We start from the raw sequence: 57,671 nt of genomic DNA, 5'->3' as shown, positions 1-57,671 counted from the left end.
AGGCGCGCGCGGAGATCCTCGAACCGGTCCCGCTCACGTGAGACGCCCCGCGCCGCTCCCGGTGCGTGACGGGCTGGGGCCGGCGCGGGTGCGGCTGCGCGGTGGTGCGGTGCTCGTCGAGCTGGCCGATCGGTTCGGCGAGGATGCGGCGGCGAAAGTGCTTGCGGGAGAGGTGGTGTGCGCGGACGGGGCGGTCGTGACGACGTCGACGGTGCTGCCGCCGGGCGCGTACGTGTACCTGTATCGGGACCTGCCCGACGAGGTGCCGGTTCCGTTCGAGATCCCCATTCTGTATCGCGACGACAACATCGTCGTCGCCGACAAGCCGCATTTCCTGGCGACGATGCCGCGGGGAGGCCACGTCGCGCAGACGGCCCTGGTACGGCTGCGCCGGGAGTTGCAGCTGCCGGAGCTGAGTCCGGCGCACCGACTGGACCGGCTGACCGCGGGTGTACTGGTGTTCACCGTTCGCCGCGAGGTCCGCGGTGCCTATCAGACGCTGTTCGCCCGGGGCGAGGTCGACAAGGTGTATCTGGCGCACGCCCCGGACGTGGACATCGCTTTGCCGGTCACGGTGCGCAGCCGCATCGTCAAGCGGCGCGGCTGCCTGCAGGCGGCGGAGGAGCCGGGTGAACCGAACGCCGAGACGCGGGTCGAGCGGGAGGGGGCCGAGCAGCACGGAGCGCGGTACCGGCTGTCTCCTCGCACCGGCCGTACGCACCAGTTGCGGGTGCACATGGCGTCACTGGGCGTGCCGATCACCGGTGATCCGTTGTACCCGGAGGTCGTCGACGTGGCGCCGGATGACTTCTCGACGCCGTTGCAACTGCTCGCGCACAGCGTGGCGTTCGACGATCCGGTCACGGGGCGGCGTCACGTGTTCACGAGCGCCCGCACTCTGCGCGACCTTTAGTGTGCGTCCAGATCGCAACTCCCCTCGAACTGCGATCCGCGGTTGCGATCTGAACACACACCATGCGCCGCGAGTGCGCACCCCGGAAATGTACGACATCGTCAACGAGTTCGCTGACCGAATACTTGAAATCTACAAAATTCCTTCGACGTGGCGTTCTTCTCCGAAGGAGAGGCAACATCGAATTTGCTCGGCACCCTCGATCAGTCGCTACGACGAGCCGGTCGGGCGGTACCGCCGGGTCGGCGCCCGTGCGCTGTGGCGATGGCGCGCGCCGATACGCGAACGTCCGATGCTGGCAAAGTCGGCCGCCGTCGGCTCGAGCGGTGTTGCGCGTGTTCGACCGCGCCGACGATCCAGGGCTGCCACAATCGACGCTGATCCGCGCCGTGACTGCGGACAGGGAGGAGTGCGTGTGCGCATCAGCTGGCTCGTGGCGACGGCCGTGACGGTCGGGGTGAGTCCCCTGCTGGTGCCATCACCGCCCGCGCAGGCGATCTGCGGCTCGATCGGAGGCCGGATCGTCGACGTCACCGGGTGTTCCGACCCGCTCTGGGAGCTCAACGGAGTGCTGACCCCGCCACCACCACCTCCGCCGCCCCCACCCCCTCCACCGCCACCGGGGGCGCCGCCACCGCCGCCGCCACCACCTCCGCCTCCGCCACCCCCACCCCCGCCGCCGGTGGCCTGGACGCCGGACGTCAGTGTCTGCGCCGATGTCGGCCGACGGATCAGCGTCGGCGGGTGCATCTAGTGGATCGACCCACCTTCGATCGACTCTTCGACATGTCGGGGCGGACCGTGATCGTGACCGGCGGCACCCGCGGCATCGGTCTGGCGCTGGCGCAGGGCTATGTGTTGGCGGGCGCGCGGGTGGTGGTGGCCAGCCGCAAGGCCGACGCGTGCGAGCATGCCGCGGCGGCGCTGCGCGAGCTCGGTGGCGAGGCGATCGGCGTGCCCACCCATCTCGGTGAGGTCGACGACCTCGGCGCACTCGTGGAGCGCACCGTCGCCGAGTTCGGTGGGGTGGACGTGGTGGTCAACAACGCCGCCAACGCGCTGGCCCAGCCGCTCGGTCAGATGACGCCCGATGGGCTCACGAAGTCCTTCGAGGTGAATCTGCGCGGGCCGGTGTTCCTCGTGCAGGCGGCGCTGCCCCATCTGAAGGCCAGCGAGCATGCCGCGGTGCTGAACATGGTGTCGGTGGGGGCGTTCATCTTCGCGCCGATGTTGGCGATCTACGCGTCGATGAAGGCCGCGCTGATGTCGTTCACGCGGTCCATGGCAGCGGAGCTGGCGCACGACGGGATCCGGGTCAACGCGCTGGCCCCCGGACCCGTCGACACCGACATGATGCGCAAGAACCCGCCCGAGGCGATCGACGGGATGGTCAGCGGCACGCTCATGCGTCGGTTGGCCTCCGCTGACGAAATGGTCGGCGCCGCACTGCTGTTGACCTCGGATGCGGGCAGCTTCATGACCGGACAGGTCATCATGGTCGACGGCGGCGGCACCCCGCGCTAGGTCTTGCGCAGCACCTTCGCCGCCGCCTCGCGCATCTCGCCGCTGGTGCTGGACAGTATCTGGCTGCGGTTCTCCAGGTGCAGCGCGGCCTCGAGGCTACCCGCGTCGAGGTTGGCCCACAGGACTTGCTTCGTCGATTCCACGCCGAATTTGCCGTAGCCGCAGAGTGTTTCGGCGATCGCAAGCGCCTCGGCAACGGCGTCGTCGGCCACTCGGGACGCCAGGCCGAGGCGCAGTGCTTCGTCGGCGGCGACGACGCGGGCGGTGAGGATCAGGTCGAAGGCCTGGCCCGCGCCCACGATGCGGGGCAGGGTGTAGCTCACGCCGATGTCGCACCCGCCGAGGCCCAGCTTGATGAACTGCGTGCAGAACCGCGCGGTGGGCGCGGCGACGCGAAGGTCGCACGAGGCCGCGATGCCCAGCCCGCCGCCGTAGGCGACGCCGTTGACGGCGGCGATCACGGGCTGCCGGAGCCGGTGGATCTTGGCGGTCAGATCGGCGATGCGCTCCTGCCACCGCATTCCGGAACGGGGGAACTCGAGGCCACCGCCGGTCCGCTCGGGTTCGGAGGTGCGTAGGTCCAGACCCGAGCAGAAACCGCGGCCCGCGCCGGTGAGCACCACGACCCGGCACGTGTTGTCCGATGCGACGTCGTCCAACGCTGCGTGCAGCGCTTCGACCAGGTCGTAGGACAGCGCATTGAGGGAATCGGGTCGGTTCAGGGTCAGGACGGTGATCTCGGGCTGCGGTCGTGTCACTTCCAGGACGGACGCCATGGCGTCACGTTAGCTGCTGCGCCATTCCGCCACCCCGATGGTGATCATGCGTAGCTGCTTGATCGCGATCCTGCGGATCTCGGCGACGGCCACCGGGTCGGTGGTGTCCTCCAGCGCCTCGGCGATCGAGATCATCGAGTTCACGAAGACGCTGGCCAGGATGTTGAGGTCTTCGCCGCTCCACGTGTTCAGCCCGGGGAAGCGGGCCAGGTCGATGGCCAGCTCGGAGGTGATCAGGCGGATCTCGGTCCGGATCGCGTACCGCAGCACCGTCACCCCGCTGGAGCGTTCCCGCCCGATGAACAGCCAGTGTTCGCGGCGGGCCTGCACGCCCTCGATGAGGATGTCCACCGAGGATTCGATGACCCTGTTGGGGTCGAGCTTGCCGGCGCGTCCGCCGCGCAGCATGTCGCGCAGTGTGCGGAAGGACTCGTCGATCAGCACGAGGCCGAGCGCTTCCATCGACTCGAAATGCCGGTAGAACGCGGCGGGCACGATCCCCGCCTCGCGGGTCACCTCGCGCAGGCTCAGCGCACTGAAGCTGCGCTCGGCCAGCAGGTGCAGGGCCGCATCGACGATCGCACGGCGGGTCGCTTCCTTGCGTTCCTCGCGGCTCTGCGTGTCGCGGCCTGCTCCCGACCGTGACCTGCTCGACCGTCCGGACCGGTCCGAGTGTGACCTGGGCGTACGACTGTTCACTGGCTGTGAAACCTACCACACGCTGCACCGATCTCTTGACTCGGGGTGCGTGAAGCGCGCACGGTATACACATGTTCACTCAAACTTTGACCACGCGGGCACGGCGGTCGAGGCTGCTGGACCTCCTGACCGGACCGCACGGCGTCGACCGGTACACCGAGCTGGTCGATCCGACGTGGACGCGCGGGGACGCCCGGGCACGGGTCGTCGCGGTGCGCCGCAGCACTCCCCGCAGCGTCACGCTGACGCTGGCGCCCAATCGCGCGTTCGCCGGCTTCCGGGCCGGGCAGCACATCAACCTGTCGGTCGAGATCGACGGACGCCGTCGCACGCGGCCCTACTCGCCGGCGGGCTCCGAGACCGACCGGCACATCGAGCTCACGGTCGGCCGCCACGACGGCGGCCTGGTGTCGAACCACCTCTACGAGCACGCGCGCCCCGGCATGGTCGTGTACCTCGACTCCGTGGCCGGCGACTTCGTTCTGCCCCAGACCCTGCCGGACCGGATGTTGTTCGTCTCCGGCGGCAGCGGCATCACGCCGGTGATGTCGATGCTGCGCACGCTGCGCGCACGTGGCCACCGAGGGGAGGTCGCGTTCGTCCACTACGCGCGATCGGCTCAGGAGGCGTGCTACCGCGACGAACTCGCCGAGATCGCGGCCACGATGCCGAACGTGACGGTGCGCCACGGCTTCACCCGTGACGCGGCCGGCTCGGACCTCTCCGGCCGGTTCGGCGCCGACCACCTGCCGTTCACCGACCCCGGGGCGGTGTTCGTCTGCGGCCCGACGCCTCTGGTCGACGCGGTCCGCGAGATGTTCCCCGACGCTCTCCACGAGAGCTTCGTGCCGCCGGTGTTCGACGGCGAATCCTCGGGCGGTCAGGTCACGTTCAGCGACAGCGGCATCGAGTTGACCGACGACGGCCGCCCACTGCTCAACCAGGCCGAGGACGCCGGCCTGACCCCGGAGAGCGGATGCCGGATGGGCATCTGCTTCTCCTGCACCCGGCGAAAGAACAGCGGCCTGGTGCGCAACGTCATCACCGGCGCGGTGTCATCGGCGGACGAGGAGGACGTGCAGATCTGCGTCTCCGCGCCGCTCGGCGACGTCGACATCGCGCTGTAGAAACCCGACCGAGTACGTCGATCTCCGCGAAAGGAACGAAGAGATGACCGAGACTTTGGACACGACTCAGACTTCTGACACCACAAGCACTTCCGAGAAGCCCCAGGCCAAGACGCTGTCGAAGACCGTCGGCGGCCGCACCATCACCATGACCCCCGAGCAGGCCGAAGCCTTCGGCCGCGAGCTCGACGCGTTGAAGGAAAGCGTGATCGCCGACCTCGGCGAGCGCGACGCCACCTACATCCGCAGGATGATCAAGGCGCAGCGAGGACTCGAAATCGGCGGACGTGCACTGCTTTTCGGTGGCATCTTCCCGCCGTTCTGGCTGGCCGGCACGGCGATGCTGGGATTGTCGAAGATCATCGACAACATGGAGATTGGCCACAACGTCATGCACGGCCAGTACGACTGGATGGGCGACCCGGCGATTTCCTCGCGCGGATTCGAGTGGGACACCGCCTGCCCGGCCGACCAGTGGCGCCATTCGCACAACTACATGCACCACACCTACACCAACATCGTCGGCATGGACCGCGACGTGGGCTACGGCATTCTGCGGATGAGCGCGGACCAGAAGTGGCACCCGTACTACCTGGGCAACCCGCTGTGGGCGTTCCTGCTGATGGTGCTGTTCCAGTACGGCGTCGCCCTGCACGAGATGGAAAGCGAGCGCATCGCCCGCGGCGAGATCACCGTCGCCGACAAGCGCGAGATCCTCGACGGCATCTGGCGCAAGACCAAGCAGCAGACCCTGAAGGACTATGTGGCATTCCCGCTGCTCGCCGGTCCGTTCGCGCCGTGGGTGTTCGCGGGCAACATGACCGCCAACCTGATGCGCAACGTGTGGGCCTACATGATCATCTTCTGTGGCCACTTCCCCGAGGACGTTCAGGAGTTCTCGATCGAGGAGACCAAGGCCGAGACGCGGGGTCAGTGGTACTTCCGGCAGGTGCTCGGTTCGGCGAACCTGACCGGCGGCAAGCTGTTCCACATCCTCAGCGGCAACCTCAGCTTCCAGATCGAGCACCACCTGTTCCCGGACATCCCGGCGTTCCGGCACGCGGAGATCGCGCCCAAGGTGCGCGACATCTGCGAGCGCTACGGCGTGCCCTACAACACGGGCCCGCTACCGCGGCAGTTCGCGACGGTGGTCCGCAAGATCGTCAAGCTCGCGATGCCCTGGAACTGAATCATGCGGAACGCGAAGGCCCCCGGCTCAGCCGGGGGCCTTCGGCATGTGCGGGGCGTCAGCCGGCCCAGACGTCCTCCACGTAGTGGTCCGAGGCCACCAGGCCGTCGAGCCAGGTGACCGCGGTGGCCTCATCGGCACCGGTGCGGGACCGGTAGATGTCCCGGAACGCGGCCCGCACCGCCGGCGCCATCCGGGCGCCGTCGCCGCAGACGAACACGTGCGTGTTCTTCGCCGGATCGCCCAGCAGCTCCCAGACGTCGTCGGCGTCGGCCGCGATCCGGTCTTGCACATAGCGCACACCGTCTTCCGGTGCCCTCGAGAAGGCCGGCCGCATCCGCACGATGCCCTCGCACTCGGCGTCCTCGAATTGCGACCGGAAGATGTAGTCGACGTCCGGGTCCCGCACCCCGAAGAAACACAGCGCCGGGGCGAACGGTTCCCCTGCCTGTTTGGCGGCGAGCCGGTCGCCCAGGAATCCGCAGAACGGGGCGACGCCGGTGCCCGCGCTGACGAGGATGACATTGCGTTGCGGGTCCGCGCCGGCGCGGAAAGCCTGGCGTGCCGGGTCGATACGTGCACGTACACACGTTCCGGGGGCCATCGCCGCGAGGTGGTTGGACGCCACACCCTTGAACGGTCCGTAGCCGGAGCGGGCGGGGGTGTCCAGCACGCTGACGATCAGCGCCACCTCGTGCGGCGACAGTTGTGACGACGAAGCGATCGAATAGTGCCGCGGGGTCATCGGCTCGAGGAGCTCCAGAAGCTGCGCGCCAGTCAGCGCGCAGGCCGGGAATCGGTGCAGCAGCTCCACCGGGCTCAGCCAGCACGGTTCGTCGGACTCGGCGAGCTGTTCGAGGGCGGCACGCTCGGGATCGCAGGGGTTCGTCCCGGCCAGCCGGCGCAACTGGCTCGTCGTCGCCGGCTTGCGCAATTCGACGAAGTGGGTCAGCAGTTCGCGGACGCTCACCTCGCGGTCCAGCGCGATCGATCGCCGTGAGGAGCGGCGCGGATTGACCGACAGCCGCAGCTCCGGGTCCAGGGACAGCATCTGGAGGACAGTGTCGACGACGTCCGGCGGATTGTCGGCCAGCACCGTCAGATGATCTCCGGTCGAGTACTCGACCCCCTCCGGAAGGGCCACCCGCACATAGTGTTTCTGCTGTCCCGGCACGGCGACGAGCTCGTCGTTGAGGGTGACCGTCATCGGCTGCACCGCGAACCGCTCATCGAGCGCACTGGTCACCGGTCCGGTGATGAGGCGCAGGTCGTAGAGCGGCTCGTCCGCCGCGGTCAGCGGCGTGGCGTCCGGATCGCCGAAGCGTTTCGACAGTGCCGCCCACAATGCATCCTCGAACTGCTCGACCGTCGCCGTCAGATCGCCGGAGGTGTCGGCGGCCGCCCGCGGCACCAGCGGTCGGCCGCCGAGAGCCGTCAGGCGCTCGTCGATCAGGATCGGGATGGCCTGATAGGTGTCGGCCCAGTTGTGGTCGCCGACGCCGAGCACGGCGAACAACGGATCCCCCTGCAACGCAACGGTGTCCGACTGCAGCCACGCGACGAAATCCCGCGCGTCGTCGGTGGGTTGCCCGTTGTAGGACGAGGCGACGATCACGACGGCGTCGGTGGCGGGCAGCCCGTCCGCGGCACTGTCGAGCGGTGCGACGGTGACGGTGCAGCCGAAATCGGTCGCGTCGTCGGCGAGCTGTTTGGCCAGGGCGCGGCACGTCCCGAGATTCGATCCGTGCAGGATCGCGACCGTCGTCCCGGTCTTGACGGGCAGGCGGGCCGAGGAGGACGACGTCGGAGACGACACGGCCGCTGCGACCGGTACCGCGGTCGTGCTGCTGCGTTCGTCGGGGGTCCGGCGCAACAGCTCGACGGTGAAGCCGACCGGCCGCCGGCTGAGCCCGTCCCAACGCAGTTCGTAGTGAGAGGAGTCGATCAGCCGGTAGCGGTGCACGACGCGCGCGACCAGAAGGGCCGCCTCGTGCAACGCGAATTGGCGGCCGATGCAGGACCGTTCTCCGGTGCCGAACGGTTTGAACAGCGCCGTCGAACGACGTTCTGCGACAGCGGGATCGAAGCGAGCCGGATCGAAGACCTCGGGATTGTCGCCCCACTGCGGCTGCCGGTGCAGTGCCCCTGTCAGAACGGTCACCGCTTCACCGGCCGTGACCGGGTAGCGGCCCGCGAGGACGGTGTCACGCAGGGCCATCCGATCGAACGTCAACACGGGCGGTGAGAGGCGCAACGTCTCACTGATCACCTGCCGCAGGAAGGTCAGCTTGCCGATTTCGTCGAACGTCGGCACGTGGTCGTCGTCGCTGCCGAACACCGCGTCGACCTCTGCGCGGACGCGGGCGAGAACCGCCGGGTGGTGGAGCAGGTTGTAGACGGTGTTCGGCATCAGTTCAGACGTCGTCAACTGCCCGGCGATCAGGAACGTCATGATCTGGTTGCGGATGTTGTCGACGTCGAGGTGCCCGTCGAGCATGACGTAGAGCAGGTCGCCGGCGCCGCCGGCCGAATGGTCGGCGATCAGCTCGTCGAACGAGGCGTGCAGCGAGGCGAGTTCGTCACGGAACGCCGGTGTCTCGCCATGGGTGAACACTTCGTGCAGTGCGTCGGTGAATGCCTGGGGGATCGGCGCGAGTCCGTCGTGGTCGAAGGAGTCGAACCGCGCCCCGAAACCGGCGAGTGCGACGGTGTCCATCGCGAGCTTCTGCAGATCGGCGGAGACGTCGACGGGTCGCACACCGGTGCTGGCGTCCCATCGCGCGATGAGCTGATCGTTGATGTCGAGCATCGCGTCGTGGTAGGCCCGCAGCCCGGCATAGCTGAAGCCCGGCAACAGGACGTCGTGGGCTGTGCGCCAGGTGGGTTCGCCGTGGAAGGCGGTGAACAGACCGTCGCCGGCGAGCGGTCGGACCCGCGCCAGCGACGCCGTCAGGTTCTTGGCGAACCTGCTCTCATCGCAGAGCTCCTCGACCAGCTCCAGCGAGCACGCGTATAGCTTGCGCGTCCCGCTCCAATCGCCGTAGAAGATCGGGCCGTGCATGTCGGCGAGGACGTCGACGGGCAGCGCGTAGGGCCGCCCCGCGAGGTGCTCGGCACCGGGCAGCTCGACGACCGGCACGTCGTCGAGGACTGGCGGTTCGGAGGGGGTGAACTCGGTCATGCCGCGCAGCTTAGGCCCGCGCAGCACGGTATCTGACGGGTCCGGTAATTTTGCCGGCGTCGCCCGGGGCTCAGCGCTGGCAGGTGGGGCACCAGTAGGTCACCCGGTCGCCGTCCTTGTCGGTCTCGATGCGGGTGCCGCACCGTCGGCACGGCAGCCCCGCCCGGCCGTACACCCAGACGTCCTGACCGGGCCGGGTGTTACCGGTCGTGGTGCGATTGAGGCGTAACCGGTTCTGCCACAACATCTGCTGTGCCCGGGTGGCCATTCGTAGCGGGTCGGCGAGTTCACCGACCGGCGTGGTGGGCCGCAACCCGAACACGAACGACAGCTCGTTGGCGAACACGTTGCCCACTCCGGCCATCACCCGCTGGTCGAGCAGCGTCTCGGCGACCGGACGCGCCGGATCCGACATCAGATTCGCCGCCGCCACCGTCGGTGCCCAGTCGTCGCCGAGCAGGTCCGGCCCCAGGTGCGCGACGGCATCCATGTCGTGTTCGCGCTCGAGCACCTCGAGCACGCCGAGGTCGATCCCGGAGGCCACCGAATCGGCGGTGCCCAGGACGATCCGGATCTTGTAGGCGGGCGCCTTGACCCGACCGATGATCCACGCGCCGTCCATCTTCAGATGCGAGTGGATGCTCGCCTGGCCCACCCGGATGAACAGATGCTTGCCGCGGCTGAGCACCTCATCGACGACCTGGCCGCTCAGATCCACTGCCGCATAACGCGGCACCCGTACATCGCAGCGCGTCAAGGTCTTGCCCTGCAACGCTGTGCGCAACTTGTCGGCGGTGCGGAAGACGGTGTCACCCTCGGGCATCAGCGCAACCGCAGCCCGCGGGGAGTCCTGGAGAACCCCGCCTGTGTCAGCGACTCGACGACCAGCGATTCCCGGCTCTCCAGTACCGGAACCCCGTCGATGCGTTCGACAAGCAGCGCCGGCACACGCTGCCGGGTCACCAGTTCGGCCAGGGCCGCGGCCGCGGCGTTGTGGACGCCGGCGTCGTCGGTGAAGCTGAGCAGTGACCTGCCTCCGCGCTCGACGAACCACACCAGCTCGCCGTCGACGAGCACCACCAGCGCGCCGGCTTTGCGGCCGGGCCGGTGGGCGCCCTCACCCTGGCTGGGCCAGGGCAGCGCCGCCCCGAAGGGGTTGGCCGGATCGGTCGCCGCCAACGCGACCGCGCGCAGACTCTGCTGCTTGTCGTCGATGCTGTCGGCATGGCTGCGCAACCGGTCGACGGTGCTCGCGGTCGCGAACTGCGCCCCGCCGAGCGATTCGACGAAGTACCCGCGCTGGCAGCGGCCGGCATCTTCCATTGCGCTGAGCACCTTGTACATCGACGCGAACCCGCCGGCGATGTTCTCCGCGGCCACCGCGCCTTTGGTCAGCACACCGTGGCGTGCCAGCAGTTGATCGGCTTGGTAGGAGGCCCGCAGCGTGGTGTCGAGCTCGGCGATGGGCAGTGCCGCCCACCGACCCGCCACGGTCGGGTCGGTGTCGCGGTGCGCGCCGAGCCCGGCGGAGCTGATGCTGTAGCGGCTCAGTCGTGGTGCACGGCGATGCCGGTGCGACGGTGCCGCCGATCGGCGGGCACCGGGGCCGCGGGACCCGGCCAGCAGCGCACGCACGGGTGCGAATGTGTCGCCGCCCACGTAACCCGCCCAGATCAGTTGCCACAGAGCTTCTTTGAGAGCCTCGGTGGTGACCCCGTCGACGGAGAGCTGACGGAAGAAGTAGGCGCCGCCACCACTGAGCGCGCCGAGAACGGCGTGGTGGGTGTCGGTGAGGTCGAGGTCCCCCGGCGGGGCCAGGGACAGCGGCGCGGTGTCGGCGGGATGAAAGGCCACCCAGCCGTCGGCGGACGAGATCGCGCCCGCGCCGGACCACAGGACCTCGCCGGAGGCCAGGAGTTCGTCGAGCATGCCGGGCTGATAGTCACGCACCCGCTGTCCGAAGATCAACGGCTCGACCGCTGATGCGGGCAGCGATACCCCGGCGAGCTGATCGATCACCGATGCCAGACCGTCGACCCCCGAGACGCGGTCGGTGCCCAGCTGCTGCCAGGCCGGCAGGAAACGTCCGAACGCCGCGGTGCTGACCGGCTCGATCTGGGCGCGCAGGGCGGCCAGCGAGCGGCGCCGCAGAATGCGCAGCACCTCGGTGTCGCACCACTGGTCGCCGGTGTCTGCGGGCACGTCGGTGAACTCGCCGCGCACGAGCTTGCCGTCGGCGGCCAGCCGACCCAGCACGTCGGCGGCCACCCGCACACCGAGGCCGAACCGCGTCGCCGCCTCCGCCGTCGTGAACGGCCCCCGGGTGCGGGCGAAGCGAGACATCAGTTCGCCCAGCGGGTCCAGCACGGGTTCGAGGAACGCGACGGGCACCCCCACCGGCACCGCCACACCGACGCCGTCGCGCAACCGCCCGATGTCCTCCACCGACGCCCACCAGGTGCGCCCCGCGTAGGACATCGTGACCAGCCGCTTGGCGCTCAACAGTCCTTCGAGCCAGCCGCCGACGTCGTCGACGGTGGCGCGTTCGGTGATCTCCTCGACCGTCAGCGGACCCAGCATCCGCAGCAGGTCGGCCACGCCTTCGGCGTCGCGGGCCAGCCGTTCATCGGTGAGGTGTTGGAGCTGGCGGGTGGTGCTGGCGATGACATCGGTGTCGAGCAGCTCCCGCAGTTCGACCCGGCCCAGCAGCTCGGCCAGCAGCGTCGGGTCCAACGCGAGTGCGGCGGCGCGGCGTTCGGCCAGCGGGCTGTCGCCTTCGTACATGAACGCACCGACGTAGCCGAACAGCAGCGAGGCCGCGAAGGGCGACGGCGTCGGCGTCTCGACCTCGAGCAGACGCACCCGACGCTGCGCGATGCGAGCCATCAGATCGGTGAGCATCGGCACGTCGTAGACGTCTTGCAGGCATTCGCGAACAGCTTCCAAGACGATGGGGAAGTCCGGGTAATTGCGCGCGACATCGAGCAGTTGGGCGGCACGCTGGCGCTGGTGCCACAGCGGTGAGCGCTTGCCGGGGTGTCGGCGCGGCAGCAGCAGAGCGCGTGCCGCACATTCGCGGAACCGGGAGGCGAACAGCGCCGACGAGCTGACCTCCGTGGTGACCAGCGGCTCGATCTCGTCGGGGTCGAACACGAAGATGTCGGCGCCCGGGGCGGTGTCGTCGGTGTCGGGCAGCCGGACGATGATGCCGTCGTCGGACGCGGTGGGCTTCTCGTCGATGCCGAACCGCTCGTAGAGCCGTTTGCCCACTGCCAGTGCCAAGGGGCCGTGTACCCGCAGGCCGTAGGGGGAGTGCAGGATGATTCGCCAGTCACCGAGCTCGTCGCGGAACCGTTCCACCACCAACGTGGTGTCCGACGGTACGGACGAGGTGGCGTTGCGTTGTTCGTCGATGAGCTGCCACAGGTTGTCGGTGGCGAAGGCATCGAAACCGACGTCGGCGCAGCGGTTCTCGAAGGCGGGGCGGTCGAGCCGGGCCAGCTCACCGTTGAAGGCGCCGATCGCGGCGCCGAGTTCGGCGGGCCGTCCGACACCGTCGCCGCGCCAGAACGGCAGCCGCGCCGGCTCGCCCGGAGCGGGGATCACCAGCACCCGGTCATGGGTGATCTCGGTGATGCGCCAGCTCGTCGCGCCCAGTGAGATGACGTCACCGGGCCGGGACTCGTAGACCATCTCCTCGTCGAGTTCGCCGACCCGCGAGGGCTTTTCGGAGTCGGCACTGGAGGCGAGTAACACTGTGAACAGCCCGCGGTCGGGGATGGCCCCGCCGGAGGTGACCGCGAGGCGTTGTGCGCCGGGCCGCGCTGTCAGCGTGCCGGAGTCCCGGTCGTAGACGATGCGAGGCCGTAGCTCGGCGAACTCCGTTGACGGATACTTACCCGAGAGCAGGTCGAGGGTGGCTTCGAACGCACTGCGCGGCAAGGTGGCGAACGGGGCGCTGCGCCGCACGGTGTCGAACCACGCCTCGACGTTGATCGGTTCCAGCGCGCAGGCCGCCACGGTGTGCTGGGCGAGCACGTCGAGCGGATTGGCCGGCACGCGCATCGTCTCGATCTGCCCGCCGAGCATGCGTTGCACGCTGACCGCACAGCCGATCAGGTCGGTGCGGTGCTTGGGGAACAGGACTCCTTGGCTGATCTCGCCGACCTGGTGGCCCGCACGGCCGATGCGTTGCAGCCCGCTCGCGACCGACGGCGGAGTCTCGACCTGGATCACCAGGTCTACGGCACCCATGTCGATACCCAGCTCGAGGCTGGACGTCGCGACCACGGCCTTGAGCCGGCCGCTCTTGAGGGCGTCCTCGACGTCGGCGCGGGCTTCCTTGCTGACCGAGCCGTGGTGCGCCCGCGCGAGCAGTGGTTCGGCGCCGAAGCTCTGCCCGCTGCCCATCAGGTGGGCCGGGGCGCCGCCGGCCACGCCGGGATTGGGGCCGCCCAACTCGATGCCCAGGCGTTCTGCATGGATCTCGTTGAGCCGCGCGGTGAGACGCTCGGCCAACCGGCGCGAGTTGGTGAACACGATCGAGCTGTTGTGCGCCTCGACCAGGTCGACGATGCGTTCTTCGACGTCGGGCCAGATCGAGTTGTTCTCGAGGTTCGCCATGTCGGGCACCGGAACCTGCACGGTGAGATCGAACGTCTTGGCCGCGGGCGGCGCCACGATGGTCGTCGGTGCGGCACCGGACAGGAACCGGGCCACCTCCTCGGGCGGGCGGACCGTCGCCGAGAGCCCGATCCTCTGCGCAGGCCGCTCGAGCATCGCGTCCAGCCGCTCCAGCGACACCGCCAGATGCGCGCCGCGTTTGGTGCCGGCGACCGCGTGCACCTCGTCGACGATCACCGTCTGCACCCCGGCGAGTGTCTCCCGCGCCGCGGAGGTCAGCATCAGGAACAGGGACTCCGGCGTGGTGATCAGGATGTCCGGCGGCTTGGTGATGAGCTCACGACGCTTCGCCGCCGTGGTGTCGCCGGAGCGGACGCCGACGCTGATCTTCGGCGGCTCCTGACCGCCGCGCTCGGCGATCCGCGAGATCCCGGTCAGTGGGGTGCGCAGGTTGCGTTCGACGTCGACGGCCAGCGCTTTGAGGGGGGACACGTACAGCACCCGCGTGGTGGGCTCGCTCGACGGCGACCGCGCCAGGCCGTCGATGGCCCAGAGGAACGCCGCGAGTGTCTTACCGGATCCTGTCGGCGCGATGACCAGGGTGTTGTCCCCGTCGGCGATGGCGTTCCATGCCTGTGCCTGCGCGGCCGTCGGCTCGACGAACGTGCCGGTGAACCACTCGCGCGTCAGCGCGCTGAAGCGCTGAAGCGGCTCCGACGTCAAAGGCATGACTCCATGGTGCCAACGACCACCGACAACAGCGGCAGGTGAGGTCAAACGGGCCCATCGGCGCAGGTGAGGGGCTTACGATACGGGCGTGGTTGCAGGGGGCTGGCGAGCTTTCGTGCCGGTGGCCACGATCGGCCGGCCGCGCATCGCTGCGAGTGCGGTGCCTCGCGTTGGCCTGGTCGAACGATTGACCGGGGCTCTCGACGCGCGCGTGGTCACCGTGACGGCTCCCGCCGGCTACGGCAAGACGACAGCCGTGGCGCTGTGGGACGAGGCCGATGCCCGGCCGTTCGCGTGGACTCGGCTCGACTACCTCGACAACGATCCCGCTCACCTTCTGCTGCATGTCGCCACCGCCGTCGCTGCGGTGTCCCGACTCGACGACGCCGTCGTCGACTACCTTCGCGGCCCCGGCCGTGAGCCGCTCGCCCAGCTGCTGCCCTCTCTCATCGCCGCACTCGAGGCGGCAGGTCCGCTCGTCATCGTGTTCGACGACGCTCATCACCTCGATGCAACGGAGGCGGTCGTCGTGCTCCGTGCATTGATCGACAGGGTCCCGCGGTCGACGGTCATCGCCGTGGTGGGCCGCCGCCCCGTGCCGATGGATCTGGCCCGCCGCCGCCTTGCCGAAGACGTCGTGGATGTCGACGCCCGCGAGCTGCGAATGGCCGACGACGAAGCGGCTGCTGCGATCGCCTCGGTGGGGGTCGTGTGCGACCGCGCGACGACCACGCGGATCACCCGGCTCTGCGAGGGCTGGGCCGCAGGAATCGTGTTGACCAGTATGGCCTTCCGCGACGGCGCCCCGATCGACGCGACGGCGGGCAGGAACGGACTGATCGGACAGTACCTCGTCGAAGAAATGCTCGACCGCCTGGACGGGACGATCGCCGACTTCGTCGTCGAGTCGTCGGTCCTGGACCGCTTCAGCGCAGCACAACTCGACGAAGTCCTCGATCGCACCGATTCGGAGCTGTTGCTCGACGACCTGTCAGCGTCGGCGAACGGGTTCCTCGTCGCCCTTGATCACCATCGTCAGTGGTACCGCTATCACCGACTGGTCGCCGACGTGCTTCGAAACCGTCTGCGCTCGCACGACCCGGATCGGTTGCGCATGTTGGCTTCTCGCGCCTCGGCGCTCTTCGAGCGTGACGGTGACATCGATGGTGCGCTGGTGCACGCGGTGATCGCCGAGGACAGGGCCCGGTCGGCGGCCCTGGTGGGCCGCGACGCCGTCCGGCTCGGTTTCGACGGTCGCGCAGGCGTACTCGCGCGTCGGCTGGGGATGCTCGACACCGCCACGTTCGCCGAATATCCCGACGCGGCGCTCGCTCGGGCGTGGCTGGGGGTGACGACCGGCGACGCCGAGATGATCGGGCGCTCTCTGCTCGATGCTCAGGCGGCCGACCGTGGCTCGCCGTTGTCGGACGGCACGCCGTCGGTGAAAGTTGCCGTCGCACTGATCGGTTCGTTGTTGGGTGTGGGCGGGGTACGCGACGTGATTCGGCAGGCGGACATCGTGCGCGATGCGGGGGACCAGCTGGTCAACCCGTGGTGGGGTGCCGCCACGGTCATGATGGGTGCGGCGGAGTCGATGCTGGGCCATGTCGCGCGAGCCCGGATGTTACTCGAGGCCGCGCTTCCTGCTACGGAGAACGTTCCGGGATTCCAGGCTGCCGCGCTGGCCCACCTTGCGCTGCTGCATCTGACTGCCGGCGATGACGACACGGCCATCGCGCGCAGCGAAGCCGCGCGACTGCTGGCCGACAAGTACGACCTGTGCGATGTGGTGCCGATGGTGGTCGTTTATGCGACGAGTGCAGTGATGTCCGCCCGGGTCGGGAACGAGGCGGCAGCGCGGGTGTCGGTGGCGATCACCGAGAGGTTGCTCGACCGCCTCGGGGAGATGGCCGCGCGCACAGCCTTGCTCGGGCACGGGTTACTGGCATGGACGGCGGCGGTTGTGCAGGACTCCGCGATGCTCACCCGCCACCTCAGCGCGGCCGAGCATGCCGGGCGCCGTGAGCCAGACGCCACCGCGCTCTTGCAGAGGATCGATCGGGTGCGCGCGTTGGCCTGTGGTGGGCACAGTCCGCTGACGGCCGCGGAGTTGCGGTTGCTGCCTTACCTGTCCACTCATCTCACCTTGCAGCAGATCGCCGACACGCTGGTGATAGGTCGCGAAACCGCAAAGTCGCAGGCGACCGCGATCTACCGCAAGCTGGGTGTGTCGTCACGTGCAGGCGCCGTCGCAGAATCGAAAAGGCTGGGCTACACGACGGTCTAACCGCCCTTGGCCCAGCTCCATGCGGTCAGTCGCCATACGCCGTCGAAGTCTCGCAGGGCGACGGTGAACGTCGCACCCTGCTGGACGTGTCGTTGACCACCGAGCGTGAACGCCATCGCGGCCGGAAGCACGACATAGGCATCATGGTCTTTGACGTCCACGTGTCGCGGTGTGCCCAGCGTGATGTGGTAGTCGCCGGTGCCGAGGTGATCCGCCTCGACAAGCACCGCGGCCCACCATTCTTCGCTGGCTGTTGGTCCCTGCCACACGTGCGGGGCCATCCCGTCGAGAATCTGCATCATCTCTGCACATTGTGCCGCCATCGCTGCGGGGTCGGCCCGGTTCACGGCGTCGACGTAGCGACGCACCGCGGTCATCGGATCGTCTCCTGCCCTCATGACATCGTCACCAGGTTGCGCCACAGTGTCCGCAGGCTCTCGGTGCCGCCGAACAGGGTGGTGAAGTGGGTGGAGTCGATCAGCAGGATGTCCCCTGCTCGCTCACCTGTGGGCGGCATCCAGATCACACAGTTGAATTCAGTGTTGCCCGCGGCGGTGAAGGGGTGCGGCCGGTGCGGATCGACACGTTGCCGCGCCAGCACTCGCAGGCTCGCACTCTCGGGTGCGGTGAGTTCGTAGTGGGGAAGGTGCTGGTGGAAGCTCAACGTCGGAACGTCGGTGAGGAAGCCGCGCTGGTCGAGATCGGAAAACGTTGTCAGAGGCGCGATGTCGCGTGTCCCGTCGATGACAGCAGGCCGCAATCCCCAGGTGTTGTGCACGGGTACGTCGAGTGCCCGCATCAACGACCGGGTGTACTGACTGAATCGCTGCTGCCGAGGGACCAGCCGGTCGCCATGGTGTTCGTACTCCATCTGGCGTTGGGCGAGGTCGTCGGTGAATCCGACGTCGTGATGCGGCGCGAGCAGCAGACACGTCCCCTCGCGCTGCAGCCAGGCCTGCAGGCTTTGCACCTCAGCGTCGCTGGCCTGATGTCCTGACGTCAGATGGTCCAGCCCGAACACCATCAGGGTGTCGGTGTCGGCGAGGATCCGTTCGTCGATGGGCTGCGCGTAGCCGGCTTGATCGACACGCTGGAACACCGCGGCCGGATGGCCGGTCAGCTCCGCGGTGAGGTCTTGGAACGTCAGCGTGGAGCGATGGAACAACTCCAGGGTGCCTGCGATGCCCTGCAGGAAGTTGGCGGCCTCGAACTCCGGACTCTCGTAGGCGGGGTACACGACGTTCCGGACCTCGGTCATCGTGGAGAAGCGATTGGACATCGCCGCGGGGTCGCGCTGTGCCTCCCAGGGGTAACTCCAGGTCCAGTAGATGCTCACCCGACGCCTGCCGTCGGGTGCTCGGCGCACATGGTCCTGGTTGTAGGTTCGGGCGGCTCGTGCGGTCATGCTCTACGTGCCTTTCCCCGGATCGGCCAGATAGCGGAGCGCACGCAGCCCAGGGAGGAAGAAATAGGCGCCTCCGCGCAGCGTCGTGAACGCTGGAATTCCTCTGTGTACCTTGCGGATCGGACGCCTCGGCACCGTGAAGTCCAGGGTACCGTCCTGTGTTCCACAAATCGGGTCATGCTCGTTGCCCAGTTCGTGAAAAGTCTTGTCGTTGATCCACACGTTCTGCGCGAACTCGAATTGGCGGACGAGGCTGGCGCAGATGATGAACGCGGCGATTCCGCGGTCGACACCGTCCTCGGGCGCACCGTCGGGCAGCGCTGGACCGTAGGTGGCGCCTCGGCGGATCATTCTGCGGCGATTCATGTTCGGTGCGGTATCCCGCGGGTTGAGTCGTCGGGCGTGGGAACCCAGCGGACATGCGTATCCGAACGGGTCCATCTCCTTGTACGTGAAGTCGTTGTTGCGCATGGGGTCGGCGCCGAGTCCGGGATCGTCTGCGGTCGGGGCGAGAACCAACGGCGCACCGCTGCGCCAGCGGCCCATGAACTTCGCTGCCAGCAGCTCCTGCTCGTCGGGGCTTCCGGCATTGTCGGCGAGGTATGCGCGAAACGCCCCGACATGCTCCTGGAGTCTCCGGTAGGCCATGAAGCTGCCGTTGCGGGAAAGGACATCGGGTCGAGGCAGATTCGCCGGTGGTCCGTACTCGTCGGGGTATCCGAGGATGAATTCCCCGGCTTCGAGGGCAGCGCCCGACCCCGGGGTGGGCTCTTCTCCGGTTCCTTTGATGGCGGGCTGGGACAGCCGGTCGCGGAACCCGAAGTGATCGTGGGCGTAGTTGAACGGGGGGTGGGCGTTCAGATCGAGATGGGACAGGCTGCGGACACCGGGGCATCGTGCCAAAAACGCGTCATGTTCACCCACACACCGCCTGTGCTCGTCGTCGTCACGTGCGAAGAGGATCGCGATGGCATGGAGGTCATCGCCGGCCAGACCGCCGATCCAGTGCTCCGGAGCGTTGGCACCCGTGTCGCCGAGGATGTCGGCCCGGGCGGCCATGCCCTCCCGGAACTCGTCGGGGAAACTCGCCAAAGCCTCGGGCGGTACACCCAACGCGCGCAGGCCGTTCCACGTGAACGCCAGCGTGATCCACCGCTTGGAGGCATCCATCGTCTCGGCGACGTCGGCGGCCGACTGTGCGCGCTGTGCCATCTCGGCCAGCCAGGTGCGCCCCGCTTCGGGAGTGTCGAACGTGAGGAACTCGTACCTCCCGGTCATCGCGGGGGTGCGGGTCAGCAGGATGTGCTGGATGTCGTCGAGTTCGAGGGTCACTGCATCTGGTCGAGCATGTCGGAGAACGCCGCCTTGAGCTTCAGCGCCTTCTTGATCTCATCCGCCGTGACGTAGGGGTATTCGCCGTACTCCAGGAAGCTCGGGCACTGGTGTGCGCGAACGAACTCGATGAAGGCCTGCGGGTTGGTCTTCCAGTCCTCCGGGAAGCCTTCGAGGTTCGTGAAGACGGTAGTGATGCCGGTCTCGCTGAACAGTCGAACGGCGTCTTCGGTGTACTTGTCGAAGTCGGTATCGAAGATCCCCTGATACTGGAAGTGCAGACCTGAGCCGACGTCGAACAGCACCCACCGCAGATAGTGCAGCTTCAGCGGCGCCAGAACGTCCGGGCTGCCCTTGATCGCGTCTTCGATCTGCTTGCCATAGGCGCGGACAGCCTCCTCTCGGCCCTCCTTGACCTTGGCGATGATCGAGAAGCCGTAACACGCGGGCGTTCGGGGATAGGTGGGGCCATAGCGTCCCCGCTCCAGTTCGAAGTAGCCCTCCGGCGGGATGGCCATGGCCGCCGGCCGCTGCCAGGCGTCGTCGTGGATGCCCATGGGAAGCCTTTCGTGCGACTGGCCGCGGGGAGGCCCGGGGTCAACGACTCTCCGGCGCAAGGGTTGCCGGTTCACGCCGACCCCGGGCGATCGCAGCGTACCTCCGCTGGGCGCGGTTGCTCACGGGATTGCGAGACGGCGGTCGATTTCCCCCAGTGTGGGGGATGTCCGCCCGGCGGGGGCGCTCCTAGTCTCTGTCCACCAGGACTTCGTCGTCACTTGGCCATGCGCTCACCGAGAAAGTGGGGCAGCGATGAGAACCGCGAAAGTGATTGCCACATCGACGCTTCTGTTGACCTCTTTGGTCACGGTGCCGGCAGTCACCGCGCCCTCTGCCGCTGCCGGATGTGTCAAGAGCAGCGGAATCACGGTCTGCGATCAGAACGGCGGATCGGACAACGGGCCCGTCGTGCCCTACCCGTGCGAGTTCGACTGGTATTGCTACGACGGATCAGAATGGGATCTCGGCTTGGACGTCTCGCCGCCGCCTCCACCTCGGCCCAACAACGACCTTCCACGTCCAGATCGCGGTCGACCGGGCACGCCCGGGAACCGACCCGGTGGTGGCGGCGGCGGGGGTGGCCGCCGATGATGCGCGCAATGGGCGTGGTGGCGGCCGGCGTCTTCGTCGTCGCTCTCGTGGAGTCGGCACCGCCCGCGGTAGCCGACTGCACCAGCGCGGGCGGCACGACCATCTGCTCCCAAGGCGACGTTCGTGGCGCGAACACAGGTGACGGACCCAGCGGATCGTCAGGCCCGTACATCCCCTATCCCTGTGAGTACGACTGGTATTGCAACGACGGCGTCACCTGGGACATCAACATGGACTGGGACCCCGGTATCGGCATCGGTGCGCCGGGACGCCCAGGCAACCGGCCGGGGGGCGGCGGTGGCCGGCCCGGTGGCGGTGGACGAGGCGGACGACGATGACGAAACCCCGAGCAACCGAGGAGAAGACAGTGGCCATCTCATTCAGCATGGCGCGGAGGATGATCGCGGGCGCGCTCGGGGCGGGCGCCGTCCTGGTCTGCGCGGCTTCACCGGCGCAGGCCCAACCCAACTGCACCGCAGCAGATCTCGCCGGCATCATGGCGGGAGTGACGGCGTCGACGTCGGCGTATCTGTTCACTCATCCGCAAGTGAACGACTTCTTCACCTCGCTGAAGGACGTGCCCAAGGACCAGCGGCAGTCGGCGCTGGCGGACTACGCGTCCGCCAACCCGCAAGTGCAGGCGGAATTGCAGGGCATCCGCCAACCCGCGGTCGACTTCCGTAATCGCTGCGGCTAAGTGCGGGTCACTACGGCGTCGACCGGCTCCACCCCGTTGGGCCCGAACCGGTTCCCGGTGCGTTCCAGCCGCCGCGCGAAGACGCGCTGCAGCGGCGTCGCGACGAACGTCGTGATGATCGTCATCACCGCCAGGATCGTGTAGAGCTTGCCCGTGATCAGCCCGGCTTCCAGACCGATGTTGAGCAGGATCAGCTCCATGAGCCCGCGGGCGTTGGCCAGTGCCCCCATCGAGCCGGCCTCGTACCAGCTCATGCCCTGCCAACGCGCGGCCAGCCCGATGGCGCCGAACTTCGCCGCGAACGACACGACCAGCACGACACCCGCCATCAGCAGCGTGGAACTGTCCAGGATCAGGCTCAGCTGAGTGTTCAGCCCCGAATAGATGAAGAATCCCGGCAGCAGCAGGTAGGCGGTCAGCGGCTCGAAACGATCGCGAATCCTGTCGAGGAATTCTCCGCGCGGCATCATCAATCCGGCCACGAATGCGCCGAAGACCGAATAGATCCCGACCAGATCGGTGAACCAGCTCGCGGTCAGCAGCACCAGCAGGACGATGCTCAGCTTTGCGATCGGCAGGCCGCCGGTGCTCTCGGAGTCGCGGCGGGGCGTCCACGTCTGAAGCCGCGCCAGCAGGGGGCGCCCGGCGTAGATCATGAACACCAGGTAGACCAGGCCGCCACCGACGGCGATGACGGCGCCGAGCACGCTGCCCTTCGCGGTGGCGACCACCGTCGCCAGCAGAACCCACGAGCAGGCGTCGTCGACCGCGGCGCAGGACAGCGACATGGTGCCCAGCCGGGTGTTCAGCAGCCCGGAGTCGTAGACGATCCACGCCAGCATCGGGAACGCCGTGATGGCCACGGCCGCGGCGACGAACAACCCGCCCTGCCAGTGCGCGACCTTGCCGGTGAAGTAGCCGCCGGAATCGACCATCCACCAGCCCAGTAGGCCGCCCAGGACGAGCGGAACGACGATCCCGGCGGACGACGTGGCACCCGCCTGCCGGGTGTGGGCGCCGAGGATGTCGAGCTTGAAGGACGAGCCCACCAGGAACATGTAGAGCACGAGGCCTAGCTGGCCGACGACGTAGATCGCGATCAGATTGGGGTGCGTGATGGTTTCGGTCCCGATGGTCAGCGTCGTCGGGAACAGCCAGTGCTGCGCCTGCGGCCAGATCGCGCCCAGCACGGAGGGTCCGAGCAGGAACCCAGCGACCATGATCGCGACCACCTGCACCTGGCCCAGACGCCGCAGCAGCGGCCACAGCAGCCGATAGGTCGCCAGGATCACCACGATCTGCAGGAAGAACTGGTAGGTGATCGTCAGCAGCGGCGGCATGTCAGCGCGTCTCCGACCACCGGAACACCTTCAGGCAGGCCAGCAGACCGATCACGGTCCACGCCGCGAGCACCCAGAAGATGCGTTCGTGCTCCCAACTCCCGGCCGGTTCGAAGGCCTCCATCTCCGGCGGCAACAGCACCGACCGGAACCCCTGTGCCATCCACTTCACCGGGAACAGCGAGCCGATGGTGAGCATCCACGCGGGCAGCACCATGATCGGGACGTAGGTGCCCGAGATGAACTGCAGGCTGACCGCGGGCCCGTTGGTCAGCACGGCGGCCGAGACGGCATTGTTGGCGACGTTGCTGATCAGGATGCCCAGCAGCGAGCAGCTGGTGATGCCGAGCGCGAACACCCAAGCCAGAGTGAGCCATTCGTCGATCCCGGTCGGCAGTCGCAACCCGAAAGCGAACAGTCCGACCGCGAGCAGGATCACGGCCTCGGCGATACTGGCGAAGGCGACGAGGGCGATCTTGCCGACGAAATAGGACGTCGCGGTCGCGGGGGTGCCGCGGAGGCGCCGCAGCGCACCGGTCTCCCGGTCGGCGGCGACGCTGATGCCGAGGTTGATGAAGGACGTCGACAGGATCCCGTAGGCCAGCATGCTGGCGGCGATCACCGCGCTCGTGGACGTGCCGGCGCCCGCAATCGGCTCGGAGAAGATCGATCCCAGCAGCAGGCAGATGATCGCGGGCATCGAGAAGGTCAGCACCAGCTGTTCGGGGCGCCGGTAGAACATCTTCAGTTCGGGGATGATCCGGGACACTCCGATGCGCAGCGGGGAGGGCAGCGCGACGGTGGATCGCGAGCTGTGGCGGGCTCTCGATTGCGACGAGGCGGTCATCACGTCGCGCCGATCAGCTGGAGATAGGCGTCTTCCAGGCTGGGCCGGGTGATCGTCAGCGCGGTGAGTTCGCCGCCATCTGCGGCCTGCTGGCGGACGAATTCGGTAGGACGGTCGGTGTGCACGATGCGTTCCTGCCCGCGCTCGAGCCAGCGAACGGTCGCGGTCGTGTGCGCCGCGGTCAGACGGTGTGGCGTGTCGACGGCCACCAGACGTCCGGCGGCGATGACGGCGACCCGGTCGGCCAGTGCGGCGGCCTCCTCGAGGTAGTGCGTGGTGAGCACGATCGTGGTGCCGTCAGCGGCGAGAACGCGGATCAGGTCCCAGAATTGGCGCCGCGCCTCGGGGTCGAAGCCAGTGGTCGGCTCGTCCATGAAGAGCAGTTCCGGACCTGCGATGATGCCCAGTGCGACGTCGAGCCGGCGCCGTTGCCCGCCCGACAGGGTGCGCACCCGTGCGGACTTCTTCGCCGCCAGCCCAACGAGATCCAGCACGTCGCCCAACGCGCGAGCTCTGCTGTAGCACTGACCGAACATGCGCATGGTCTCCGCCACGGTCAGCGTGCCGAAGTCACTCGCGTCCTGCAGCACGATGCCGATGCGCGCCCGCCAGGTCCGATCGGCGGTGCCGGGGTCCTCGCCCAGCACGCGCACGTCGCCGGCGTCCCGTCTCCGGTGTCCTTCGAGGATCTCGATAGTCGTCGACTTGCCCGCACCGTTGGGGCCGAGAATCGCGACCACCTCACCGTGGGCGACGTCGAGATCGACCTCGCGTACCGCCAGCACCGGACCGTAGGACTTGCTCAGCCCTCGAATGTGCACGGCGGGCGCGAGGTCTGCTGCGGTCACTGCGCGTCCGCACCTCCCTCGATGTCGGCCAGCAGAGCCCGCAGCTCGTCATCGGACAGTGTGGCGATCAGCTCGTCGAGGTCGTCGGCAGCCGGGGCCTCGGCGGCTTCTGCCTCGGCTTCGGCCTCAACACTGTCGGCGTGGATCTCCCGCAGTTCGGCGAGGATCCGGGTGGCGAGCGAGTTCACGGACACACCGCGCAGGATCTCGAGCACCGGCAGGTCGATCGAGAACATCGTGTTGATGCGCACCCGGAACTCCATCGCCATCATCGAGTCCAACCCGAGGTCGTCGAGCATCGCGTCCGGTTCGACATCGTCTGCCGCGCAATCGAACACCGTGGCAACGATGCTTCGGACATGCTCCGTGACGACGGGCAGCCGCTCACCGTCAGGCAGTGCGGACAGGGTGTCGATCAGCGACGCCGCACCGGCACCTGCCGCGGCGTCGCCGCCGGCTTCGAGGTCACGGTAGATCGCCGGCAGGCGCGAGCCGAAGCCCTGACGGGCCCGGTTCCAGTCCGCGGTGATCGCGACCACGTGAGCCACTTTCTGGGTCAGCAGGCGGTCGAGGATCCGGACGCCCGCACCCGGGGTGATCAACTCGATACCTCGGTTGGCGTAGATCTTCTCGAGCTTGAGTTCCTCGACCATTCCGACCGACCACGGCCCCCAGCCGATAGTCAGCGCGGGCAGGCCCCGGGCGCGACGGTGGTGGGCGAACGCGTCGAGGAACGCGTTCGCAGCGGCATAATTGGCCTGCCCGGGGGAGGCGATCACCGAGCCTGCCGAGCCGAACATCACGAAGAAGTCCAGGTCCTCTTTCTCGAAGGCGTTGTGCAGCAGTCGAGTACCGATGACCTTGGGTGCCATGACGGTGGCGAAGTCCTCTTCGGTCATGCTGACCAGAAGGCGGTCGTCGACCGATCCGGCGGCGTGCACGATGCCGCGGATCGGCGGGCCACCCGCGCGGTCGTGCTCGTCGCGCCAGCGTTCCACCTGCTCGGCGTCGGTGATGTCGACCGCGACGCACCGCACGTGGGCGCCGAGTCGTTCGATGTGGCGGATCGTCTGGACGGTCGCGTGCTGGCCGTCCGTGGGGTCCAGATGGGGCCATCCGGCGCGCGGCGGGAGTTCGCGGCGGCTCAGCAGCGTGATGTGTCGAGCCCCGCGCTCGGCGAGGTACACCGCCACACTGCGCCCGAGTGCACCGGTGCCGCCGGTGATGACGTAGCCGGCGGTGGCGTCGAGTTTGGTGGGAAAGGGTTTGGTCAGGTCGGGGCACGGAAGCAGACGCGGGGCGAGCATGCGGTCGCCCCGCAGGGCGATCTGGTCCTCGGCCTCTGTGTCGAGGAGGTGTGCGTAGAGGCGTTCGGCGACCAGATCGGGATCGTCGGCGTCGTCGATGTCGATGAGGCCGCCCCACATCTCGGGGAACTCCTGGTGTCCGATTACCCGGCCCAGACCCCACACGGTCGCCTGGTCGACGGCGAGTTCTTCGGTGCCCAGCGCCGGCTGGGCGTTGGCGGTGACGATGTGCACACGCGGTGGCGGGCCGTCGCGTCCGGCGAGGGAGTTGACCGTGTGGAGCAGGGCGTGCACGCCGAGTCGGTGATCGGAGCCGGTGTAGATGTCGATCGGCCAGAAGTCGACGAGTGCGGCTATCTCGCCCCGGTGGTGTATCTGCTCGATCAACTCCCGAAGCTGTTCTCCGCGTTGAGGATCGACGGCATATCCGGTGTCGGTCTCGGAGATGGCGGGCACCGACTGGTGTGCGACCTCGACCACCGGGTGCCCGTCTGCGGTGAGCCGCCGGGCGAGTGCCGACCCGAAACCGATGGTGTCGCCGAGGATCACCCAGGTTCCCTGGGGTTCGGCGGGCGTGCCCTGCACCGGCGGGCAGTCACCCCACTGGACGCTGAAGAGGCCTCGGTCGATCCGTTCGGTCGACATGGCCGACGAGGCGCTCAACGACTGCACCGTGAATCCCTGCAGGACCACCAGGGTCTGGCCGAGGCGATCGACCACCGTGATGTCGCTCTCGATCTCCTCGCGGGTGGCCGAGACGACGTTCACGTGGACCGTCATGTCGGATTCGGGACGCCCGTAGACCGCGCACCGCCGGATTCGGGTCGGCAGATACGTTGCCTGCGAGGCATCGTCGGCCACCGTGGACGTTCCGAAGAGACTTTGCAGAGCACCGTCGAGCAGTGCCGGATGGAACGAGAAGGCGTCGATGTCGTGGCCGACCGTGGCGGGAACACGCAGCCGGGCCCGCGCCCACCCGTCGCCGCCGACGACGTCACGCACCGGGCGGAACGCGTCACCGTAGCCGAAACCGAGTGCGGTGGTGCGTGTGTAGAACTCGTCGGAATCCAGTGTGGCGACGGAGAGTTCTTCTGCCCCGTGATCGTGGGCCGGCACTGACGGCAGGATGTTCAGTTCGGCCGTCGCGGTCACGATCCAGCCGAAATCGCCGTCGCCGATGCCGGTGAACGCGGTGAACTCGATCTTGCCGTCGTCCTCGTTCAATGTGGTGCGCACCAGCGGATCGCAGCTGTCGTCGAGCAGGAGCGCCCGGTGCAGCACGAGATCATCTACGCTACAAGCAGTTCCGTAGGTCTCCATGGCCGCCGCGAGCGCCATCTCGAGGTAGACGGCGCCGGGTACCACGACTGTGCTCTGGACCTGGTGGTCTGCCAGGAAGGGCAGCGACACCACGCTGAGCTCGACCTCCCAGGTGGGGTGCGCGCCCGTCACCGGCTGGCCGAGGAGCGGGTGCACCGGCGTGTAGTGCAGGTCTTCGGCCGCCTCCTGCGTCTCGTGCCAGAAGCGTTTCGACTGCCACGGGTAGGTCGGTAGCGTGACCAGAGTGCCGGCGGGATACACTGCCTGCCAGTCGATGTCGTGGCCGAGACCGTACAAGGCTGCCACCCCACCCAGCAGGGTGCGGGCGTCGTCGTCGCCTCGACGCTGCGTCGCCACCACCGCGACGGGCTGCGATCCTGCGGCCTCCAGAATCGACGACGCCAGCACGGGATGCGGACCGAGCTCGACGAAATGAGTGAAGCCGTCGTCGAGCATCCGCCGCGCGGCAGCCTCGAAGAGCACGGTGGCGCGGCAGTTCTGCCACCAGTACGCGGCACCGGCGGTGTACTCGGTGAGTTGCTCCCCGGTGACGGTCGAATACAGCGGGATGCGTGCGGGTGTCGAGGACAACCCGTCGAAAGCGCTGAACAGATCGTCGCGGATGAGGTCCATGTAGTGCGTGTGGTAGGGCACCTTCACCGCGAGGTGGCGGTGGAAGACCTCCGCTTCGTCGAGTTGCCGCACGATGTCGGCGAGTACGTCCTCGTCGCCGGCCACCGTCACGGCGAACGGGCTGTTGATCGCGGCGATCGACACCCGCTGCCCGAACTCGGCCACGATGTCGGCGTCGAGGGTCTGCATCAGCGTCTCGGCGCTCAGGCCCACCGCGAGCATGCGGCCCATGCCGGTGGTGCGCTGCTGCAGGCGGCTGCGGTGATAGATCACCTCGACGGCCTGCTCGAAGGTCAGCAGTCCGGCGAGGTGATGTGCCGCCACTTCGCCGGCGCTGTGCCCGATCACGGCGTCGGGCTTCACGCCGAAGTGGGCGAGTTGCTCAGCCAGGGCGATCTGGACGGCGAAGTTGGCGGGCTGGGCTACCTCGGTCTCACCCATCCGCGACTCGGTTTCGTCACGGCGGAGTTCGGTGAGCAGCGACCAGTCGGTGTAGCGGGAGAGTTCGCGATCGGTGCGCTCGATGCTCGCCGCGAACACCGGATGGGTGTCCAGCAGGCCGCGGCACATCTTCCACCACTGCGGGCCCATGCCAGTGCAGACGAAGGCCAGCTTCGGCGCCTCGGTCCCGGTGCGGGGGATCGCCGATTCACCGCCGGTGTCGGCCAGTTTGAGCAGTTCCTCGCGGGCTTCACCGATGTCGGCGACGGTCAGCGCGCGGCGGTGGCTCAGATGGCTGCGGCGCCGGCTCAGGGTGTGACCCAGATCTGCCAGGCCGGTGTCGGGGTGGGCCCGCAGGTGGTCGGCCAGTTGGCGGGCCGTGGCAGCGAGCGCTTCCGGGGAGCGTGCGGACACGGGGAGGAGGGTGAGCCCCTCGGCCGTCGCGGTGGCGTCGGGCTGCGATGTGGCGGTGGGGGGTTCGGCGATGACGACGTGAGCGTTGGTGCCGCCGAATCCGAACGAGTTGACGCCCGCGATCCGTCGCTGCCCAGCCGGGAAGGGCACGGTGGTGCGTGGGATGTCGAGGTGGAGTTCCGCGAGCGGGCTGCTCGGGGTCTTCAGGTGCAGGCTGGCGGGAATCTGGCCGTGCTGCAGGGTGAGCGCGGCCTTGATGAGTCCCGCGACACCGGCGCCGGCTTCGAGATGGCCGATGTTCGTCTTGACCGATCCGATCAGCAGCGGGTTCTCGGGCGTCCGGTCCACCGCGAGTGCGCTTGCCAGGGCGCGGGTTTCGACCGGGTCCCCGACTGGGGTCCCGGTGCCGTGGGCTTCCACGTAGCCGATGTCGGTCGGCCCGACACCGGCCCGCTCGAGCGCCGTGATGATCGCGGCGCGCTGGGCGTCTTCGCTCGGAACCGTGATGCCGTCGGTGTGACCGTCCTGGGTGACGGCAGAGCCCAGGATCTGGGCGTAGATCCGGTCACCGTCGCGCACCGCGTCCTGCACCGGCTTGAGGACGACGACGGCGCCGCCTTCTCCTCGGGCGTATCCGTCGGCCGATGCGTCGAAGGCCTTGCAGCGTCCGTCGGCGGAGAGGAAGCCGCTCTTGGATTCGGCGATCGCCGTGTTGGGGCCCACGATGACGTTGACCCCGCCGGCCAGCGCCAGCCGGCAGTCACCATTCCAGATGCTCTGCGCGGCAAGGTGAACGGCGACGAGTGAACTCGAGCACGCGGTGTCGACGGCCATGCTCGGACCGCGGAAGTCGAACGCGTAGGAGATGCGATTGGCGAGCATCGTCATCATCATCCCGGTCGCCGAATGCGGCTTGAAGCGGAATCGGCTGGTGCGGCCCTGGTTCTGCAGCAGCTGATAGTCCAGCGTGAAACCGCCGATGAACACCCCGACGTCGGTGCCGGCCAGCGTGTCGGCAGGAATCCCGCCGTCCTCCAGGGCTTCCCAGGTGGCATGCAACAGCAGTCGTTGCTGCGGGTCGAGCAGGTTGGCCTCGCGAGGGGAGATGCCGAAGAACGCCGCGTCGAACTGATCGATCTCCTCCAGGTATCCACCCCGGCGGGTGACCATCTTCCCGGCCTTACCCGCTGCTGGATCATGGAATCGCGGTGCATGCCAGCGGGACTCGGGTACCTCGCGGGTGGCGTCGACTTCGTCGAGCAGCAGGCGCCAGAAGTCGTCGGGGGAGTCGACACCACCGGGCAGTCGGCATCCGATGCCGACGATCGCCAACGCCTCCCGGTCGTCGCGGTGGGCTGGGCTCATCGGGCTGCCGCGGTGCTCAGCACCCATCCGGTAGAGATGGGGTCGATCTCCTGCTGTTCACGGAAGACGGTGCGCAATTCGCGCAGCAGCCCGTCACGCTGCCATGCCTGCGCCTGGGCCATCACGTCGTCGTCGGAGAACCGAGACGCCTTGTCGCTCATGACATCGTCGACGACCTGGCCCGCGATCTGTCGCAGCAGCAGCGCGTTGGCGTCGAACTGTTCGCGGACCGCATCCGATGTGCCCATCATCGCGTGGTGCAGCGTGGCCATGAAGTTCAGCGGAACGTAGAGGTCGACGAATCGGGCGGGGGCAGGATCGTGCTCGACGGCGGCCCACTCGCGGAAGAACAGCTGCATCCGGTTGCTCAGGTCGATCAGGCCCTGCAGGTAGGGCACCAGTTCGGGATCGTCGGCCACCTGGGTGAAACGATCGTTGCTGTAGAGGAATCCGATGAAGCCCCAGTAGAACGCGATGTCCCAGATGACTTTCACCGCCATCACCGTCGGTGACCCCATCAGCACGTACTGGTCGCGGTAGATGTTGCACCACATGTCGGTCAGTGAGCGGAACATCGAGTCGCCGATGGCAGCGCGGGCGATGACGTCGGCTCCGTCGAGGTCACGGGTGATCATGTCGGTCACCAGACCGTTGCCGATCGCGACCAGGTCGAGGCCGGAGGAATAGAGCGGGTCCAAGAAGACGCCGGCATCACCGGTCAGGCACCAGCGGGCCTGCCCGTCGTAGACCTTGGCAGCCGTGTGGCTGTACTGCTTCATCACCCGGAAGTCTTTGATCTGTCCGGCGTTCTCGTCGAGGACCGCGGCGCACTGCGGTTCGCGCTCACGCAGCCACACCAGGGCCTTGTCGAGCGTGTTGAACCCGTCGAAGGGGTGAAAGGCCGGATCGGCCACGATGCCGACACTGGTTGCGCCGGAGGCCAACCGGATCAACCACACCCAGTATCCCTCGCCCATCAGATGGTTCGTCGAGTACTCGCGCCGCCCTTCGGAGAGCCGGGCGTGCCACGAGGGGTCGTCGCTCCACTGCCCGACGTCGATCTCGGTGGCGATGCGCAGCCATGCGGCGTTGCAGTGGTGTCCGTTGGCTCGCTTCAGGTCGAGCTCACGGGGCAGCAGACGGTTTCGTCCGGAGGCGTCGACGACCCAGCGGGCCGTCCGCTCGATCACATCGTCGTCACGCTGGATGGTCACCCGGTGCGGCGCCTCCGAGCCGCCCAGCGCCACCGCCCGCGCTCGCCCGGTCAGGAACTCGACACCCTCGGCCACGCAGCGCCGGTGCAGTTCGTTCTCCAGCCTGCCGCGGTCGATCTGATAGGTGGTCTGCGGAACGAATGCGCTGCTGCCGACCTCGACGCGCCGGCTGATGTCGGTGTTGTCGTCCTGGCTGAAGAACATCCGCAGGCCCATCTTGCGGATCTGGTGGTTCTGGAGGTGATCGGCCAGGCCGAGCCGCTCGCGCAGGTAGTGCGCCGAGATCTCGACGGTCGATTCGCCGACGGTGTGGGTGATCTCGGGGACCGGGTGCGGGCTGGGTTCGACGACGAGGATGCGCGTGCCGGGGCGGATGGAGCGCAACTCGAGGGCGAGTGTCAGGGCGGCAATTCCGCCGCCGACGATCGCGACATGATGATCGCTCGTGTCGTCGTCGCGGGCTGCGAGCCGGGTCTTGATGCGGCGCGCGAGGGCGTCGCGTGCTGTCTCGTCGAGTTGTGACAGCTGCGCTCGAACGTCCACAGTCGTCCTTTCTTCGTGGAGCCCAAACGGGTGTCCAGAGTTCGGAGATTACACGCGGCGCAGCCCCCACCGGGGGCGATGAAACGAGCCGACGAGGCGGTGTACAGGGGGCGCGGTGGGGGCTCCGGCGGCGGGGGTTGCAGCAGGGGATCACCGGTTGTTGCGCAGCGGTCGGCTCGTGTTAGCGGACGCAGTACGCGGTGTGATCTAGCTGGTGCGACTACTGGCTGTGATTTTGCTGTGAGGTGACCATCGGCGTGCGGGGCGCAATCACACAGGGACGGTGTCGGTGGCGACAGGTCGTAGAGGTGACGGGATTATGACGTCTCGTCCCGGGCGCGCAGCGCGCGCTGATACCGCCGCATCCCCGAGATCCACCGGTCGTAGTCGCCGCCCTTGTGCCGGTACATGTCCAACAGTTCGGGGTGCGGCAGCACGAGGAATCGGTCGGCGAGCATCGCGTCGATGGTCGCCGTCGCCACGTCGTCGGCGGTGAGCACCGCGGCGGACTGTTCGATCGACGAGGCGCCGAGCCGTGCATCCGGGTCTTCGGTGCTGCGAACTGCTTGCAGCAGTGGTGTTTCCACTCCGAGCGGGCACACGCAGCTGACCCCGATGCCGTCGTCGCCGTAGGTGATCGCCAGCCACTCCGCGAACCCGACGACGGCGTGCTTGCTCACCGCGTACCCGGCCGCTCCGAGCTGGGTCAACAACCCCGCCGCCGAGGCCACCGAGACGAAGTAGCCCGCACCCTTCGATTGCCAGTGCGGCACAAGCAGTCTCGCGGCGCGGATGTGCGCGCGCAGGTTGACATCGAGGATCGCGTCCCAGTCCTTCTCGGTGCCGAGCCCGGGCCGTCCGATGATGCCGGCGTTCGCGATGTAGATGTCGACGGGGTCGAATTCGCGGCCGGCCAGCGTGATCATGCCCTCGATGTCGACGACGTCGGAGGCGTCGGCCCTCAACCCGATGGCCTGACCACCCTGTGACCGGATCGCCTCGGCGTGGGCATGCGCGCCCGCTTCGTCGAGGTCGCCGAGGACCACCCGCACGCCGCGGGCGGCGAGCCCGGTCGCGAGCGCCGCACCGATGCCCGACCCCGCGCCGGTGACGATTGCGACCTTGCCGTCTAGTTCCATAGCCACGATTCTCGACGGCGAGCGCGCGCAGAATGTACGCCCGGCGCGGCGTGTCGGCGTACAAACCCTCCCCCGCAAGCGGGTGGTGCCCCCAGCGCTCGCGGCATGAGGGGGCCTAGCCGAAGTGGACGCCCTGGGCCAGGGGGAGCTCCGTGGAGTAGTTCACGGTGTTGGTGGCCCGGCGCATGTACGCCTTCCACGCATCCGAGCCGGACTCGCGGCCGCCCCCGGTTTCCTTCTCACCGCCGAACGCGCCGCCGATCTCCGCGCCCGAGGTGCCGATGTTGACGTTGGCGATGCCGCAGTCCGACCCGTCGGCGGCCAGGAACCGCTCGGCCTCGCGGACGTCGAGAGTGAAGATCGCCGAGGAGAGACCTTGGGGGACAGCGTTGTTCATTGCGATGGCCTCGTCGAGCGTCTCGTAGGTCAGCACGTAGAGGATCGGCGCGAAGGTCTCGAGGTGCACCACCTCGCTCTGCGCGGGCATCCGCACCACCGCTGGCCGGACGTAGAACGCGCCCTCGTCTCCGACGTCCACCCGATCCCCGCCGATCACCTCGCCGCCCTCGGCGGCCGCCTGCTGCAGCGCGCCGACCATGTCGCGGTAGGACCTCTCGTGGATCAGCGGGCCGACCAGCGTGCCTTCGGCGGCAGGGTCGCCGACCGGCAGCTGCTCGTACGCCGCGACGATCCGGGCCACCAGCTCGTCGGCGATCGACGAGTGCACGATCAGCCGGCGCAGCGTCGTGCAGCGCTGACCGGCGGTGCCGGCGGCGGAGAACACGATGCCGCGCACCGCGAGGTCGAGGTCGGCCGACGGGGTGACGACGGCGGCGTTGTTGCCGCCGAGTTCGAGCAGGACCTTGCCGAAGCGCTGCGCCACCCGCGGCCCGATCTCGCGGCCCATGCGCACCGACCCGGTCGCCGACAGCAACGCGACGCGGCGGTCGTCGACCAGCTGCTCGCCCACCTCGCGGCTGCCCTGCACCAGCTGGGAGACGCCGGTGGGCGCGCCCACGTCGGCGCAGGCGCGGGCCAGCAGCGCGTGGCAGGCGATCGCGGTCAGCGGCGTCAGTTCCGACGGCTTCCACACCACGGTGTCACCGCAGACCAGCGCCACCGCGGTGTTCCACGCCCACACCGCGACGGGGAAGTTGAACGCGGTGATGACGCCGACGACGCCGAGGGGATGCCAGGTCTCCATGAGCCGGTGTCCTGGCCGTTCGGAGGCGATGGTCTTGCCGTAGAGCTGGCGGGACAGGCCGACGGCGAACTCGCAGATGTCGATCATCTCCTGCACCTCGCCCAGTGCCTCGGAGGTGATCTTGCCCGCTTCGATCGTCACCAGGGTGGCCAGCGCGTCCTTGTGTTCGACCAGCAGCCGGCCCAACCGGGCCACCAGCGCGCCGCGCACCGGGGCGGGTGTGGTCCGCCAGATGGCGAAGGCGTCGGCGGCCGCGGCGATCGCCGCGTCGACCTCGTCGGTGGATGACTCGGTGACGGTGAACAGCACGTCACCGTTGATCGGGGAGCTGGCGGTGATGCCGCCGGCGTTCGGCGCGGCCAGGGCCACCCGGGCGCCCACCGCGTCGAGCGCCTCCTGCACCCGGGCACGCAAGTCATCGGAGGTGGGGAGCGCGGACAAGACGGTGGAGGTCATGAGGCGGCGGCTTTCTCGTAGAGGTGGTGGGGGTCGCGGCGGATGTGGTTGTCAGGCACGGGTCCTCCGATACAGTGCGGCCATGACCGGGCCCGACGAATGCCAGCCGCTCGACGAGATCGACCGTGTGCTGGTCCGCGAACTCGTCTCCGACGGGCGCGCCACCCTGGCGCATCTGGCGGCGACCGCGGGGCTGTCGGTGTCGGCGGTGCAGTCGCGGGTGCGCCGGCTGGAATCGCGAGGCGTGGTGACCGGATACACCGCCCGGATCAATCCCGAGGCGGTCGGCAACATGCTGTCGGCGTTCGTGGCCATCACCCCTCTCGATCCGTCGCAACCCGACGACGCCCCCGCCCGACTGGAACACATCTCCGAAATCGAGGCGTGCTACTCGGTGGCCGGTGACGACAACTATGTGCTGCTGGTCCACGTGAAGTCGGCCCGGGCGCTGGAAGGCCTGCTGCAACGCATCCGCACCGCGGCCGACGTCAAGACCCGCAGCACGATCATCTTACATAAATTTTATAGCGACAGGCGCTTCATACCGGACTAGTCACGGTCAAGACTGGTGCAAACGGGAAAAATTCCGTTAGGATTCCGCCATGACCGATGTTCTGGCGGCTCCCGCTGTCGCGTCCCGGATCACCCCCGATGACGTCCGCCCGGTGCTGGCTCGCAGCATCCTGGCCGACGGGCTGGACCTCGTGCTCGACGTCGAGCGTTCGCGAGGGTCCTATCTGATCGACGCGCGGTCCGGTCGCGGCTATCTGGACATGTTCACGTTCTTCGCGTCGTCGGCGCTGGGCATGAACCATCCGGCCCTGGCCGACGACGAGCAGTTCCGCGCGGAGCTGACCGCGGCCGCGCTGAACAAGCCGAGCAACTCCGACGTCTACAGCGTGCCGATGGCCCGCTTCGTGGAGACATTCGCCCGCGTTCTCGGCGACCCGGCGCTGCCGCACCTGTTCTTCGTCGACGGTGGGGCGCTGGCCGTCGAGAACGCGCTCAAGGTCGCGTTCGACTGGAAGAGCCGGCACAACCAGGCGCACGGTCGCGACCCGGAACTGGGCACCAAGGTGCTGCATCTGCGCGGCGCCTTCCACGGCCGCAGCGGGTACACGATGTCGTTGACCAACACCGATCCCAACAAGGTCGCGCGCTTCCCGAAGTTCGACTGGCCCCGGATCGACGCGCCTTACCTGCGGGCAGGGGCCGACGTCGAAGCGCTGGAGGCCGAATCGCTGCGCCAGGCCCGGGCCGCGTTCGAGGCCGCGCCGCACGACATCGCCTGCTTCATCGCCGAGCCGATCCAGGGCGAGGGCGGCGATCGACACATCCGGCCACAGTTCTTCGCCGCGATGCGTGCGCTGTGCGACGAGTTCGACGCGTTGCTGATCTTCGACGAGGTGCAGACCGGCTGCGGGATCACCGGAACAGCCTGGGCCTACCAGCAATTGGGGGTGCAGCCCGACGTGGTGGCGTTCGGCAAGAAGACGCAGGTGTGCGGCGTGATGGCAGGCGGCCGTGTCGACGAGGTGGCCGACAACGTGTTCGCGGTGAGCTCGCGGATCAACTCCACGTGGGGCGGCAACCTCGTGGACATGGTGCGCTCGCGCCGCATCCTCGAGGTCATCGAAGCCGAGGGGCTCTTCGAGCGCGCCGCCGACAACGGTCGCTATCTGCTCGAGCGTCTGGACGAGGTGGCGGCCGCGTTTCCCGCGCTGGTTCGCGACGTGCGCGGGCGCGGCCTGATGTGTGCGTTCAGCCTGCCGGGGGCGGAGCTGCGGGACACGTTGGTGGCCCAGCTCTGGGATGCCGGGGTGATCATGCTCGGGTGCGGAGCCGACAGTGTCCGGTTCCGGCCGGCGCTGACGGTGTCGCGCGGGGAGATCGACGCCGCGGTCGACGCGGTGCGCGCGGTGCTCAGGTCGATGTCGGTTCGATCGGCCGGGTGAGCCGGCGGATCGTCGAGCGCAGCCGCGGGAGCTCGTCCCCACCCACCAGCTCGCACCCGTGAAGCTCGGCGAGTTTCCGTGCCGCAGGGGTGAACTGGTGGTTGGTGACGACCATGGTGCGTGTGCAGTCCTGCATCGGCGCGCCCGCCACCACCTCTTGGACGGCGCCGGTGCCGACCGGGCGTGACTGCCGTTTGCACTGCACCGCGAGGCGATAGGGCCGGTGCCCGACGATCAGGTCGACGCCCCAGTCGCCGGAGAGCGGTGTCATGATTACCGGCACCCCGACCGAGCGTGCGATGCGGGCCACGTAATCCTCGAACTCGGTGCCCGACATCTCGTCTCGGGCATGGGTCTCCCGGGCGCCCGGGGTGGCCGCGCCGACAACGACGGCCGCGACGAACCCGGGCACCAGCGGTGCGGCGATCGCGATGAACAGACACCACCACGGGGACACACCCGACAGCGCCGCGCCGACTCCGGCGGCGATACCGAGCGCGCCCGCCAGGCGCCACCGAGTCCGCGTCACCACCGGATCGTAAACAGCGGCGGTGACACGGCGGCCCACCGACGTTTACCAGTGCAGATCACTGGGAAGTCACGATCCCATGACGGACCTGTCGGGCCACGAGCGCCGGTCGGGCATCGGTTACGCCGACCGAGTGGCGGATCGTGGTGTGCGCGACGCCGTGCGCACCGGGCTCGGTTTCGCGGCGGCGGGTCTGCTGTTCCTCCTCACGGCGTCACTGTGGATGAGCACCTGCACCGGCTCCACCATCGACGCAGTCGCCTGCGGCGCTCCACAACAGGCAGGCGCCGTCGTCGGCGCGCCCCTCATCCTGCTGGTGGGTGGCGCGGTGGCCCTGCTGCGCGGGGCGCGGGTGCAGCGCGAGACGCCGGCATGGTGGGCCTGGCAGGTGGCCGGGTGGACGCTGATCGTCCTGATGGCGACCACCGCCGTCCTCGCCGTGGCGTAGCTGTCAGTACACCCAGCCCCCGCCCGAACCACGCCCCGGCGTCAAACCATCTCCACCAGAACGCCGTTGGTTTCCTCGACGCCGAGCGTCGCGTGCACCCGGATCGCTCCGTCGGAGGGGTTCACGGTTGCGCAGACGATGCCGCATTCGCCGCGATCTACCCTGCGGGCCAACGCCGGGGAGCGCTGCGTGAGGCCCAGGCCGGTCTCGACGATGTGGGCTGAGGCCACCGACTCGACGGAATCGGCTGCGGCGCCGCGCCGCACGACCGACAGCAGCGCATGCTCGACGGCGCTGCGCATCGCGCCGTCGGGGAGTTGGGCCTGTTGCCATGCCCGCAGCGCGGCGGTCATCGCGGGGCAGTCGTCGTGGCCCAGCACCACCACGAGCGGGACGCCCAGCGCCTCGACCGCGTACTCGAGGCTGGCCAGCACGCTGGTGTCGACGGTGTGCCCCCAGGTGCTGACGTCCAGCAGCGCGCCGGCGGACTGGCCGAACACGGTCTCGCTGCTGATACCGGCGTCGGCGCAGCGGAACACCGCCGCGACCGGTCCGTCGCCGGGTGCGGGTACCCCGGCCTTCAGTTTCTGCCAGACGGTCGTCGCGTCCGTGGTGTCGTGTGCCATGTCGTTCTTTTCCTTTCGTGGGTTTCTCAGCTGAAGTACTCGGGGCGGCTGACGTAGGTCTCGGTCACGAACAGCACGCCGGGGGAGGAGTCGAGGAGTCGGCGTAGTCCGGCGAGCAGCGCCTCGACCTTGTCGTCGGGCACCACGGTGATGATCAGTTCGAGGGTCGCCTGCTGGTTGAACAGCAGCCGGCCCTGGTGGTAGCCGTGGTGGCCGAGGCCGGAGACTCCGGACAGGCTGGTGAAACCGGTGGCGCCGGCACCGGCGATCAAGTCCCGCACCGCTGCGGCGTCCTGTCCGGAGACGACGACCTCGACTTTGGTCATCCGGGTGAGGGCGTTGGGTGTCGTAGAGGGTGTCACGGGATCATCTCCTTGTCTCCTGGGGTGTCTTGTGGAGTTGCTGCACGCGTGTCGAGCCACGTGCGCCAACCAGTCCGGGTGCGACGACGCCAGCTGTCGTGGGCGTGCTCGCGCGCGGCGAGGGTGACCCAGTCGTTGTCGAACAGTTGCCGCAGCAACGGGTTGCGCTCGATCACGGTGTCGATGCGCGACAGCGGAGCCTGGATCACCGCGAGCAGACGTTGCGGTTCATGAATCAGCTTGTCGCCGTAGCGAACCGACTGCCGGGGCAAGCCGAGGCGTAGATCTCCGACGTGCCCGGAGAGCACCCCGGCATCGCCGACGACGTTGTGGATCGTCTTGCTGCCCGCGCCGAACGCATCGGGTGCGACCGTCGAGAAGTAGTACTGGCAGTTGATCCACTGCGCGACCACCAGCGGTGCGGTCATGATGGTTTCCAGCGCGGTGCCGTCGACATCGACGTCGGCGTCGTAGGAATGCAGGAAAGCGCGGCGCTGCAGGTCGATTCCGGTGCTGATGGCTCGGGGGCCGATGATGAACGCGGCGTTTCCCGCCAGTCCCCATTCGGGGTACACCTGCGCCCAGTCCAGCGACCGCGCGGTGACATGGCGCGCGGCCCTGGCCGACGTTCGCCGACGCGGGGCGCCGGGCAGCGCAGCGCACCGCTCGGCGGCCAGCGCCTCACCCGCATGGGCGAGGTCGGCTTCCAGCCGGGTGATGTCGTCACGATGGGTCGTCGGGATCAGATGATGGTCGAGCACCATGACCCGGTCGGTGGCGGTGTCGTGGTCGGCGGCGACGACCAGAGTCTGCGTCGGGATGTCGATTCCGTTGTCCCGCAATTCGTCACGCACCGCGGGGTCATTGAGGATCAGCGCCGCGGTCCGCGCGTTCGGCCCGCCGCCCTGCCCACCGCAGGCGCCGCAGTCCAGCGATGCCTGGTACGGGTTGTTCTCCGTCGTGCTGTGATGCCCGCACAGCACCAGCAGGCGGCCGAAGTCGCGGACCAGCCCGATCGACTGCAGTACGGTCTGCGCGAACAGGACTCGCTCGCCCAGCGGCATCCCGTCGATCGCGAGCACGGTTGCCGTCGGAGGCGCGATGACCTTCCGCAGGCGGTGGCGGACCTTGCCGACGGCGCCCGGCGCCGCGGTCTTCGCCACGGCCAGCGGCGCCGCGAGCCAACCGGCCGCTTCGGCGAGCGTGAAGGGCCCCGTCAGGGATTGTTTGGCGGTGTGGAACGCGGTCTCGGCGGCGGCCAGCCCTGTCGCACCGCGGATCTCACGCGTCGGGTCGGCCGCGGCGTGTTCGGTGACGTCGTGGTTGGGAGAGATCAGCACCGGGCAGAGGTCGGCAGAGTCGCCGCCGAGCAACCCGGTGAACCGGATCGCGACTGCGAAGAATCCCGCGAACCCGAAAGTCTCGTAATCGCCGCGGCTCTCGAGATGCCGGCGAAGCCCCTCCGAGCGGGTGTCGATGCAGGTGACCAGCTGAGTGTGTGCCGCAGCCCGGGGGGACGGCGTCGTGTCGGCCAGCTCGGTGAGCAGCCCGTCCTGGTAGTGGGCCTCGAACGCCTGCTGCCACACCATGGCCCGGGCGGCCACCGGCATCGCGGCCAGAATCCGTGCCGCCGCGGTCAAGTCACTCTCCGGGATCGCGACCCCGGTCGAGGTGGCCAGCAGCTGGGCGGCGCGGTCGCGCGCGGTGGGCGTCGACGACCGGCGCGGTTCGTCCGCCGGTGCGGGCGACGGCTCCGGCACGAACGCGACCTCGTAACTCAGCCGCATCGCCAGGTACTGCAGCAGGTCGATACCCGCGGCGCGGTCGGCTCCCCACTGGATGTGGGCGGCCCAGCCCGGTAACCGGGTCAGGTGCGCCTGCAGGTAGGTGACGCGCTCGTCGTCGCCGACACCCAGGGCGTCGAGCGCGCGCAGGACCGCGTCGTCGGCGCGTTCGGGCAGCGCGGTCAGCCGGCGGCGCACAGCGCGCGGCAGCGTCCGTTCGGTGCGGACCAAATCGCGCCATGCGGGGTAGAAACCCTTGTCGCGTCCCGGCATCGGCCAGCTCCCGCCGCCGAGGAACGCGGCACACCAGGTCGCGGCGTGGGCGTCGATGTCGGCGGCGACCCGGGCCGAGATGCGCTCGGCGTGAGTGGTGAAGCGGCGCAGCGGTTCTGGCGCTGTCTGACCGTGCAGCAGGTCCGACCGCAGCAGCTCGATCGCCGTCATGGTGCGCCCGGCCAGCTGCAGGTCCGGCTCGTCAGCCAGGTTCGGGTGACGTCGCATCAGCACGGCGTCGAGATCGGCGTCGGTGATGCGGCCCTGCCGGTGCAGCGCCCGGTAGAGCTCTTCGGAGAGCGTGCCGCGCATTCCGTACACGTCGCTCGCACGGCGCACCGCCTGCTCGAAGGGCATGGTCTGCAAGCCGGCGAGCGGGTTCACCGCGATGAAGGTGCCGAGCGGGTAGTGGGTGGGCAGCGCGCGGGCGGCCAACCGGATATCGCTGCGGAGTTGGGCACGCCGGGAGGCGACAGCGGTGGTCATCGAAGGGCTCCTGTCGGGTGAAGGGTTCCTGCGGACAGTGCGTGGGTGTAGAGCCGCGGTGAGGCGCGCAGGCTGGCCACGGCACCCAGCACGATCAGCGCGGCGGCGATCACGGCCCACACCGTGGCCGCCGAGGCGCCCGGCCCGGGCAGCGCCGGTTGCAGGTACCGGCTGAGGACGCTGACCACCGCGACGTAGGCGATCGCGGCCGGTACCAGCAGTGCGGCCGCGCCGGCGAGGCCTCCGATCGTGGGTTGGCGGCGCAGCCACCCCCACAGTGCGATCGACCCGGTCACCCAGGCGAAGACGAGAAGGGCGAGTTCCGCGGCGTGTCCTTCCTGCCAGGTCGGCACCAGCACCACGCCGATGCCGAGGGCCAGCGGTGGCAGCAGCGCCGCGCCGGCGGCGATGCTCCAGCGTCGCGGCCGGGAGGGATCGCGCGGCGGAGCGAGAACGTGGTGCCTGCGGTGCCGGGCGATCGCCGAGCCGGAGGACAGGAACAGCGTCGCCTTGTAGAAGCCGTGGCCCATCAGGTGGATCACCGCGGCGGCCCACAGCCCGAGCCCGCAGGTCAGCATCATGAAGCCCATCTGCGCCATCGTCGAGTAGGCAAGTGCGCCTTTGATGTCGGGCCGGACGAGCATCAACACCGCGCCGTAGGCCATCGAGGCCAAGCCGGCGGCGATGACGATTCCGGCAGCCAGGGCAGTGTTGAGCGCGCTGAGTTTCACCAGCAGCACACCGCCGCCGTTGACCACCCCGGCGTGCAGCAGCGCCGACACCGGGGTGGGCGCCGCCAGCGTGGCCGGCAACCAGCGATGGAAGGGGATCTGGGCGGAGCGGGACAGGGCGGCGGCGACGATGAGCACCGCGATCACAGGACGTGCTGCCTCGCCGGCGAATTCGTGTAATGCCACGGCGAGCCACAGCGCACCGTCGCCGACGGCGAAGGCCAGTACCGTGCGCCGCACCCCGTCGCGGGCCGCCGGCAGCTCGCGGTAGGTGGCCAGCAGAAGGCAGAGCGCCAGACCGACCCCGGTCCAACCGAGGGCAAGCCCGACGAAGGTGGTGGCCGACGCCATCGCGGCGGCGGCTGACGTCAGAAGCAGTGCGCCACAGGTGAACCACGTGGCGCGATCATCGCCGGCCAGATAGCGCACCGCGAAACCTTGTGCGACAGAGGACACTCCGAAGATCAGCAACAGGAGCGCGGCCGCGAGATGGTCCTGTGCCATCGGCGCGTTCACGATGGCGATCACCAGTCCGGCCGTCGCAGTGGCGGTTCCGAGGCGTGCGACGACGCGCGGGGCGCGACGCCCCACGATCGCGGCGACCGCAGCCACGAGGGCGGGGACGACGATCAGCGCCGCCAGGGCCGAAGTCGCGAGTGCATCAGACATGCGAAGTAAATTACGTGTATTACGTATCGCGTGTCAAGCTTCGTAAATTGTGACGGAGGTCAAATGCCGAACCGTGCTCTGTGCATCACCTATGCTGTGGCCGATGCCCGCCTCACGGAGAAGCCCTGGCAAGGTGGCACCGCATGTGGCGGCAGCCCCTCCCGTCGCCGACGTCGCACCGTCGGCGCGGACGTGGACGTTTTTGACCAATCACGGGCACGTGCTTCTCTGTCTCGCGCAGGGGCAGTCGCTGACCGCACGCGAGTTGAGCGTGCTGATCGGCATCACCGAACGGTCGGTCCAGACGATCCTCGCCGACCTCATCGCCGACGGATACGTCACCAAGTCGAAGGTCGGCCGTCGCAACAACTACACGGTCAACCGAGACGGGCGGATGCGCCACCCGGTGGAAGCCGCGCACACCGTCGGTGAGTTGATCGACGCGCTGACCTGACCCGGAACGACAACAGGCCCGACCGGAGAGTCCGGTCGGGCCCGTCGAGAGTCCTCTTACTGGTTGGCTTCCTGGCGCTCCTCGGCAGCCTTGGCGCCGGCACGAGCCGATTCGGCCTCGGCTTCTTTCTCCGCGACCTCGCGCTGAGCGTCGGCCTTGTCCTGCTGGGCCTCACCCTCGCGCTTCAGGTCGTCACGGCCGGCGACAGTGCCGACAGCCTCCTTGGTCTTTCCCTTGACGTCCTCGACGACGCCCTTGATGCCCTCTTCGGGACCGCTGTTCTTGTCAGTCATGATCACCTTTCGGCTGGGTTTCCGAGTTCTGACTCCGACATAGGGCCGGCCCGCGTGGGCTTCCCCGCGCCGCGGGGCCCAAACGGGTGACGCGCGTCTCTTCGCGTCCTCTCAGATTGCGCCTCGACGCAACGCCTTTCGGCCCCGAGTTTGCCGTTTTGGGGCCTGGGGTATGGATTCCGCACCATGTCAAGAACAGTTCATCGGCGGCGCGCGCACACGGATTCGACGCTCGTCGATACGAGCCGGAGCACCCATGGCTAGCAGTGACGCGCCCTGGGGTAGTCTCGCGGGGAAGTTTTCGGGAGGTCAGATGGCGCAGGGCGCGAGCCACGTCAATGGGAATCGGCACAGCGCCCAGTCCGTGGAGCTGCGTGTCGCGGCGACGCTGGAGAACCTGGCGGTGCTTCGCACGCTGGTCGCCGCGATCGGCACCTTCGAGGATCTCGACTTCGATGCGGTCGCGGATCTGCGGCTGGCCGTCGACGAGGCCTGCACCCGGCTGATCAGGTCCGCCGTGCCCGATTCGACGTTGCTGCTGGTCGTGGATCCGCAGCCCGAGGCGTTGGTCGTGCACGCGTCGACCACGTGCGACAGCCCCGATATTCTCGCTCCCGGCAGCTTCAGTTGGCATGTCCTGAGTTCGCTGACCGACGAGGTCACGACGTTCTCCGATGGTCAGTCGCCCGCAGGTCAGGTTTTCGGCATCTCGATGACGACAAGGCGAGCGAGTTCGTTGCAGTGACGCGTTCGTCCTCCCAGGGTTCGTCTTCGCGATCGAGCTCTGAATATGCGGACGTGGTCGCCATGTTCCGGAAGCTGGAAGGGCTCGAGCAGGGGTCGACGGCGTTCCAGCGTCAGCGCGACGCGATCGTCGAACGCTGCCTGCCGTTGGCCGATCACATCGCGCGCCGATTCGACGGGCGCGGGGAGCCCCGCGACGACCTGGTGCAGGTCGCCCGGGTGGGCCTGGTCAACGCGGTGATCCGGTTCGACGTCAACGCCGGCTCGGACTTCGTGTCGTTCGCGGTGCCCACCATCATGGGCGAGGTTCGCCGGCACTTCCGGGACAACAGCTGGTCGGTGAAGGTCCCCCGCCGGCTCAAGGAACTGCATCTACGGCTCGGCGCTGCCACCGCGGACCTCTCGCAACGTCTCGGTCGCGCGCCGACGGCCACGGAGTTGGCCGCCGAGCTGGAGATGGACCGCGACGAGGTCATCGAGGGTCTGGTGGCCGGTAGCTCGTACAACACCCTGTCGATCGACAGCGGCGGGAGCGGCAGCAACGAGGATGCTCCGGCGATCGCCGACACCCTCGGTGACTTCGACATGTCACTCGACCAGATCGAGAACCGCGAGGCGCTGCGCCCGCTGCTCGACGCCCTGCCCGAGCGGGAACGCACGGTCCTGGTGCTGCGGTTCTTCGAGTCGATGACCCAGACACAGATCGCCGAGCGCGTGGGCATCTCGCAGATGCATGTGTCCCGGCTGTTGGCGAAGTCGCTAACGCGGTTGCGAGACCAGCTTCAATAGTCGCGGAGGGTCGCTGTGCACGGTGGTCAGTGCATTGGCGATGTCGACGCATATCGGCAGCGTGGAGTCCGGATCGCAGAGCCGCAGCAGCCGGTCGACGGCGAGGCTCGGGATCAGCGCCCATCGGATGTTCTCGCCGGCGCACTGCACATTGAGTGTGTGCAGGGCCGAGAATCCCGCGGTGGCGAAAAAGCTCAAGCCGCTGAGGTCGATGACCAGCCATTGCGTCTGCTTCGCATCCCGCAGGGCGTAGGAGACGAACGCATTGCCGTTCGCGGCGTCGAGCTCACCTGATGCGGAGACGACGGCGGTCGACGGTTGCGGGCGACGGGTCTGGAACTCGGCGGGGTGACACACGTAGGTGTCGACCGTCGTGTCGGGCGCTTCAGCCATTGTCGGCTCCATCAGTCGAAATGGAATTCGGTCTGTGGTCGCGCCAAGGGGGCCGAGATGCAAGAAGCCTGCGCGGGAATTGCACACCCGCGTGACGATGACGTGTCCTCAAAAACGAGCTGGTCAGTCAACCCGTGATCTCGACCATACGCCGACGCGGTGATCTTGGACAATGACTTTCAGGAGATGTTCACAATTGCCGCTCGCGCGGATGTCAAAATTGCCACAGCATTAGAGGTGTGTCGTCAAAGTGTCTGTCCTGCAGCAACATTCAGATGTGGGTGTGGTCCTCGCCGCCGGTGCGGGCACGCGCTTCGGCATGCCCAAGGTGCTCGCTGACACTGGCCGGTGGTTGGCGTCGGCAGTGGCGGCTCTGCGCAGAGGCGGATGTGGTGACGTCGTCGTGGTCCTCGGTGCAGCCGTCGACGAGGTGACGATCCCTCCTGTGGCGCGGGCCGTCGTCGCCGACGACTGGGCCGACGGACTCAGCGCATCGGTGCGTGCCGGTGTGCGCGCGCTCGGTGAGAGCATCGACCGCGCGGTGTTCCTGCCGGTCGACACGCCCGACGTCACCGCCGGTGCGGTGCGGCGGGTGCGCGACGCCGCGCGAGACACCGGAGTGGCGCGCGCGATCTACGCGGGCAGGCCGGGACATCCGGTGGTGATCGCCCGCCGGCACTGGCCGGCGCTCCTCGACACGCTGGCCGGGGACGAGGGCGCCGCGCCGTTCTTGCGCTCCCGTGACGACGTCGTCGCCGTCGAGTGCGCCGATCTGTGCTCGGGCGTCGACATCGACAGCCGATGATGTCCGCCGATCGGGGGACATGGCGATCCACCGGCATATCGCCTGATCACGGGACAGACGGGAGGCGCGCGACGGGCGAGAGTTGAGTCATCACCTCAACCAAGGAGCCCCACATGAACCGCATCGCCCGCATCATCGCCCTGCCCCTGCTGTCGGCCGGAATCATCGGCGGCGCCGCGCTCGGCCTGGCCGGGCCGGCCAGTGCCGCGATGACCGTCAACGACGACGGCAGCATGGTCGCGACCCCCGACACCGTCGCGCAGCCGTGGGTCGGCTGGCCGCGGGTGGGCTACGGCTACTACTACTGGCCCCAGCAGGGCTTCTCGACGCCCAGCTGGTCGATCCAGCAGAGCCACTGACGTCCCCCCGGCGAGCAGACGCGGACTCGAGTGTTTCGGGGCCCAATTCACTCCAGTTCGCGTCTGCTCGCGAGAAGAGCCGATGGTAACCGGATTTGCTGTACGCTCCGACTGTCTATTGACGAACCTGTCAAGATTTCGCGATTCATGACGCACTTGTATTTGCCGTGCCTATGAACGCTTTGCAGCATCAGCTGCCATTTAGCAATGTTGTCAACCTCATTCGATAACCCCGTGGAACTCTGTACGTCAGCTAACTGTTTGCTGTACAGTCCATCGCACATCGGGATGAGGGGGGTTTGTCAGTGAGTGCTGTCAGTGCCAGTGTGCGGCTGGGTTTGGCGTCGGCGGGGGTGGGTGCGGGGCTCCTGGGCTTCGCGCTGTTGGGGCCCGAGATCGGATCGGCGGCGGCCGACTCCGGTGAGACATCGGTGTCCGCGTCGGCCGGTGATTCGGCGGGACCGTCGGCGAAAGCCGAACGCCGGGAACGGATCGCCGAACGCCGGAATGCGGCGCAGCGCGCTCGCGGTGAACGGGCGGCGCGGCGGGCCGAAGTGCAGCAGGAGCGTGCGGATCGCGTGGCCGACAAGATCGACGACTGGGCGTCCGACGCGCAGGCCAGAATCGACTCCCGCCCCCTGAGCGATGCCAAGAAAGACCGACTCGAGCAGCGGTTGACGAACGTGCGCCATACGTTCTTCAACCAGGCGCCGACCGTTGCACCCGTGCAGGTCAGCGGTGTGGTGGAGGGTCCCATCACCGGTACGGTCGGCGCCTCCGACGCCGACGGCGATGCCATCAAGTACCGGGTGGCGAAACGGCCCAGGACCGGTGTCGTGACGCTGAACCCGGATGGCACCTACGCCTACACACCGGGCAAGAGGTTCAACGGCGTCGACTCCTTCGTCGTGAACGTGCGCGACGTCGGACCCAACGTCAACCTCTTCAGCTGGCTGGGCGGCGTGACCAGGGCGCAGGTGCTGATCAACCACGGCGCCGTCACATTCGAGTTCCACTACAAGGTGGGTGCGGAGCACTGGACCCCGGACCGGCAGGCCGCCCTCGAGCGCGTCGCCGACAACATCACCGAGTATCTGCGGGTGTATGCGCCGGTGACTTTGGTCTACCGGGTCGACGGCGCCGAGGATCCGGAGGCCACCTGGCTCGCGGCCGCCTCCAGCGGCCTGACCAGCGATGATCCCGGCTTCTGGCCGACCATCGTGCAGAACAAGCTCATCACCGGCGTCGATGCGAACGGCAGCAAGGCCGACGGCTACATCGAGTGGAACTTCGGTTTCCCGACCGCCATCGGCGACGTCGTCACCGGTGACGACTACGACTTCACCAGCATCGTCATGCATGAGCTGATGCACTCGTTCGGTTTCAACGGCGCGGTCGGCGCGCCGGGAAGCAACGGTGATCGCCGCAGCTGGTCGACGTGGGATCAGCTGCTGGTCGACGCTGACGGAACGACGTTGATCTCGGCCGATTTCACCTGGCGCGAGACCTCGGACGGCTACCTGCTCGGCGCCGACGGCGGTGTGAAATTCGGTGGTGCCCACGCGGTCGATGCGTACGGCAAACCGGTGCCCGTGTATTCGCCGAGCACCTGGAGTTCCGGCAGCTCGGTCTATCACCTCGACACCGACACGTTCACCGGCGACAACTTCCAGCTGATGAATCACAGAATCAAGGCCAAGGGCGACCTCGGTGTACGTGAGCTCAGTGCGATCGAAATTGGAATCCTGCGCGATCTCGGCTACACGGTCGTGCCGCCGACCCACTCCATGGCAGCACTGGGCTTCGTGGTGCTGCTGTGGCGTCGACGCGCGAAGAAGGCCTGACCGTGGCGACCAGGAGTGAGCAGTTCGCGGTGCGGCGCTGGTTGACGCTCGGTGCCGCGTCGGCGGGCATGGGTGCGGCGTTGTGGGGTCTGTCGTTGACGGGCCCGCAGGTCGGGGTGGCGTCGGCGGACACCGAGACGTCGGTGTCGGCGCCTGCGGGTGAGTCGGCGGGACCGTCGAAGCCGGCACATCTGACCAGGGCCGAGAGGGTCGAGAAGGCCGAGGCTCGGCGGCAGCGCGTGACCGAGAAGCGTCGCGCTGCCCATGCCGACGACACCGACGAGCCCACCGTCACCCCGAGAGAACGTCGGCAGCAGCGAGCCGCCGAGGCGATCAACCAAATGACCGCCGCCGCGCTGGAACGGATCGATGACCGGCCGATCAGCGACGCCCGCAAGGAGCGGTTGGAGAAGTCGTTGGCGACGACACGTCGCGCGTTCTTCAACCAGGCGCCGACGGTGAACCCGGTTCAGGTCACCGGCGTCATGGACGGACCGATCAGCGGCACCGTCGGCGCGGAGGACCCCGACGGGGACCGGCTGCGGTACCGGCTGGTCACAGGTCCGTCGACGGGATCGGTGACGATCAACAAGGACGGTTCCTACACCTACACGCCGGGCGAGGGCTTCACCGGTGTCGACACGTTCGTCGTCGCCGCCAGAGACCTCGGCCTGCACGTGAACCTGCTCAACTGGTTCCGGCCTGCCGCCACCCGCGCCGAATCGGTGATCAATCACCGGGCCATCACCTACGACTTCACCTGGATCGGCGACGAGTGGACGCCGGATCGCAAAGCGGCATTCCAGCGGGCGGCCGACTACATCGCCGGGTTCTTCGTGGTGAGAACGCCGGTCGTACTCAAATACGAGCTGACGGCGATCAACGATCCCGACTACTTGGTGAACGCGGATACATTGGCGGCCTTCACCGAACCTCCCGGCTTCCTGCAGACGTCCATCCAGCACGAGATCCTCACCGGCGTCGACGTGGAGAACGGTGCCGTCCAGGCGTTCATGAACTGGAACTTCGCCTGGGAATGGGCAACGGGTGACGTGATCGCCGATGACGAGTACGACTTCCAGAACACCGCACGGCACGAGCTCCTTCACTCGTACGGCATCTACGACCTGGCCGGTTCCGATCTGGGTTTTTGGTCGGTCTACGACCGGTTCTTGACCACCGCGGACGGGACGTCGCTGTTCGGTCCGGACGGCAAACTGCGCCCCGACGCGAAGGACTACCTCAACGGACTCAACGGAGGCGTCTACTTCGGTGGTCCCCACGCGATCGCCGCGTACGGCAAGCCGATCCCGCTCTCGAAGCAGGGGTCGCCGTCGCACCTGGACCGGTTCGTGTTCTCCGGCGATGACTTCAAGCTGATGAACGACAAGAGCCCCGGGCCAGGGTGGCACAACGTGCGCTTCATCAGCCCGATCGAGTACGCGATGCTGCAGGACATCGGATTCACCCTGCGCCCTCAGCCGCTCAGCTGAGCATCGCCTCGGCGAAGCGGGCCACCGCGTCGGCCCCTGTCTGCGCTGCTTGCTCGTGGCCCGGCCGCGCGCGGGTGGCGACGGCATGGGTGGTCGGGTCGAGGGTCACTTCGGCGAGCAGTTCACCGGTCGTCGGCTCGCACACCGCCCAGGTGAACAGGGTCTCCGAATCCCACTGCGCCGCAACCTGATCGACGTACTCGGCCCGCTGCTCGCCGAGGTCGGCGAGCGCGGGCCGGTCATCGACCCGGTCGTCGGCCCGTAGCGCGCGCAGGTACCAGGCGCCGGCGTTGATCTCGACGGGCTCCATGCGCTCAGTGATCAGTCGACGAGCGCGCGCTCATGCACACGGCACGCCGCGCGAAGGTGTACAGACGCGCGCGCTCGCCGAACGGGGTCACTCGCCCTTGAGCTCGCAGAGGACGGTGCCCTGGGTGATCGCAGCACCCGGCTCGACGGCCAGGCCGGTCACGACACCGTCCTTGTGGGCGGTCACCGGGTTCTCCATCTTCATGGCCTCGAGCACGGCGATCAGGTCGCCGGCAGAAACGTTCTGGCCCTCTTCGACGGCGACCTTGACCACGGTGCCCTGCATCGGCGCGGTCACCGAGTCGCCCGACGCGGCCGCTCCGCCGCCACCGCCACGCTTGCGCGGCTTCGGCTTCTTGCGGATGGCACCCGACGGCGACGCTCCGCCGTTGCCGAGTGCGAGATCGCCGGGCAGCGACACCTCGAGGCGGCGGCCGCCGACCTCGACGACGACGGTCTGCCGCGGCAGCGTGTCCTCTTCGGAGATCGGGTCGCCACCGGTAAACGGCTCGACGGTGTTGTTCCACTCGGTCTCGATCCACCGGGTGTGCACGTCGAACTTCGTGCCGTCACCGATGAACGCCGGATCGGACACCACGGCGCGGTGGAACGGGATGACGGTCGCGAGGCCCTCGACATGGAACTCGGCCAGGGCGCGGCGGGAACGCTCGAGCGCCTCCTCACGGGTGGCGCCGGTGACGATCAGCTTCGACAGCATCGAGTCGAACTGGCCGCCGATCACCGAGCCGGCCTCGACACCGGAGTCCAGGCGCACGCCCGGGCCGGTGGGGATGTCGTAGCGGGTGACGGGACCGGGCGCGGGCAGGAAGCCGCGGCCGGCGTCCTCGCCGTTGATCCGGAACTCGAACGAGTGCCCGCGCGGAGTGGGGTCCTCGGTGATGTCCAGAGCTTCGCCGTTGGCGATCTTGAACTGCTGACGCACCAGGTCCAGGCCGGAGGTCTCCTCGGTGACGGGGTGTTCCACCTGCAGGCGGGTGTTGACCTCGAGGAAGCTGATCAGCCCGTCCTGGCCGACGAGGTATTCGACGGTGCCTGCGCCGTAGTAACCGGCTTCCTTGCAGATGCGCTTGGCCGACTCGTGGATCTCCTTGCGCTGCGCGTCGGTCAGGAACGGCGCGGGCGCCTCCTCGACGAGCTTCTGGAAGCGGCGCTGCAGCGAGCAGTCGCGGGTGCCGGCGACGACGACGTTGCCGTGCTGATCGGCGATCACCTGGGCCTCGACGTGGCGCGGTTTGTCGAGGTAGCGCTCGACGAAGCACTCGCCGCGGCCGAATGCGGCGACGGCCTCGCGCGTGGCCGAGTCGAACAGCTCGGGGATCTCTTCGAGGGTGCGGGCCACCTTCATGCCGCGGCCGCCGCCGCCGAACGCGGCCTTGATCGCGATCGGCAGGCCGTGCTCCTTGGCGAACGCCAGGATCTCGTCGGCGTCCTTGACCGGATCGGGGGTGCCGGGCACCAGGGGCGCCTGCGCCCGGGCGGCGATGTGGCGGGCCGTCACCTTGTCACCGAGGTCGCGGATGGACTGCGGGCTGGGCCCGATCCAGATCAGGCCCGCATCGAGCACGGCCTGGGCGAACTCGGCGTTCTCGGAGAGGAAGCCGTAGCCGGGGTGCACGGCGTTCGCACCGGACTTCGCGGCGGCGTCGAGCAGCTTCTCGATCACCAGGTAGGACTCCGCGGAGGTCTGCCCGCCGAGCGCGAAAGCTTCGTCGGCCAGCCGCACGTGCGGGGCATCGGCGTCGGGCTCGGCGTACACCGCCACGCTCTCGAGTCCGGCGTCCTTGCATGCTCGGATCACCCGGACGGCGATTTCTCCGCGGTTGGCGACGAGCACCTTGGAGATCTTTGAGCTGGCGTGAGTGGCCACTGCGCCTCCTGATGGCATGTCATTTCTAAGAGCGTCTTAAAGAATGTATCCCGAGGGAGTTTAAGCGCCGCAATCTGAGTCTCGGCGAGCCGGTCCCTTACCCGCCAGTAACCCGCAACGGATTCACGGGGCGAGCGTGGACTCGAGGATGTCCAGTGCTTCAGCAAGCGCCTCTTCGGGCAGCGGATCGCCGTGGGAGACCGCCATCAACACCCCGATGATCGCGCCGGCGATGACGCGTCGTTCGGGACATCCCACCGAGGACCCCAGTCGATACTTCAGCGCATCGGTCATCAGCTCGATCAGCAGCGTGTACTCGGCGTAGAGCACGCCGCGGGCCTCCGGAAGGGAGTAGAGCATGTGCTGCGCGACGATGGTGTCGTGCCGCTCGTCCTCGCTCAGGCCGGCGAAGTACTCGTCGACGGCGTGCCGGTAGGCGGCGACCGGAGACAGCTCGGCGGGGGCGTCGCGGAACGCGGCCATGACCGGTTCGGCCTGGTCGCAGATCAGGACGGCTTCCTTGGTGGGGAAGTAGCGGTAGAACGTGCGGGCTGAGACATCGGCCGCCGAGGCGATCTGCTCGACGGTGGTGTCGGCGAAGCCGTGCTGTTCGAACAGGTGGATCGCCGCCCGCCGGATGGCTCGCTGCGTGGCGACCTTCTTGCGGTGACGTAGACCCCGCGCCGGCTCGGAGGTCGACATCTGATCAGTGTGACTCTTCGCTTCGCGGATGTCTGCCGCTCCTGCGAACGATCCGTCACTCCGCGTCGACCACGTGCACGCGCACGCCTGCGGCGGCGATGCGGTCGAGTTGGTCGCGGTCGGCGGTCGAGTCGGTGACGAGGTGGTGGATCTGGGCCGGCGCGACCATTTTGGCCAGCGTGATGTTGCCGATCTTGGACCCGTCCACCGCGACGACGACGCGCTGGGCGTTGGACGCCATTGCGATCGCGGTGCGGGCCTCGGCCTCGTCGTAGGTGGTGGCGCCGATCTCGGCGGACATCCCGTCGGCGCCCAGCACGGCGGTGCCGACGGTGATCACCTGAAACGCGTGCTCGGACATCGGGCCGACGGCCTCGAGGGAGTTCGCGCGCACCAGGCCACCGGTCGCGATCACCTTTATGTGGGCGTCGACGGCGCAGTCTGCGGCGATGGTCAGCGAATTGGTGACGACGGTGATGTGCGGACGACCCTTGAGCGCGCGGGCCACCTCGCCGCAGGTGACGCCACCGGTGAGCGCGACGGCCTGCGGGCCGGGCGGGATGAGGGCGGCGGCGTGCTGGGCGATGCGGCGTTTGATCGCGACCATGCGGTGGTCGCGCAGCCGCACCGGGATCTCGCTGCCGCTCGGATCGAGGGCGCGGGCGCCCCCGTGCGTGCGCACCAGCAGACCCTGCTCCTCGAGCTCGGCCAGGTCACGACGCAGCGTGGCGGGGGAGACGCGCAGTTCGCTGCACAGCACCGTCGCCGCGACCTCGCCGCGATCCCGCAGAACGGACAAGACCTTGCGCATGCGGTCGGTGCGCTTGATCGACATCGCCGTCCTCCTCCGTGAGCTCCCGCTCAGTTTTACTGATCGTTTGACCACTTGGCATTGCGCGCTATGAGCGAGCTTCCCACACTGGAGTGATGTACGGCACACATCTGGCGAAGGTGGTCACCGCGTGACGCTGACGCCCAGCTCAGAACTCCTCGCCGCGGCGGTCGAAAAGCGTTGCGCGGTAATGGCTTTCAATGCCATCACCATCGAGCATGCGGAAGGTATCGCGGCCGGTGTCGAGCGGGCGGGTGCGGTCGCGCTGATCCAGATCAGCGAGAACACCGTGCGATTCCACGGCGGAGCGCTCGCGCCGATCACCGCCGCCTGCGCGCAGATCGCCGCGGCGTCCGCGGCGCCGCTGGCCCTGCATCTCGACCACATCCAGGATTCCGCGTTGCTCGACGAGGCGATCACCGCCGCACCCGCCCTCGGGGTAACCTCGGTGATGATCGATGCGGCACATCTCGACGCTGACGAGAACGTCGGTCAGACAGCCGCTTTCGTCGAGCGAGCGCATTCGGCCGGTCTGTACGTGGAGGCCGAACTCGGTCAGGTGGGCGGCAAGGACGGTCGCGTGCTCGGCGCCCACGAGCCCGGCGCCCGCACCGATCCCGCCGAGGCGGCGGACTTCGCTGAGCGGACGGGCGTGGACGCGCTGGCGGTGGCCGTGGGCAGCTCGCACGCGATGACCACCCGCGACGCCCAGCTCGACATGGCGCTGATCCGCGACATCACCGCCGCGGTGTCGATTCCCCTTGTGCTGCACGGTTCCTCCGGCGTGTCCGACGAGAACCTGAGCAGTGCGGTGGACGCCGGGATCCGCAAGGTCAACGTCGGCACCGCGCTCAACATCGCCTTCACCGGCGCGGTGCGCAGCGTCATGGAATCCGATGCCGCACTGACCGATCCGCGTAAGTATCTGGTTCCGGCCCGCGAGGCAGTGGCCGAGACGGTGGCGCATCTGTGCCGCGTGGTCACGGGGGTGCAGGCGCGATGACGGGGACGCAGATGCTGCGGCGGACCGACTGGCTCGCCGCCATGGTGGATCGGCACAAGGGTGGGGAGCCGGTCGGGGTGTACTCGGTGTGCTCCGCGCATCCCACCGTGTTGGAGGCCGCGATCGTGCAGGCGGCCGCCGACGGCGGGTTCGTGCTCATCGAAGCGACGTCCAACCAGGTCGACCAGTTCGGCGGCTATACGGGTATGCGGCCCGCCGACTTTCGCGATCTGGTGTTCGGCATCGTCGACGCGCAGGGCTTCGCCCGCGACCGCGTGGTGCTGGGCGGAGATCACCTCGGCCCGAATCGGTGGCAGCGCGAGAACGCCTCCGTCGCGATGGACAACGCGGAGACGCTGATCGCGGCGTACGTGGCGGCCGGCTACCGCAAGATCCACCTGGACTGCAGCATGCGCTGCGCCGACGATCCCGCCGTGCTCTCCGACGAGATGGTCGCCGAACGCAGCGCGCGGCTCCTCGCCGTCGCGGAAAAGGCCGCACAGCAGGCAGGTGTCGACGCGCCGGTGTACGTGATCGGCACCGAGGTGCCTGTTCCCGGTGGCGCCCACGAGACGCTGGACCGGCTGACCCCGACGCCCGCCGACGCGGCACGTGCCACGCTGGCCGCGCACCGCAGCGCGTTCGCCGCCGTCGGTCACGACGACGTGTGGCCGCGGGTGATGGCGCTGGTCGTGCAGCCCGGCGTCGAATTCGACCATCTCCAGGTCATCGACTACGAGCACGCCGCCACCGCCGAGCTGCGGCGCGTCCTCGACGACGAGGACCACCTGGTGTTCGAGGCGCACTCCACCGATTACCAACGGCCCCAACAGCTGCGCGAACTCGTCGAAGACCACTGGGCCGTCCTCAAAGTCGGGCCGGGGCTGACGTTCGCGATGCGCGAGGCGCTGTTCGCGCTGGCGATGATCGAGACCGAGCTTATGCCCCGGCCGTCGCGGTCGAACCTCATCGAGGTCATCGAACGGCGCATGCTCGCGGAGCCGAAGTACTGGCAGGACTACTACGACGGCGATCCCGTCGCGCAGCGCACCGCCCGGCGTTACAGCTACAGCGACCGGCTGCGCTACTACTGGGCCGACGAGGAGGTCGACGCCGCGCGGCGCACGCTGCTGGCCAACCTCGACCGCGTCGGTATCCCGCTGCCCCTGATCAGTCAGTTCCTACCCGTGCAGTACGAGCGCATCCGCGCCGGCCTGCTCGACCACGACGCCGCGGCCCTGGTGGTCGACCGCGTCCGCGATGCGCTGCGGCCCTACGCCGCCGCGTGCCGCGCCGACAACACCGGAGGTAGCCCAGAATGACCCAGACGTCTGTGCCCGACCAGAAAGACGGCGGCGCAACCATTCTCGAGATCGGCCAGCAGCCCGACGCTTGGCGGGAGGTCGCCGGCCGGTCCGACGAGCATGCCGAGGCCTTCGTGCGGGATCTGCTGGCCCGCCCGGACCTGAGGATCATCCTCACCGGCGCCGGGAGTTCGGCGTTCGCCGGCGAGATCGCCGCGCCGCTGCTGCGCCGCCATCTGCATCACCGCGTGGAGCCGATCGCCACCACGAGCATCGTCGCCAGCCCGCTCGATCACCTCGAGCCCGAAACCCCCACACTGCTGGTGTCGTTCGCGCGCAGCGGCAACAGTCCGGAGAGCCTTGCCACCACCGCGCTGGCCGATCAGCTGGTCGACCAAGTGTGGCATCTGGTGCTCACCTGCGATCGCGACGGCAAGCTGGGCCGCGCCCACGCCGACCGCACGGACTCGCTGGTGGTGTACATGCCCGACCGCACCAACGATTCCGGCTTCGCGATGACGTCGAGCCTGACCTCGATGCTGCTCACCTGCCTGTTGATGTTCGGCCCGGTTGCCCCGAACCAGGTCGAGGCGCTGTCCCGCGCCGCCGAACACGTTGCCGGCCTGCAGGACGACATCCGAGCGCTGGCCCGGACCAAGAAGCAGCGCTTCGTGTACCTGGGCAGCGGACCACTGGAGGGGTTGGCGCGCGAATCAGCGCTCAAGCTCCTGGAATTGACCGCCGGTGAGGTGGTCACCTACTTCGACTCGCCGCTGGGCTTCCGGCACGGCCCCAAATCGGTGCTCGACGCGGACACCCTGGCCGTGGTCTACGTGTCCACCGATCCCTACACGCGCCGCTACGACCTCGACATCATCGCCGAGTTGCGCAGCCAGCTCGGCGCCGACGCGGTCCGCGTGATCAGCGCTGTCCCGCTCCCCGACGAATACGGCACGGCGGTGGTGCTCCCCGGCCTCGCCGAGCTGCCGGATGCACTGGTCGCCCTGCCGTATCTGGTCTTCGGGCAGTACCTGGCGCTGTTCACGTCGTTGGAGTACGGCAAGACGCCGGACAATCCGTTCCCGTCCGGGGAAGTGAGCCGCGTGGTGCGCGGTGTCACGATCTATCCGATGGTCGGAGCCCGGTGATGGCGCGCTATCTCGGTGTCGACGGCGGCGGTTCGAAGACGGCGTTCGCGCTGATCGACGACGCCGGCCACGTGCTGGCCCGCGCCACCGCGCCCACCTCGTACTATTTCAACGACGGCTTCGACGTCGTGGAACGTGTTCTGCAACAGGGCATCACCGACATCTGCTCGCAGGCCGGTATCGACACCGCCGGTATCGACGCCGCATTCTTCGGCCTACCCGGTTACGGCGAGGCCAGCGGTGACATCGCGGCGCTCGACGCCGTACCCGCCGGGGTCCTCGGCCACGATCGGTACAGCTGCGACAACGACATGGTGTGCGGCTGGGCCGGTTCGCTCGGCGGCGAGGACGGCATCAATGTGATCAGCGGTACCGGATCGATGACGTACGGCGAGCGCCAGGGCGTCGGCTACCGTGTCGGCGGCTGGGGCGAGCTGTTCGGCGACGAGGGCTCGGCCTACTGGGTGGCCACCCGCGGCCTCAACGCCTTCAGCCGGATGAGCGACGGTCGCCTGCCGCGTGGTCCGCTCTACGACCTACTCAAGCAGCGTCTCGAGATCGCCGGTGACCTCGACGCCGTCAGCCTGGTCATCGACACGTGGAAGGGTAGCCGCGGCTCCATCGCCGCGTTGGCCACCACCGTCTGTCAGGCCGCGCAGAAGGGTGACACCGCTGCGTCGCAGATCGTCGCCGATGCCGTCGCCGAACTCGTCACGCTCGTCGAAACCACCCGCACGCTCGTCGGT

Annotated in this window: 50 protein-coding genes (2 of these 50 running past the window's edge); 23 read left to right on the top strand and 27 right to left on the bottom strand. The window is 68.3% G+C overall.

Annotated elements, in window-relative coordinates; all coding sequences use genetic code 11:
• The 4 genes from glpD to MHN84_RS02430 form a co-directional block, all read left to right on the top strand.
• On the top strand, positions 1-41 hold the final stretch of the coding sequence (gene glpD / locus MHN84_RS02445) for a glycerol-3-phosphate dehydrogenase (RefSeq protein ID WP_241203032.1). It extends 1,684 nt beyond the left edge of the window; only the last 41 of its 1,725 coding nucleotides appear in the window; the start codon falls outside the window, past its left edge; the stop codon is at positions 39-41.
• Positions 38-913, top strand: coding sequence for a pseudouridine synthase (locus tag MHN84_RS02440; protein ID WP_241203031.1), 876 nt, complete (start codon positions 38-40; stop codon positions 911-913). Before glpD ends, MHN84_RS02440 begins: the two co-directional genes overlap by 4 nt.
• Before the next feature lie 415 nt (positions 914-1,328).
• Entirely contained in the window at positions 1,329-1,667 is a 339-nt protein-coding gene (locus MHN84_RS02435) for an RNA-binding protein (protein ID WP_241203030.1), read from the top strand.
• The gene (locus MHN84_RS02430; RefSeq protein ID WP_241203029.1) at positions 1,667-2,437 is read left to right on the top strand and encodes an SDR family NAD(P)-dependent oxidoreductase; all 771 of its coding nucleotides are present in this window, start codon (positions 1,667-1,669) and stop codon (positions 2,435-2,437) included. The genes MHN84_RS02435 and MHN84_RS02430 overlap by 1 nt, the downstream gene beginning before the upstream one ends.
• Here the strand turns inward: MHN84_RS02430 and MHN84_RS02425 are convergent.
• Positions 2,434-3,213, bottom strand: a complete 780-nt coding sequence (locus tag MHN84_RS02425; protein WP_241203028.1) for an enoyl-CoA hydratase/isomerase family protein — start codon at positions 3,211-3,213, stop codon at positions 2,434-2,436. The two genes, MHN84_RS02430 and MHN84_RS02425, sit on opposite strands and share 4 nt — an antisense overlap.
• A gap of 9 nt (positions 3,214-3,222) precedes the next feature.
• Positions 3,223-3,912 carry a TetR family transcriptional regulator gene (locus tag MHN84_RS02420; protein WP_241203027.1) on the bottom strand — a complete coding sequence of 230 codons (690 nt, stop codon included), beginning with the start codon at positions 3,910-3,912 and terminating at the stop codon, positions 3,223-3,225.
• Between the two features lie 71 nt (positions 3,913-3,983).
• On the opposite strand from MHN84_RS02420, the gene MHN84_RS02415 reads away from it, so the two are divergent.
• Positions 3,984-5,039 (top strand): ferredoxin reductase, encoded by a 1,056-nt coding sequence (locus MHN84_RS02415; RefSeq protein WP_241203026.1) that lies wholly within the window; start codon positions 3,984-3,986, stop codon positions 5,037-5,039.
• A gap of 43 nt (positions 5,040-5,082) precedes the next feature.
• The gene (locus MHN84_RS02410) at positions 5,083-6,228 is read left to right on the top strand and encodes an acyl-CoA desaturase (protein WP_304654302.1); all 1,146 of its coding nucleotides are present in this window, start codon (positions 5,083-5,085) and stop codon (positions 6,226-6,228) included.
• A gap of 58 nt (positions 6,229-6,286) precedes the next feature.
• On the opposite strand, the gene MHN84_RS02405 is transcribed toward MHN84_RS02410, so the two are convergent.
• The 3 genes from MHN84_RS02405 to MHN84_RS02395 form a co-directional block, all read right to left on the bottom strand.
• Positions 6,287-9,409: a cytochrome P450 gene (locus MHN84_RS02405; RefSeq protein WP_241203025.1), complete on the bottom strand. Its 3,123-nt coding sequence runs from the start codon at positions 9,407-9,409 to the stop codon at positions 6,287-6,289.
• A gap of 70 nt (positions 9,410-9,479) precedes the next feature.
• Entirely contained in the window at positions 9,480-10,232 is a 753-nt protein-coding gene (nei2, locus tag MHN84_RS02400; protein WP_241203024.1) for an endonuclease VIII Nei2, read from the bottom strand.
• On the bottom strand, positions 10,232-14,761 hold the full coding sequence (locus MHN84_RS02395) for an ATP-dependent helicase (RefSeq protein WP_241203023.1): 4,530 nt from the start codon (positions 14,759-14,761) through the stop codon (positions 10,232-10,234). Before MHN84_RS02395 ends, nei2 begins: the two co-directional genes overlap by 1 nt.
• An 88-nt stretch (positions 14,762-14,849) precedes the next feature.
• Between MHN84_RS02395 and MHN84_RS02390 the strand changes: the two genes are divergently transcribed.
• On the top strand, positions 14,850-17,048 hold the full coding sequence (locus MHN84_RS02390; RefSeq protein WP_241203022.1) for an AAA family ATPase: 2,199 nt from the start codon (positions 14,850-14,852) through the stop codon (positions 17,046-17,048).
• Here MHN84_RS02390 and MHN84_RS02385 read toward each other — a convergent pair.
• The 4 genes from MHN84_RS02385 to MHN84_RS02370 are packed head-to-tail and all read right to left on the bottom strand — an operon-like array spanning position 17,045 to position 20,342.
• Entirely contained in the window at positions 17,045-17,446 is a 402-nt protein-coding gene (locus MHN84_RS02385; protein ID WP_241203021.1) for a hypothetical protein, read from the bottom strand. The two genes, MHN84_RS02390 and MHN84_RS02385, sit on opposite strands and share 4 nt — an antisense overlap.
• Complete coding sequence (locus MHN84_RS02380; protein ID WP_241203020.1) at positions 17,443-18,453, bottom strand: hypothetical protein; 1,011 nt, start codon at positions 18,451-18,453, stop codon at positions 17,443-17,445. The genes MHN84_RS02385 and MHN84_RS02380 overlap by 4 nt, the downstream gene beginning before the upstream one ends.
• Before the next feature lie 3 nt (positions 18,454-18,456).
• The gene (locus MHN84_RS02375) at positions 18,457-19,785 is read right to left on the bottom strand and encodes a peroxidase (protein WP_241203019.1); all 1,329 of its coding nucleotides are present in this window, start codon (positions 19,783-19,785) and stop codon (positions 18,457-18,459) included.
• The gene (locus MHN84_RS02370) at positions 19,782-20,342 is read right to left on the bottom strand and encodes a hypothetical protein (RefSeq protein WP_241203018.1); all 561 of its coding nucleotides are present in this window, start codon (positions 20,340-20,342) and stop codon (positions 19,782-19,784) included. Before MHN84_RS02370 ends, MHN84_RS02375 begins: the two co-directional genes overlap by 4 nt.
• 591 nt (positions 20,343-20,933) lie before the next feature.
• Here MHN84_RS02370 and MHN84_RS02360 point away from each other — a divergent pair.
• Both MHN84_RS02360 and MHN84_RS02355 read left to right on the top strand, forming a co-directional pair.
• Positions 20,934-21,272 carry a hypothetical protein gene (locus tag MHN84_RS02360; protein WP_241203201.1) on the top strand — a complete coding sequence of 113 codons (339 nt, stop codon included), beginning with the start codon at positions 20,934-20,936 and terminating at the stop codon, positions 21,270-21,272.
• A gap of 29 nt (positions 21,273-21,301) precedes the next feature.
• Positions 21,302-21,631: a heme-binding protein gene (locus MHN84_RS02355; RefSeq protein WP_374238295.1), complete on the top strand. Its 330-nt coding sequence runs from the start codon at positions 21,302-21,304 to the stop codon at positions 21,629-21,631.
• Here the strand turns inward: MHN84_RS02355 and MHN84_RS02350 are convergent.
• From MHN84_RS02350 to MHN84_RS02320, 7 genes are all read right to left on the bottom strand, one after another.
• Positions 21,628-22,971 (bottom strand): cation:proton antiporter, encoded by a 1,344-nt coding sequence (locus tag MHN84_RS02350; protein ID WP_241203016.1) that lies wholly within the window; start codon positions 22,969-22,971, stop codon positions 21,628-21,630. The genes MHN84_RS02355 and MHN84_RS02350 overlap by 4 nt on opposite strands.
• Before the next feature lies 1 nt (position 22,972).
• Positions 22,973-23,818, bottom strand: coding sequence for an ABC transporter permease (locus tag MHN84_RS02345; protein WP_241203015.1), 846 nt, complete (start codon positions 23,816-23,818; stop codon positions 22,973-22,975).
• Positions 23,818-24,666 carry an ABC transporter ATP-binding protein gene (locus MHN84_RS02340; protein ID WP_241203014.1) on the bottom strand — a complete coding sequence of 283 codons (849 nt, stop codon included), beginning with the start codon at positions 24,664-24,666 and terminating at the stop codon, positions 23,818-23,820. The genes MHN84_RS02345 and MHN84_RS02340 overlap by 1 nt, the downstream gene beginning before the upstream one ends.
• Positions 24,663-30,146, bottom strand: coding sequence for a type I polyketide synthase (locus tag MHN84_RS02335; RefSeq protein WP_241203013.1), 5,484 nt, complete (start codon positions 30,144-30,146; stop codon positions 24,663-24,665). The genes MHN84_RS02340 and MHN84_RS02335 overlap by 4 nt, the downstream gene beginning before the upstream one ends.
• A complete protein-coding gene (locus MHN84_RS02330) occupies positions 30,143-31,903 on the bottom strand; it encodes an NAD(P)/FAD-dependent oxidoreductase (protein ID WP_241203012.1) in 1,761 nt (586 codons plus the stop codon). The genes MHN84_RS02335 and MHN84_RS02330 overlap by 4 nt, the downstream gene beginning before the upstream one ends.
• Positions 31,904-32,220: 317 nt before the next feature.
• Positions 32,221-33,042, bottom strand: a complete 822-nt coding sequence (locus MHN84_RS02325; protein ID WP_241203011.1) for an SDR family NAD(P)-dependent oxidoreductase — start codon at positions 33,040-33,042, stop codon at positions 32,221-32,223.
• 115 nt (positions 33,043-33,157) lie between these two features.
• The gene (locus MHN84_RS02320; RefSeq protein WP_241203010.1) at positions 33,158-34,702 is read right to left on the bottom strand and encodes an aldehyde dehydrogenase family protein; all 1,545 of its coding nucleotides are present in this window, start codon (positions 34,700-34,702) and stop codon (positions 33,158-33,160) included.
• An 82-nt stretch (positions 34,703-34,784) separates the two neighbouring features.
• Here MHN84_RS02320 and MHN84_RS02315 point away from each other — a divergent pair, with 82 nt between their 5' ends.
• Together MHN84_RS02315 and lat are read left to right on the top strand one after the other, a co-directional pair.
• Positions 34,785-35,255, top strand: a complete 471-nt coding sequence (locus MHN84_RS02315) for an Lrp/AsnC family transcriptional regulator (protein WP_241203009.1) — start codon at positions 34,785-34,787, stop codon at positions 35,253-35,255.
• A 49-nt stretch (positions 35,256-35,304) separates the two neighbouring features.
• Positions 35,305-36,657, top strand: coding sequence for an L-lysine 6-transaminase (gene lat, locus MHN84_RS02310; RefSeq protein ID WP_241203008.1), 1,353 nt, complete (start codon positions 35,305-35,307; stop codon positions 36,655-36,657).
• Here the strand turns inward: lat and MHN84_RS02305 are convergent.
• On the bottom strand, positions 36,626-37,186 hold the full coding sequence (locus MHN84_RS02305) for a restriction endonuclease (protein WP_241203007.1): 561 nt from the start codon (positions 37,184-37,186) through the stop codon (positions 36,626-36,628). The genes lat and MHN84_RS02305 overlap by 32 nt on opposite strands.
• Before the next feature lie 79 nt (positions 37,187-37,265).
• Between MHN84_RS02305 and MHN84_RS02300 the strand changes: the two genes are divergently transcribed.
• Positions 37,266-37,634, top strand: coding sequence for a hypothetical protein (locus tag MHN84_RS02300; protein ID WP_241203006.1), 369 nt, complete (start codon positions 37,266-37,268; stop codon positions 37,632-37,634).
• 41 nt (positions 37,635-37,675) lie between these two features.
• On the opposite strand, the gene MHN84_RS02295 is transcribed toward MHN84_RS02300, so the two are convergent.
• The 4 genes from MHN84_RS02295 to MHN84_RS02280 are packed head-to-tail and all read right to left on the bottom strand — an operon-like array spanning position 37,676 to position 42,565.
• On the bottom strand, positions 37,676-38,260 hold the full coding sequence (locus tag MHN84_RS02295) for a carbonic anhydrase (protein WP_241203005.1): 585 nt from the start codon (positions 38,258-38,260) through the stop codon (positions 37,676-37,678).
• Between the two features lie 26 nt (positions 38,261-38,286).
• Positions 38,287-38,622, bottom strand: coding sequence for a P-II family nitrogen regulator (locus MHN84_RS02290; RefSeq protein ID WP_241203004.1), 336 nt, complete (start codon positions 38,620-38,622; stop codon positions 38,287-38,289).
• Positions 38,619-41,165, bottom strand: coding sequence for a DUF2309 domain-containing protein (locus MHN84_RS02285; RefSeq protein WP_241203003.1), 2,547 nt, complete (start codon positions 41,163-41,165; stop codon positions 38,619-38,621). The genes MHN84_RS02290 and MHN84_RS02285 overlap by 4 nt, the downstream gene beginning before the upstream one ends.
• A complete protein-coding gene (locus MHN84_RS02280; protein ID WP_241203002.1) occupies positions 41,162-42,565 on the bottom strand; it encodes a proton-conducting transporter membrane subunit in 1,404 nt (467 codons plus the stop codon). Before MHN84_RS02280 ends, MHN84_RS02285 begins: the two co-directional genes overlap by 4 nt.
• A 103-nt stretch (positions 42,566-42,668) precedes the next feature.
• On the opposite strand from MHN84_RS02280, the gene MHN84_RS02275 reads away from it, so the two are divergent.
• Entirely contained in the window at positions 42,669-43,019 is a 351-nt protein-coding gene (locus MHN84_RS02275) for a winged helix-turn-helix transcriptional regulator (protein ID WP_255729739.1), read from the top strand.
• A gap of 56 nt (positions 43,020-43,075) precedes the next feature.
• Here the strand turns inward: MHN84_RS02275 and MHN84_RS02270 are convergent, their stop codons facing one another.
• Complete coding sequence (locus MHN84_RS02270; protein ID WP_241203000.1) at positions 43,076-43,312, bottom strand: CsbD family protein; 237 nt, start codon at positions 43,310-43,312, stop codon at positions 43,076-43,078.
• A 313-nt stretch (positions 43,313-43,625) separates the two neighbouring features.
• On the opposite strand from MHN84_RS02270, the gene MHN84_RS02265 reads away from it, so the two are divergent.
• Positions 43,626-44,057 (top strand): ATP-binding protein, encoded by a 432-nt coding sequence (locus MHN84_RS02265; RefSeq protein ID WP_241202999.1) that lies wholly within the window; start codon positions 43,626-43,628, stop codon positions 44,055-44,057.
• A gap of 62 nt (positions 44,058-44,119) precedes the next feature.
• The gene (locus MHN84_RS02260; protein WP_255729738.1) at positions 44,120-44,845 is read left to right on the top strand and encodes an RNA polymerase sigma factor SigF; all 726 of its coding nucleotides are present in this window, start codon (positions 44,120-44,122) and stop codon (positions 44,843-44,845) included.
• Here the strand turns inward: MHN84_RS02260 and MHN84_RS02255 are convergent.
• Positions 44,816-45,238 carry an STAS domain-containing protein gene (locus tag MHN84_RS02255; RefSeq protein WP_241202997.1) on the bottom strand — a complete coding sequence of 141 codons (423 nt, stop codon included), beginning with the start codon at positions 45,236-45,238 and terminating at the stop codon, positions 44,816-44,818. The genes MHN84_RS02260 and MHN84_RS02255 overlap by 30 nt on opposite strands.
• 277 nt (positions 45,239-45,515) lie before the next feature.
• Here MHN84_RS02255 and MHN84_RS02250 point away from each other — a divergent pair, with 277 nt between their 5' ends.
• The 4 genes from MHN84_RS02250 (at position 45,516) to MHN84_RS02235 (ending at position 49,739) form a co-directional block, all read left to right on the top strand.
• Positions 45,516-46,043: a nucleotidyltransferase family protein gene (locus MHN84_RS02250; RefSeq protein WP_308192901.1), complete on the top strand. Its 528-nt coding sequence runs from the start codon at positions 45,516-45,518 to the stop codon at positions 46,041-46,043.
• Positions 46,044-46,156: 113 nt separating this feature from the next.
• Positions 46,157-46,402 carry a hypothetical protein gene (locus MHN84_RS02245; protein WP_241202996.1) on the top strand — a complete coding sequence of 82 codons (246 nt, stop codon included), beginning with the start codon at positions 46,157-46,159 and terminating at the stop codon, positions 46,400-46,402.
• Between the two features lie 305 nt (positions 46,403-46,707).
• Positions 46,708-48,246 carry an Ig-like domain-containing protein gene (locus MHN84_RS02240; RefSeq protein ID WP_241202995.1) on the top strand — a complete coding sequence of 513 codons (1,539 nt, stop codon included), beginning with the start codon at positions 46,708-46,710 and terminating at the stop codon, positions 48,244-48,246.
• A gap of 2 nt (positions 48,247-48,248) precedes the next feature.
• The gene (locus MHN84_RS02235; protein ID WP_241202994.1) at positions 48,249-49,739 is read left to right on the top strand and encodes an Ig-like domain-containing protein; all 1,491 of its coding nucleotides are present in this window, start codon (positions 48,249-48,251) and stop codon (positions 49,737-49,739) included.
• Here MHN84_RS02235 and MHN84_RS02230 read toward each other — a convergent pair.
• From MHN84_RS02230 to MHN84_RS02215, 4 genes are all read right to left on the bottom strand, one after another.
• Positions 49,732-50,049, bottom strand: a complete 318-nt coding sequence (locus tag MHN84_RS02230) for a hypothetical protein (RefSeq protein WP_241202993.1) — start codon at positions 50,047-50,049, stop codon at positions 49,732-49,734. The two genes, MHN84_RS02235 and MHN84_RS02230, sit on opposite strands and share 8 nt — an antisense overlap.
• Positions 50,050-50,136: 87 nt before the next feature.
• Positions 50,137-51,936 (bottom strand): biotin carboxylase N-terminal domain-containing protein, encoded by a 1,800-nt coding sequence (locus MHN84_RS02225; protein ID WP_241202992.1) that lies wholly within the window; start codon positions 51,934-51,936, stop codon positions 50,137-50,139.
• A gap of 123 nt (positions 51,937-52,059) precedes the next feature.
• Positions 52,060-52,638 (bottom strand): TetR/AcrR family transcriptional regulator, encoded by a 579-nt coding sequence (locus MHN84_RS02220; RefSeq protein ID WP_241202991.1) that lies wholly within the window; start codon positions 52,636-52,638, stop codon positions 52,060-52,062.
• A 55-nt stretch (positions 52,639-52,693) separates the two neighbouring features.
• A complete protein-coding gene (locus tag MHN84_RS02215) occupies positions 52,694-53,473 on the bottom strand; it encodes a DeoR/GlpR family DNA-binding transcription regulator (protein WP_241202990.1) in 780 nt (259 codons plus the stop codon).
• 127 nt (positions 53,474-53,600) lie between these two features.
• Here MHN84_RS02215 and MHN84_RS02210 point away from each other — a divergent pair, with 127 nt between their 5' ends.
• The 4 genes in view from MHN84_RS02210 to MHN84_RS02195 are tightly spaced (each overlapping or abutting the next) and all read left to right on the top strand, a layout consistent with a single transcriptional unit that may run on beyond the window.
• Positions 53,601-54,473: a class II fructose-bisphosphate aldolase gene (locus MHN84_RS02210; protein WP_241202989.1), complete on the top strand. Its 873-nt coding sequence runs from the start codon at positions 53,601-53,603 to the stop codon at positions 54,471-54,473.
• Positions 54,470-55,795 (top strand): D-tagatose-bisphosphate aldolase, class II, non-catalytic subunit, encoded by a 1,326-nt coding sequence (locus tag MHN84_RS02205; RefSeq protein ID WP_241202988.1) that lies wholly within the window; start codon positions 54,470-54,472, stop codon positions 55,793-55,795. Before MHN84_RS02210 ends, MHN84_RS02205 begins: the two co-directional genes overlap by 4 nt.
• Positions 55,792-56,925: an SIS domain-containing protein gene (locus MHN84_RS02200; RefSeq protein ID WP_241202987.1), complete on the top strand. Its 1,134-nt coding sequence runs from the start codon at positions 55,792-55,794 to the stop codon at positions 56,923-56,925. The genes MHN84_RS02205 and MHN84_RS02200 overlap by 4 nt, the downstream gene beginning before the upstream one ends.
• Positions 56,925-57,671, top strand: the 5' portion of a protein-coding gene (locus MHN84_RS02195; protein ID WP_241202986.1) for an N-acetylglucosamine kinase. It continues 249 nt past the right edge of the window; only the first 747 of its 996 coding nucleotides appear in the window; its start codon is at positions 56,925-56,927; the stop codon falls past the right edge of the window. The genes MHN84_RS02200 and MHN84_RS02195 overlap by 1 nt, the downstream gene beginning before the upstream one ends.

This window comes from Mycobacterium sp. PSTR-4-N (genome assembly GCF_022348085.1).
GTDB lineage: Bacteria > Actinomycetota > Actinomycetes > Mycobacteriales > Mycobacteriaceae > Mycobacterium.
The sequence above is the reverse complement of the archived record's forward strand: the minus strand, read 5'-3'. Positions and strand labels throughout refer to the sequence as shown.

What these genes read in the sequence shown, in the direction of transcription:
- MHN84_RS02320 (WP_241203010.1), bottom strand. Translation starts at nt 34,702, where the DNA reads ATGACCTCCACCGTCTTGTCCGCGCTCCCCACCTCCGATGACTTGCGT.
- MHN84_RS02410 (WP_304654302.1), top strand. Translation starts at nt 5,083, where the DNA reads ATGACCGAGACTTTGGACACGACTCAGACTTCTGACACCACAAGCACT.
- MHN84_RS02370 (WP_241203018.1), bottom strand. Translation starts at nt 20,342, where the DNA reads ATGGGCATCCACGACGACGCCTGGCAGCGGCCGGCGGCCATGGCCATC.
- MHN84_RS02280 (WP_241203002.1), bottom strand. Translation starts at nt 42,565, where the DNA reads ATGTCTGATGCACTCGCGACTTCGGCCCTGGCGGCGCTGATCGTCGTC.
- MHN84_RS02395 (WP_241203023.1), bottom strand. Translation starts at nt 14,761, where the DNA reads ATGCCTTTGACGTCGGAGCCGCTTCAGCGCTTCAGCGCGCTGACGCGC.
- MHN84_RS02300 (WP_241203006.1), top strand. Translation starts at nt 37,266, where the DNA reads ATGACGGACCTGTCGGGCCACGAGCGCCGGTCGGGCATCGGTTACGCC.
- MHN84_RS02205 (WP_241202988.1), top strand. Translation starts at nt 54,470, where the DNA reads ATGACGGGGACGCAGATGCTGCGGCGGACCGACTGGCTCGCCGCCATG.
- MHN84_RS02260 (WP_255729738.1), top strand. Translation starts at nt 44,120, where the DNA reads ATGTTCCGGAAGCTGGAAGGGCTCGAGCAGGGGTCGACGGCGTTCCAG.
- MHN84_RS02270 (WP_241203000.1), bottom strand. Translation starts at nt 43,312, where the DNA reads ATGACTGACAAGAACAGCGGTCCCGAAGAGGGCATCAAGGGCGTCGTC.
- MHN84_RS02415 (WP_241203026.1), top strand. Translation starts at nt 3,984, where the DNA reads ATGTTCACTCAAACTTTGACCACGCGGGCACGGCGGTCGAGGCTGCTG.
- MHN84_RS02265 (WP_241202999.1), top strand. Translation starts at nt 43,626, where the DNA reads ATGGCGCAGGGCGCGAGCCACGTCAATGGGAATCGGCACAGCGCCCAG.
- MHN84_RS02360 (WP_241203201.1), top strand. Translation starts at nt 20,934, where the DNA reads ATGCGCGCAATGGGCGTGGTGGCGGCCGGCGTCTTCGTCGTCGCTCTC.
- nei2 (WP_241203024.1), bottom strand. Translation starts at nt 10,232, where the DNA reads ATGCCCGAGGGTGACACCGTCTTCCGCACCGCCGACAAGTTGCGCACA.
- MHN84_RS02230 (WP_241202993.1), bottom strand. Translation starts at nt 50,049, where the DNA reads ATGGAGCCCGTCGAGATCAACGCCGGCGCCTGGTACCTGCGCGCGCTA.
- MHN84_RS02200 (WP_241202987.1), top strand. Translation starts at nt 55,792, where the DNA reads ATGACCCAGACGTCTGTGCCCGACCAGAAAGACGGCGGCGCAACCATT.
- MHN84_RS02385 (WP_241203021.1), bottom strand. Translation starts at nt 17,446, where the DNA reads ATGAGGGCAGGAGACGATCCGATGACCGCGGTGCGTCGCTACGTCGAC.
- MHN84_RS02275 (WP_255729739.1), top strand. Translation starts at nt 42,669, where the DNA reads ATGCCCGCCTCACGGAGAAGCCCTGGCAAGGTGGCACCGCATGTGGCG.
- MHN84_RS02215 (WP_241202990.1), bottom strand. Translation starts at nt 53,473, where the DNA reads ATGTCGATCAAGCGCACCGACCGCATGCGCAAGGTCTTGTCCGTTCTG.
- MHN84_RS02315 (WP_241203009.1), top strand. Translation starts at nt 34,785, where the DNA reads ATGACCGGGCCCGACGAATGCCAGCCGCTCGACGAGATCGACCGTGTG.
- MHN84_RS02425 (WP_241203028.1), bottom strand. Translation starts at nt 3,213, where the DNA reads ATGGCGTCCGTCCTGGAAGTGACACGACCGCAGCCCGAGATCACCGTC.
- MHN84_RS02255 (WP_241202997.1), bottom strand. Translation starts at nt 45,238, where the DNA reads ATGGCTGAAGCGCCCGACACGACGGTCGACACCTACGTGTGTCACCCC.
- MHN84_RS02245 (WP_241202996.1), top strand. Translation starts at nt 46,157, where the DNA reads ATGAACCGCATCGCCCGCATCATCGCCCTGCCCCTGCTGTCGGCCGGA.
- MHN84_RS02220 (WP_241202991.1), bottom strand. Translation starts at nt 52,638, where the DNA reads ATGTCGACCTCCGAGCCGGCGCGGGGTCTACGTCACCGCAAGAAGGTC.
- MHN84_RS02285 (WP_241203003.1), bottom strand. Translation starts at nt 41,165, where the DNA reads ATGACCACCGCTGTCGCCTCCCGGCGTGCCCAACTCCGCAGCGATATC.
- lat (WP_241203008.1), top strand. Translation starts at nt 35,305, where the DNA reads ATGACCGATGTTCTGGCGGCTCCCGCTGTCGCGTCCCGGATCACCCCC.
- MHN84_RS02325 (WP_241203011.1), bottom strand. Translation starts at nt 33,042, where the DNA reads ATGGAACTAGACGGCAAGGTCGCAATCGTCACCGGCGCGGGGTCGGGC.
- MHN84_RS02345 (WP_241203015.1), bottom strand. Translation starts at nt 23,818, where the DNA reads ATGACCGCCTCGTCGCAATCGAGAGCCCGCCACAGCTCGCGATCCACC.
- MHN84_RS02380 (WP_241203020.1), bottom strand. Translation starts at nt 18,453, where the DNA reads ATGACCGCACGAGCCGCCCGAACCTACAACCAGGACCATGTGCGCCGA.
- MHN84_RS02350 (WP_241203016.1), bottom strand. Translation starts at nt 22,971, where the DNA reads ATGCCGCCGCTGCTGACGATCACCTACCAGTTCTTCCTGCAGATCGTG.
- MHN84_RS02335 (WP_241203013.1), bottom strand. Translation starts at nt 30,146, where the DNA reads ATGAGCCCAGCCCACCGCGACGACCGGGAGGCGTTGGCGATCGTCGGC.
- MHN84_RS02405 (WP_241203025.1), bottom strand. Translation starts at nt 9,409, where the DNA reads ATGACCGAGTTCACCCCCTCCGAACCGCCAGTCCTCGACGACGTGCCG.
- MHN84_RS02295 (WP_241203005.1), bottom strand. Translation starts at nt 38,260, where the DNA reads ATGGCACACGACACCACGGACGCGACGACCGTCTGGCAGAAACTGAAG.